A 48,901-nucleotide genomic window follows, 5' to 3' on the forward strand; every position below is an offset into this window, starting at 1 on the left:
TAATAGAGACAGCCGTCATGCCCTCATACCAGAGTTAGTGGTTTGGCATGGAGGCCTTCACGGACCTCCGGTGGACTTATGGTCCAGTCCGGTGACCGTGTTCTGGCTCTGTGCTCAGGGCCAAATCGCGGACATCGTGGACGTATGGACAGCGAACGAAGAGGTGTGACGCTCGGCGTATTGGGGGTGCTGATCGTCGGCGCGTCCGTGCCGGTGACGGGGATGCTCGACGGCTACCCGGTGATCACCGGACAGGCGCTGCGCTACGCGCTGGCGGGAGTCCTCCTGCTGGCGTGGGCGCGGCTGCGCGGACAGCCGATGCCGCTGCCGGGCCGGCGCGACTGGCCCGCGCTGATCGCGCTCGCGGCGACCGGGATGATCGGGTTCCAGGCGTGCCTGCTGTTCGCGCAGCGCTACGCCGAACCCGGACTGGTCGCGGCCTTCCTCGGCGGTACGCCGCTCGTGCTCGCCCTCGCCGCCCCGCTGGCCAAGGGAAAACGGCCGTCATGGGCGCCGGTGGCCGGGGCCGTGCTCGCCGGACTCGGGATCGCGGTGCTGTCCGGCGGCGGCGCCGCGCGCTGGCAGGGACTGGTGCTCGCGGCGCTGGCGATGGTGTGCGAAGCACTGTTCACCCTGCTCGCCGTCGGCGTTCTCGAACGCCTCGGCGCGTTGGCGACCGCGACCTGGAGTTGTTGCGCCGCGGGCGTCGGCGGCGCGGTGGTCGGCACGGTCGCGGACCCGTCCGCCGCCTGGGCGTGGCCGGACGGACGTGAGCTGATCGCGCTCGGCTACCTGACGGTCGTCGTCACCGCGATCGCGTTTCTCCTTTGGTACTCGGCGGTTTCGATGCTGGGCGCGGATCGGGCCGGGGTGCTGGTCGGGCTGATGCCGGTGTCCGGGCTGGCCGTCTCACTTCTGCTCGGCATGCAGGACTTCCGCTTCTCCCAGCTGATCGGGGTCGCGCTGGTGTCTTCAGGCGTCGTGCTCGGCCTGCGCCGCGAGCGAGACGAGCTTGGCGCACTTGACGTCGAAGTGCTTGACGACGTCGCCGCCGATGACCGCGACCATGACCGCGCGCATCGGCCCGGCGAGGGTGATCTCCTGGACGAACTCCGTCCCGCCGTCGACCGCGCTCAGCCGCAGCGCGAGATCCATGGCGCCGAACGGAATCGGCTGGCGGATGGCGATCTCGCGGTCCTGGACCAAAGACGTGATCGTGAACGGCTCGGCGACCCGTGAGTGCACGCGGCCACGGAATCCGCTCGGTACGAGGAAACCGGTCGTCCCCGCCTCGGCCGGGCCGTGCAGTTCGGCGCCGGTGAGGTCGGGATCCCAGTCCGGCCAGCGGGTGAAGTCGGCCAGCGATGGCCAGAGCGCCGAAGGCGGGCAGGGAAGGATTCGACGGGAGATTCTGGTCCAGGTCATACCCGGACGATATACGGAACTATCAGTCTCGTAAACTGGGTGCATGGCGAGAGGCAGGCCGAGGGAAGAAGGAATCGACGACGCGGTCCGCGAGGCCGTGCGGGCGTTGCTGACCGAAAGCGGTTACCAGCGCTGCACGATCGACTCGGTCGCGGCGCGGGCGGGCGTCGGCAAGGCCGCGGTGTACCGGCGCTGGCGTTCGAAGGCGGAACTCGTGTTCGCCGCGGTGATCCATCCCGTCGAACTCGAGCCGCCGGAGGACACCGGCTCGCTGCGGGGTGACGTGGCGGCGGTTCTCGGCGTGATCCAGTCCTCTTTGGACGGTCCGGAGGTCAAGAGCGCGCTGCCGTCGCTGCTCGCCGACGTCCGCGCGGATCCGGCGCTGGAAGCGCGCTTCGGCGAGGTCTTCCTCGCACGTGAACGTGGATATCTGGTCCTGATGCTGGAAAGGGCCGTCGCGAGAGGGGAACTCTCGCGACGGCCCGATCCGGCTCTCGTGCACGCGATCCTGCTCGGCCCGGTGCTGACGTGGCTGCACCTGTTCACCGAGAAGCCGCCTTCGGGAGGGCTGGCGGCTTCGCTCGCCTCACCGCTCCACGCGGCCGTGGTCGCTCTCGGCGCTTAGCGGCCTCCGCGCGCCATGCGGAGTACGTCGAGGGCTTCGTCCAGCTGGGCTTCGGTGAGCTTGCCGTTCGCGACGTGACCGCGTTCGATCACGACCTCGCGGATCGTCTTCAGCTCCTTGAGGGCCAGCTTCGCGATCGCGGCGGCCTCTTCGTAACCGATGTAGGAGTTCAGCGGCGTCACGATCGACGGCGAACCCTCGGCGTACTCGCGCGCGCGGTCGGTGTTCACGGTCACGCCCGCGAACACCTTGTCCGCCAGCAGCCGCGACACCGCCGCGAGCAGCCGCGCCGATTCGAGCACGTTGCGCGCGATCACCGGCAGGTTCACGTTGAGCTGGAAGTTGCCCGCCGCACCCGCGAAGGCCACCGCCGCGTCGTTCCCGATCACCTGGGCGACCACCTGCAGCGTCGCCTCCGGGATCACCGGGTTCACCTTGCCCGGCATGATCGACGACCCCGGCTGCAGATCCGGCAGCGCCAGTTCGGCGAGCCCGGTGCGCGGACCGGAGCCCAGCCAGCGCAGGTCGTTCGCGATCTTGTTCAGCGACACCGCGACCGTGCGCAGATGCCCGGACGTCTCGACGACGCTGTCCTGCGTCGCCTGCGCCTCGAAGTGGTCACGCGCCTCGGTCAGCGGAAGACCGGTCACCGAAGCCAGCTCCTGCGAAACTGCCGCGCCGAAGCCCTCGGGCGCGTTCAGCCCGGAACCGACCGCGGTCCCGCCGATCGGCAGTTCGCCGAGCCGCGGCAGGCCCGACTTCAGCCGCTCGACACCGAACCGGACCTGTGACGCCCACGCGCCCGCCTCCTGGCCGAAGGTGATCGGCACGGCGTCCATCAGGTGCGTGCGGCCGGACTTCACGATGCCCGCCCATTCGGCCGCCCGGGTCTCGATGGCGGCGGCCAGGTACTCCAGGGCCGGGACGACGTCGGACAGCACGGCTTCCGTCGCGGCGAGGTGGATCGTCGTCGGGAAGGTGTCGTTCGACGACTGCGAAGCGTTGACGTGGTCGTTCGGGTGCACGTCGCGGCCCAGCGCCCTCGACGCGAGCGTCGCGATGACCTCGTTGGCGTTCATGTTCGACGAGGTCCCGGAACCGGTCTGGAACACGTCGATCGGGAAATGCGCGTCGTGCTTGCCTTCGGCGACCTCGTCGGCGGCCTTCGCGATGGCTTCGGCGACGTCGGCGTCCAGCACGCCGAGTTTCGCGTTGACCCGCGCGGCGGCAGCCTTCAGCAGACCGAGCGCGCGGATCTGGGCGCGCTCCAGGCCACGGCCGGAGATCGGGAAGTTCTCGACGGCGCGCTGCGTCTGCGCGCGGTAGAGGGCGTCGACGGGGACGCGCACCTCACCCATGGTGTCGTGTTCGATCCGGTATTCCTGTTCAGCCATACCCCAAGTCTCGCGCAGCGGCTCCCGGCGCGCTCCGTGTCTTTCGGCACGCGAGGGCTAGGATCGAATGTGTTCTCGATCACGCCCCCCACCACCCTCCGGGAGAGTGCAGAATGAGCGAGTCCGCTGGGGAGACGTCGTACGACCTCGTCATCATCGGGGCCGGTCCGACGGGTCTTTTCGCCGCCTACTACGCGGGATTCCGCGGTCTTTCGATGGCCGTCGTGGATTCACTGCCGGAGGCAGGCGGACAGGTCACCGCGATGTACCCCGAAAAGATGATCTACGACGTCGGCGGGTTCGCCGAGGTCCGCGGCCGCGATCTGGTGCAGGGCCTGCTCGACCAGGCCGCCCCGTGGAAACCCGCGTATCTGCTCGGGCGCAAGGCCGAGAAACTCGAAAGTGTCGAAGACGGCATCACCATCACGCTCGACGGCGGTCAGGTCGTGCGCGCCGGGGCGGTGCTGATCACCGCCGGGATCGGCGAGTTCACCCCGCGACCGCTGCCCGCCGGCGACGGCTGGCTCGGCCGCGGCATGGTCCACTTCGTGCCCGCGTTGCGGGCGCACGCCGGTCAGCACGTGGTCGTCGTCGGCGGCGGGGACTCGGCGTTCGACTGGGTGCTCGCGCTGCATCCGGTCGCCGCGAGCGTCACCCTCGTGCACCGCCGCGCGAAGTTCCGCGCGGCCGAGTCGATCGTGCGGCAGGCGCGGGAACTCGGCGTGCGGATCGTCACCGACGCCGAGGTCACCCGCTTCTTCGACCGCGACGGCGCGCTGGCGGAGGTCGAGATCCGGATCAAGGGCTCCGAACCCGAAGTGCTGCGCGCCGACACGGTGGTCGCCGCGCTCGGGTTCACCGCGGATCTCGGGCCGATCGAAAGCTGGGGACTCCAGATCGACCATCGCGCGATCTCCGTCGACTCGACCATGGCGACACCGCGGGAGCGGGTCTACGCGGCGGGCGACGTCGCGGCGTACCCGGGGAAGGTGAAGCTGATCGCGACCGGGTTCGGGGAAGCGGCGACGGCGGTCAACAACATCGCGGTCGCTTTGAACCCGGACGCGCATCTTTTCCCGGGGCACTCCAGTAACGCGGAGTAGGGGCGCGCGTGTCATGAGGGGTCCCCATAGGACATAAAACGTCCCATGGGGACCCCTCATGACACATCAGGAAGGCGAAGCAGGGGGAGCGGGCGTCGGCGGAGCGATCTTTTCCGCGATCCACTGCGCGTAAGCCACCACCGAAGTCGCGATAGACGGCGAAGTCGCGCACACCGGGTCGGCGTTGCCCGGGCGGCTGATGGTGCCCAGCAGCACCCACTTCTCGTCCACCTTGGCGATCTCCGGCCCACCGGAATCGCCGTAGCAAGAGCCCGACTTCCCGCCGGGGTTGTCGGTGCACAACTCGACGGCCCCGTCGAACTTCGCGGTGCAGCGCACGCCTTCGACGATCTTCGTGTCCAGTTGCTGCAACTTCGCCGGGCCCTTGCCGCAGCCCGAAGTCGGGCACGTCTGACCCCAGCCGAGCAGCCGCGTCGGCGTGCCCGGCGCCACGACGGCCCCGAGCGTGACCGGCGCCGCCTTCACCGGCGCGGCCAGCCGCACCAGGGCGAGATCACCGCCCGCGTGCTCGGGATCGGGGTTGTAGGACGGGTTCACGACGACCTCGGCGGGTTTCGCGATCTCACCGCCCTGGGTGTTGTCGTTGCTGCCGACGCGCGCGCTCAGGTTCGCCGGATTCTTGCCCTCGACGCAGTGCCCCGCCGTCACGAGCCAGTCCGCCGCGATCAGCGCCCCGGCACAGAAAGCCTTGCCGGAGGCCGAATGCAGCGACACCACGAAGGTATACGGCTCGTCGGCCTCTCTGCCGCCGACGAGGTCGCCCGCGCCCGTGGCCTGCCCGATCGGCGTGAAGACCATCGCCGTGAGCAGGACCACGAGCACGCGCTTGAGCACGGATTCTCCTTAGGGGAGCGGGGGAACGACGTCCGCTTCCAGCGAATCGTCGAGGTGGCCGTCGAAGTTGACGGACGAGTACGAGCGGAGCTTGGTCAGCCGGTGGTAGCCGTCGATCATCCGGACCGTGCCGGACTTCGACCGCATCACGATCGACTGGGTGGTCGCGCCGCCGGCGCGGTAGTGCACGCCGCGCAGCAGGTCGCCGTCGGTGACGCCGGTGGCGCAGAAGAACACGTTGTCGCCGCGGACGAGGTCGTCGTTGCCGAGGACGCGGTCGAGGTCGTGGCCCGCGGCCAGCGCCTTCTCGCGCTCCTCGTCGTCCTTCGGCCACAGGCGGCCTTGCAGTTCGCCGCCGAGGCACTTCATCGCGCAGGCCGCGATGATGCCTTCGGGGGTGCCGCCGATGCCGAGCAGCATGTCGACGCCGGTGCTCGGCCGGGCCGCGGCGATCGCTCCGGCGACGTCGCCGTCGGAGATGAACCGGATCCGGGCGCCCGCCTCGCGGACCTCCTTGATCAGCTGTTCGTGGCGAGGCCTGTCGAGGATGCAGACGGTGACGTCGGAGACGCTGGAGTTCTTGGCCTTCGCGACCCGGCGGATGTTCTCCGCGACCGGGGCGGCCAGGTCGACCTTGCCCGCGGCGTCGGGGCCGACGGCGAGCTTCTCCATGTAGAAGACGGCGGACGGGTCGAACATCGCGCCGCGTTCGGCGACCGCGAGCACCGCGAGGGCGTTCGGCATGCCCTTGGCCATCAGGGTCGTCCCGTCGACCGGGTCGACCGCGACATCGCAGTCCGGCCCGTCGCCGTTGCCGACCTCTTCCCCGTTGAACAGCATCGGGGCTTCGTCCTTCTCGCCTTCGCCGATGACGACGACGCCGCGCATCGAGACGGTCGAGACCAGCTGGCGCATCGCGTCCACGGCGGCACCGTCACCGCCGATCTTGTCCCCGCGCCCCACCCAGCGGCCCGCGGCCATCGCGGCGGCTTCGGTCACGCGGACCAGTTCCATCGCGAGGTTGCGATCAGGGGCCTCAGGGCGTCGGGAAGAGCTGGCGGACGAGGTGGGGGTGGGCATGCTGCCTCCCGGATCAGGGAACTCGGCGGGGTCCCAGTCTCTCAGATACCCACGATGGTTCGGTGGCTCAGGAGCATGGTGAACGTCACTGACCGTTGCCGGGCTCGTCTTCGACCGACGAAAGCGCGGCCTCGATCCGCTCACGCGCGCCTTCGAGGTGGTGCTCGCAGACCCTCGCCAGCTGCTCGCCCTTCTCCCAAAGGGCCAGTGACTGCTCCAGGGACAGCCCGCCCGCTTCGAGTTCGCGGACGACTTCCACCAGCCTGTCGCGGGCCTGCTCGTAGCCGAGTTCGGCGGTCTCGCCACCGGGTTTGCTCACGCTGTGCTTCCTTCTACCGGACGTCGATGCTTGCCGATCCCCGCGCACACTACCGCGCCGGCCATGGCGTTGTCGTAACCCACGAAGGCGAGAGCGAACTCCTGTCCGTCACCCTCCGCGATCGCCGCGACGAGGTTCTCCTGGGCCCTCGCCACCCGTTTGCGGTGCAGGGTGCCGTCCGCGAACCACCATCGGGTGCCGACGTGCTCGGCCGTCGCTTCGGAGAGTTTGCGCAGCTGGGCGTCGAGGCCGCGTCTGCCGACGAGTTCGCAGCCCGCCAGCAGCACCGTCCAGCATTCCGCGGCGGCACGCTCGGTCAGCAGCGCGTTGCGCAGCACTTCGGGCGCGTCGGCACGTCTCGCGGCGTCGACGGTCAAAGGCAGGAAACTCGCCGTCAACGCTCCTCCTCCGGTACGCCCGAGACGACGGCGCCGAGCGCGCCATCGACTACGCGGACGCGCAATTTCGCGCCGTCCACGACCTCGGAGACGGACCGGAGTACCTGGAGGTTGCCTTCGTCGTCGGTGTACTGCACCACCGCGTAGCCGCGTTCGAGCGTCGCCGCCGGGCCGAGCGCGGTCAGCCGCGCGCGGGCGCTGGCGATCTCCGCCTGGTCCTTGGCGAGCAGGGTGAGCATCGCGCGGCGACCGCGTTCGCGGTGGATCCCGACGTCGTCGGAGCGCCGCTGGATCGGGCCGAGCGGATCGGCGAGCACGGGACGGCTGCGCGTCTGGTTCAGCAGCCTGACCTGGGTGTCCACCCAGCCGTGCAGGGCACGGCGGCCGCGGTCGCGCATCTGGCGGACCCGCTGGGTCTCCTCGCGTACGTCCGGCACGATCCGCTTGCTGGCGTCGGTCGGCGTCGAGCAGCGGAGATCGGCGACGTGGTCGAGCAGCGGGGTGTCGGGCTCGTGCCCGATCGCGCTGACCACCGGGGTCCCGGCCGCGGACACGGCGCGGCACAGCGCCTCGTCGGAGAACGGCAGGAGGTCTTCCACACTGCCGCCGCCGCGCGCGATCACGATGACGTCGACGTCCGGATCACGGTCCAGTTTGGACAGTGCCTGGAGGATCTGCGGGACCGCGAGCGAACCCTGCACGGCGGTGTTGATCACCTTGAACGCGACATGCGGCCAGCGGGCCTGCGCGTTCACCAGTACGTCGCGTTCGGCGGCGGACGCGCGGCCGGTGATCAGCCCGATCCCCTTGGGCAGGAACGGGATCTTGCGTTTGCGCTCGGGCGCGAACAGGCCTTCCGCTGCCAGCAGCCGCCGCAGCCGCTCGATCCGAGCGAGCAGCTCGCCGATGCCGACCGCGCGGATCTCGTTGGCACGCAGGCTGAACGAACCGCGGTTCATGAAGAACGTCGGTTTGGCGTGCACCACGACGCTCGCGCCCTCGCGCAGCGGCGGTTCGATCGTGCGCAGGAGACCCATCGGGCAGGTCACCGACATCGAGACGTCCGCCGACGGGTCACGCAGGGTCAGGAACGCGGTATTGGTGCCGGGGCGGGCCGAGATCTGCGTGACCTGACCTTCGACCCAGACCACGCCGAGCCGGTTGATCCACTCGCCGACCTTGCGCGCGACCGTGCGGACCGGCCACGGGTTCTCGGCCGACGTGGACGGACCCGCCGTGGAGGTGGGTTCGGCGCTCACTGGCCTTCCGCGCCGTCGCCGTCGGTCTTCTTCACGTTCCCGATGCGCCGCGCGAGCATGCCGACGAAGGACGGCCTGTCGGCGTTCGCCCGCTCGTAGGTCAGCAGTTCTTCCAGTTGCGCGAGGTCGAACCGGCGCAGCCGGGCACGCAGTTGCGGCAGGGTGAGCGTGTCGTAGTCCTCCAGCCCGGCGGGATTCGCGTCGACGGGTGCCGCGGAACTGTCGAACTCGCCGTCGGCGTGGTCCTCGGCGAGCGCGCGCTCCTCCTCGGCCCACGGGTCTTCGGCGAGCGCTTCGAGGTCGTGGAGGTGACCGTTCACCTCGGCACGCGGCTCCGGGACTTCGGCGTCCTCCCGCAGCGGGATCACGCACGAGTCGCGTTCGTACCGGCGTTCGCCGAGGTCCGGCGGGAGGTCTTCGTCGAAGGTGGCCCAGCTGGGGGTGTCCTCGACCGGGCGGAGGCCCGACAGCGCGTCGTCGCCCTTGATCGCGAGCTCGGTGACGTGCTGCTGGACGCGCATGGAGAACTGGAGCACCTGGCTGACCACCGTGACGGGGAGCCCGGTGAGCTGCTTGGGAAGTTCGCGAACCCGCTCGGCGGTGGTGACGGCGAGGCCCGCGGCGACCCGGAGGGGGAGCGGGAGAGGCTTCATACGTCTAGCCTGCCGTATCTGGTCCATCCTGCCCAACCGAACGGGTGTGTCGGCTCACAGGACGTGACTCCACGCACATACTTTAGAGGGGATCGCTGGTCACCTGAACGTGAGTGCGAGGAGCCCCCGGGGCAGCCCGTACCCTGGGGGCATGAGTTCTGCGAGTCCCGGAATCACGCCCGCCGGCAGTCCGACGATCACCGAGTCCGGTGTGCCGGCAGGTGGCAAACGTGTCCTGCTCGCCAAGCCTCGTGGCTACTGCGCGGGCGTCGACCGCGCGGTCATCGCCGTCGAAAAGGCACTCGAGCTCTACGGCGCACCGGTGTACGTGCGCAAGGAGATCGTGCACAACCGGCACGTCGTGGAGACCCTGCGCGAACGCGGGGTGATCTTCGTCGACGAGACCTCCGAGGTGCCGGAAGGCGAATTGGTGGTGTTCTCCGCGCACGGCGTCTCGCCCGCGGTGCACGCCGAGGCGGCCGAGCGCAATCTGCGGACCATCGACGCGACCTGCCCGCTCGTGACGAAGGTGCACAAGGAAGTCAACCGGTTCGCGAAAGACGATTACGACATCCTGCTGATCGGCCACGAAGGCCACGAGGAGGTCGAAGGCACCGCCGGCGAGGCTCCCGACAAGGTGCAGCTCGTCGACACCGCCGAAGACGTCGACAAGGTCGAGATCCGCGACCCGTCGAAGGTCATCTGGCTCTCCCAGACCACCCTTTCGGTGGACGAGACCATGGAGCGCGTCGATCAGCTGCGGGACAAGTTCCCGGGCTTGGCCGACCCGCCCAGCGACGACATCTGCTACGCCACCACGAACCGCCAGGTCGCGGTCAAGGCCATGGCCGCCGAATGCGACCTGGTGCTGGTGGTCGGCTCGACGAACTCGTCCAACTCGAAGCGGCTGGTCGAGGTCGCGTTGAAGGCGGGTGCGCGCGCGTCGCACCTGGTCGACTTCGCGCACGAGGTCGACGAAGCGTGGCTCGAAGGCGTCGAGACGGTCGGTGTCACCAGCGGCGCTTCGGTGCCGGAGGTACTGGTCATGGACCTGCTGGCGTGGCTGGCCGAGCGTGGCTGGGGCGACGTCGACGAGGTCACCACGGCGAACGAGAAGATCGCTTTCGCGCTGCCGCACGAGCTGCGGAAGGCCGCGAAGGCCTGACGGTCCGACGAGAAAGGGCCGCCCGAGGAACTCCTCGGGCGGCCCTTTCTGCTGGTCAGCGCCTTAAGTGATAGCAAAGGTCCCTTGCTGTCGCTTCAGGGCCAAGGGTGTCTTAGGACCTACTGGGGATCGCCACTTTCGCCCCATATGCACCAGCAGTCACAGCGGCGTGTGAAGGACCCTTCCCTCGGCTGAGCCGAGGAAACTCGACCTTCACACCTTGCGAAGTAGGTCCCTTGCTATCGCTCGTCGTCCCACGGGCGGCGGCGCGGCGGCTGCCCTCCGCGGCGCGGGTCGTCCGAACGCGGCGGACGGCGGCGCGGGGCACCGGGAGCGCTTTCGCCACGCGGGTCGCGGCGACGGGGTTCGCCGTCTTCCGGCCGCGGTCGGCGCGGCTGACGTCCTGGGGGCGGCGGCTTGCGGGCACCGGGCTCGGCGTCGCGGCGAGGACGTCGCTCGTCGTCGGCGGGCGGACGGCGACGCGGCGGCGCACCGTCCCGGGGCGCGGCGTCCCTCGGAGCGCCACGGCGCGAAGGCGGGGGCGGGGTCTGGCCGGTCCGCGACGCCGGACGGCCACGGCCCGGCGCGGCGGCGGCCGCGGAACGGGCCGCCGGCTTGGCGTCGTCGCGGCGTTCCGGCTTGGCGCCCGCCTTGACCTTCACCGGGGCGTCGGGATCGCGTTCGCGGTAGATCCGGAAGACGCCGATCGCCAAGGTGACACCGGTGGTGATGGCCATCGTCGGGAACCCGTTGATCAGCGGGTTCCCGATGTCGAAGGCTCTCTCGAGCAGGCTGGAATCCTTGCTGTTGTCCGAGGTCAGGAGGATGACTCCCGGCACGGTCACGGCGAGGACCAAGGGCGGCTGCACCATCGGGCCGAACAGCCCGCGACGCTGGACGGCCACCACGGCGGCCACCGCGCCGAGCGCGTAACAGATCTTGAACAGCAGGCCCAGGTCCTTTTGCGTCATCACGTCGATGAAGGCGCCAAGGATGGCGAGCCCGAAGCCCACCAGGACGGCGGCCCACCAGGGCAGCCCGCGCCTGGCGCCGACGAGCGGACGCTCGTCCCAGGCTACGGGAACGTCGTCGGCATCAGGATCGCTCTGGCGATCGCGAATCGCGGTCACAGGCCCCACCGTATATCCAAGCTGCGGACATACCGCCAACAGGCGGTATGTCTATCGCCTGGTAGTGGTCATTCCGGACCACCCGGACGGACTGTCCGGGTGCTTTCCAGAGGTACTACGCGTAGGGGTGCGACAAGGTTGTCAGACGGGCCGAAACGGAGCCCGTGATTCCGGAAATCGCAGGTAGGGAACGTCCCGCGTTGGGTGGTTGGGACTGTTCCAACCACTCATGAGGCCGGTAGTTCGTCCGCCTTCCTGATCAAGGGCACCGGTGCCGGACTGCCCGAAGCGTCGGTCAGCGGGGAGACCGTGCTCCGGAAACTCTCCAGCGCTTCCAGCTCCCGCCGCCGGGCCGAGATGAAGCGCTGGAGATGGGTGCTCGACAGGTTCAGCGCGTCGACCGCGTTGCCCGCGGCCCGGTGCGCGGCCGCGGCGCCCGCCCGGACCTGCTCGACGTCCTCGACCAGTGCCCGCTCGGTCGCGGCGAACAGCGCGGCGGAGGCCAGCACGGCGAATCCGGTCGGCCCGCAGAGGAAGACCCGCCTGTCCAGCATCCAGCGCAGCAGTTCCGGGTCGGTGTCCAGCGCGGCCACCACGGCCGCGTCGGACGGGACGAACATGATCGTCCCGTAGATCGCGTCGGCCCAGCGCTGGTAGCCCTTGCCCGCCAGTTCGGCCGCCCGCGACCGGATCTGGCGCACGTGGACGCGCAGCGCGTCCAGCCGTTCTTCGGGGTCGTCGGTCTCGACCGCTTCGGCCCAGCAGGCCATGCTCGCCTTCGCGTCGACAGGCACCGTCCGCCCGCCGCCGACCCGCAGCACCATGTCCGGCTTCGCCGCGCCGCCGCCCGCCAGGTCCGTTTGCAGCGTGAAGTGCAGCTCTTCGCGGAGCCCGAGCGCGCGCGCCGTCTCCAGGAGCACCTGCTCACCTAGTTCGCCTCGGCCGCTGATCGAGGCGAAGGCGACCTCGTACCGGCGGAGCGCGAGTTGCTGCTGATCCGCCTTCGCGCGTTCGGCGGCGACCTGTTTCGCCGCCGCGTCCGCCCGCCGCATGCCGTCGTTGTACAGCCGCCACAGCAGCGCGACGGCGACGAGCAGCAGGAGCGCGAGCACGACGGCCGCGGTGGTGATCACCGTCGCCACCGGTACCTCCCCTCCGGATCCGAGTCGGGAACATCATGGCCGAACCCACCGACAAAAACGGGACGACGTGGTCGCGCTCCGTATCTGACCTGCGCGGTCTCCGGCGTGTCGGAAAGCGCGGCGGCTCCAAGGGCGCGCCTCCCCTTCCCGGCCGGTGCGCGGCCCTACCTTGTTCTGCGTGAAGCTCCTGCACACCTCCGACTGGCACATCGGCCGCACCTTCCACGGCGCCGATCTGCTCGCCGAACAGGAAGCCGTGCTCGGCCACGTCGCCGACCTCGTGGCCGCCGAATCGGTCGACGTCGTGGTCGTGGCCGGGGACATCTACGACCGCGCGGTGCCTTCGGCGGAGGCCGTCCGCGTGGCCACCACCGCGCTGGGCAGGATCCGTCAGGCCGGCGCGAAGCTGGTGATGACGCCGGGCAACCACGACTCCGCGCCGCGGCTGGGCGCGTTCGCCGAATTCGCCGCGGCGGGCGGGCTGCACCTGCGCGCCACGATCGACGGTCTCGCCGAACCCGTGCTGCTGCCCGACGAACACGGCGACGTCGCCCTCTACGGCATCCCGTACCTCGAACCGGAGCCCGCGCGCCACGCCCTCGGCGTACCCGAGGCCCGCGGTCACACCGGCGTCCTCACCGAGGCGATGCGGCGGATCCGCGCCGATCTCGCCGGCCGGACGGCTGGAACGCGGTCGGTGGTGCTCGCGCACGCCTTCGTCACCGGCGGCGAGCCGACCGACTCCGAGCGGACCATCGCGGTCGGCGGCGTCGAGCAGGTGCCGGGTTCGGTGTTCGACGGCGTCGATTACGTCGCGCTCGGCCACCTGCACGGACCGCAGACCCTCGCCGAGCACCTGCGCTATTCGGGCAGTCCGCTGGCGTACTCGTTTTCCGAGACGCGCCAACGGAAGTCGGTATGGCTGGTGGAGCTCGGCGCCGACGGGCTGGGCGAGGTCCGGCGTCATGAGCTGCCCGTTCCCCGGCACCTCGCGATGCTGCGCGGCGAGCTGGCCGAACTCCTCGCGGACCCGGAGCACGACGAGCTCACCGAACACTTCCTCTCCTTCACGGTCACCGACCGGGTCCGCCCGATCGACGCCATGCGCAAACTGCGCGAACGGTTCCCGTACGCCGTGCACATGGACTGGCAGCCGGAAGGCGGGCACGACGGCGCCGCGTTGAAGTACGCCGAAGCCGTCCGAGGGCGATCCGACGTCGAGATCACCCGCAGTTTCCTGGAGGACTGCCGCGGTTCCGAGCCGTCCGAAAGCGAGGAGCGGCTGGTGCTGGCGGCACTGGGCGCGGCGGGCAGGGAGCGCGAAGTATGAGACTGCACCGGTTGGAGGTCGCCGCTTTCGGTCCGTACGCGGGCCGCGAGGTGGTGGACTTCGACGTGCTCGGCGCCGACGGTTTGTTCCTGCTGCACGGCGACACCGGCGCGGGGAAGACGACACTGCTCGACGCCATCGCGTTCGCGCTGTTCGGCACGGTCCCCGGCGCTCGCGGCGAGGTCAAGCGGCTGCGCTGCGACCTCGCCGAGCCGGATCAGGTCACCGAGGTCGTCCTGGAACTGACCGTGCAGGGCCAGCGGATGCGGATCGCGCGCAACCCCGAGTACCAGCGGCCCAAGCGCCGGGGCGAGGGGATGACCCTCCAGCAGGCCAAGGCGGTGCTGAGCTGGGTCGGCACGGTGCCAGCCGGGCACGTGGCCGAAGGCATCACGCGGATCGACGAGGTCGCGCGCACGGTCGAGCGGCTCATCGGCATGACGCACGAGCAGTTCTTCCAGGTGGTCTTGCTGCCGCAGGGTGAATTCGCGCGGTTCCTGCGGGCGAACACCGCCGAGCGTGAAGAACTGCTGGAGCGGCTGTTCGGCACGGAGCGGTTTTCCGACGTCGAGAACTGGTTCGCGAATCTGCGTGCCGAACGCGGTCGCGAGTTGCAGGAGCGGCAGCAGTCGCTGCGCGAGTGGGTCGCGCGGTTCGCGCAGGTCGCCCGCCAGGAAGCGCCCGAAGAGGGGCAGAGCGAATGGGTCGAGGCCGTGCTCGCCGAGTCGGCCGAACGCGTCGGCCTGGCGCGGGAACGGGACACCAAGGCTCGTGCGGCGGCCAAGACCGCCGAGGTCGTCTGGCAGGAGAACCGGTCCACCGCGGAGAGGATCCGCCGCGTGCGCACCGCGTACACGCGGCTTTCGGCGATCGCCGAGCAGGCGGACCAGCGCGCGGAGTGGGCGGAGGAGGTCGAGGCGGCGCACCGGGCTGCTGGTGTGGTCGCGGAGGCCGACCTTCTCGAACGCAGGTTGGACCAGCTCGCGGAGGCCGAAGCCGCGGAGGCGCTTCGGGCTCAGGAAGTGCCTGACGCCGCGGAAAGTTCCGCCGCCGAGCTTCGCGCTCGCGCCGGCGCGTTGCGTGAAGAGGCGGGCGCGCTCGCCGAGCTCGTGGCGGAAAGCGAGCAGCAGCAACGGGATCTGGTTCGCCGCGATCAGCTGAGCACCGCCGCCGCGGAGGCGGAGAAGCAGGCCGGGGAGCTCGCCGCCGAACTCGAATCCGCGCCGGAGAAGATCACGGCGGTGCGTGCCGAAGCGCTCGCGGCCGTCGAAGCCGAGGCGAAACTCGAAGGTGTCCGCACCCGGTTCGAAGAGCTGACGGCGCTGGTCCGGGACGCCGACGAGGTGCCCAGGGTGGAGCAGGCCGTCGAGCAGGCGCGTGGACTGGTCCGCGACGCCGTCGACGTCCATCAGCAAGCACGCCGGCATCGCCTGGACCTGCGCGAGCGCCGTCTCGACGGGATGGCGGCCGAACTCGCCGCCGGACTGACCGCGGGTGAGGACTGCCCGGTGTGCGGGTCGACCGAGCATCCGGCGCGCGCCACGCACACCGGCGGTCTCGTCGATCCCGAGGACGAACGCCGCGCCGAAGCCGCCGAACAGCAGGCCGACAAGCGGCGTGAGAAGGCGCAGGCCTCGCTGCTGGAAGCCGAAGGACGGCTGAAGACGCTGGCCGAGCGTTTGCGTGAGCGCACCGCCGAGGCGCTGCGGGCCGAACTCGGGGAGGCGCGGGAGCTGGGCGCGTCGCTGTCGGAAACGGCTCGTCGCAAGCCTGTCCTGGAGAAGCAGCTCCTCGAACTGGAACGGAAGACCGAGCAGCTGACCGAACGCCGTCGCGTGACGGAGCACCGGGCCGCCGAGGCCGCCGCCGAGGTCCGAAGCCTCACGGAACGGCTGGCGGAACGGGAACGGCGGCTGGAAAGCGCGCGCGGCGAGTTCGCCGACGTCGCCGCCCGGAGGAAGCACCTGCTCGGTTTTGCGACCCGTCTCGACGCGCTCGCCGAAGCGCGGCTCGGTGTCGTGGGTGCTCGCGAGCGCCGCGACGAGCAGGCGAAACTGGTCGAAGAAGCGTTGCGGGCCAAGGGTTTCGCGGATCTCGATGCGATGCGTGCCGCGTCGCGGCCGGACGAGCAGGTCATGAAGCTGGAGGCGGGCCTCGCCGACGCGAAGGCGATGGAGAAGGCCGAGCGGCAGGCCCTGGCCGAGCCGGAACTCTTCGGCATCTCGCCGGAGGACGAGATCGACGTCGCGGCCTCCGAGGAAGCGGCGCGGGACACTCGGGGCGAGGCCGAGCAGGCGCTCGTCGCGTTGCGGACGGCCACTTCGCGGCACGCCGACCTGGCGAAGGTGGTCGAGCGGATGACGTCGTTGCTGGCGGGGCTGGCACCGGTCGAGGAGCGGTACAACGAACTGAAGGCGCTGGCCGAGGTGGTCAACGGACGGGGGCAGAACGCGCGGAAGATGTCGCTGCGGTCGTACGTCCTGGCCGCGAGGTTGGAAGAGGTCGCGGTCGCGGCCACCGCCCGCCTGCGGACGATGAGCCAGGGCCGCTACTCCTTCGTGCATTCGGACGCGGCAGGGGCCCGGGGGACTCGCGGCGGGCTCGGTCTCGACGTGCTCGACGACTACTCCGGCACCGTCCGGCCCGCGAAGACGCTTTCGGGCGGTGAGTCGTTCCTCGCGTCGCTCTCGCTGGCGCTGGGGCTCGCCGACGTCGTCGCCGCCGAGACCGGTGGGGCGCTGCTGGACACGCTGTTCATCGACGAAGGCTTCGGCACACTGGACGCCGAGACGCTCGACATCGTCATGAACATCCTCGACGAGCTTCGCGCCGGCGGGCGGGTGGTCGGGCTGGTTTCGCACGTGGAGGAGCTGCGGCAGCGGATCCCGACCCGGTTGCGGATCAGGAAGGCGCGGACGGGCTCTTCGGTCGAAATCCACGCCGCCTGACCCCCTGCCGCGAAGTGTCATGAGGGGTCCCCATAGGACATTTTTCGTCCGATGGGGACCCCTCATGACATCCAGGAGGGAGTCAGGCGGCTTCGTGGGTCAGCAGCCACTGCTTCGCCGGAACGCCCCACCGGAAGTTCCCCACGCCACCGCCGGTCCGCACCACCCGGTGGCACGGCACGAACAAGGCCGCCGCGTTCTTCGCGCACGCCGAAGCGGCCGCTCGCACCGCCGACGGATTCCCCGCCAGCGCCGCGTACTCCGCGTAGCTCACCGGCTCGCCCGCGGGCACCTTCCGCAGGATTTCCCAAGCGTGCTCCCGGAAAGCGCCGGACCGCTGCCGCACCTCGATGTCGGCGACGGCGTCCAGGTCGCCTTCGTGGTACCGGCGGATCGCGGTGCTCACCGGCCCCAGGTCCCGTCGCTCCTTCACTTCGCCAGGGGCCAGCGACGGTGAGATCAGCGGCGTCAGCTCGCCGACCTCACCCGTCCAACCCGAGGCGAGCACGGCCCCGTCACCCGCCACCACGGCGGTGAACGGGCCGATCTTGGTGTCCATTGTGGACCAGTACGCGATGCTCATGTTCTTCCTTTCAGGCGCGCCACAGGTACATGCCGGCGTACGAGGACCAGGGCTGCCAGGCCCGTCCGCGTTCGGCCAGCGTCGTTTCGTCGTCGGCGATGCCCAGCGCGGCCGCTCCCCGGCGCAGCGCGGGATCACCGGTCAGCAGGATGTCCGGCGCGCCCAGGACGCGCATTAGGGCGTAATCCGCGGTCCGGGGCTCGATTCCCGGGAGCTCCAGCAGCTCCGCCCGCAATTCCCCGGGGTCGCGGCCGACGTGGACCGAAACCCCGTCCGCCAGCGCGCGGGCCACCGCGGTCACCCGCTCCGGGCCGTGTGCGGCGACCCGGTCCGCCGTCGGGAACAGCGTCGTCAGCCCTTCCAGCGACTCGTCGCAGCTGGGCATTCGCTCGCCGAGGGTGTCCGCGAGCGACGCCGCCTCTTCGGGGGACAGCAACGCGCGCAGCACGAGTTCGTCGCCGTCGACCGCGCCGGGCACCCGGATGCCCGGGATCGCCTCGACCAGCGGCGTGAGCGCCGGGTCGGCCCCGAGTACCCGCGTGACCGCCTCGGGGTCGGCGTCGAGGTCGAGCAGCCGCCGCACCCTCGCCACCGCGCTGCTCAGGTCGCGCAGGTCGGTGAGCCGCAGGTCGCAGCGGACATGGTCGTCCTTCGTCGTCAGCCACACCACGCCCGCGCCGTGCGCGAGCCGCAGTGTGCGTCCGTAGCCGGTCACCCCGGAATCGTCGCGCGTCACGTGCTCGACGCCCGCGATGGCCCGGTCGGCCAGGAAGTCCAGCACTCCGGCCGCGTCGAACGGCTTGCGGAACGGCAGTCGCAGGCTCAGCCGGGTTCCGGTCGGCGTCTCTTCGGCCTTCCGACGCCCACGACGCAGGCTCGCCTCGCGAAGCTGCGACGGCGTCGTCGCGAACACCTCGCGGATCGTCTCGTTGAACTGGCGGACGCTGGAGAAGCCCGCCGCGAACGCGACGTCGGTCAGCGGGAGCCCGGACATCTCGATCAGCAGCCGCGCGGAGTGCGCCCGGTGCGCCCTGGCCAGCGCCAGCGGACCGGCGCCGAGTTCGGCGGTGAGGACGCGCCCGAGCTGGCGTTCGGAATAGCCGAGCCGTCGCGCGAGCCCCGGGACGCCGTCGCGTTCGACGGTCCCGTCCGAGATGAGCCGCATCGCCCGCGCGGCGAGGTCGGCTCGGATGTCCCAGTCGGGCGAGCCGGGGACGGCGTCGGGGAGGCAGCGACGGCAGGCACGGAAGCCGTTGGCCTGCGCGGCCGCCGACGTCGGGTAGAAGCGGACGTTCTGCTGCTTCGGTGTCGACGCGGGGCAGGACGGGCGGCAGTAGATCCCGGTGGTGGCGACGGCCATGATGAACTGGCCGTCGAACCGGGAATCACGGGCGGCGACGGCGCGGTAACACCGTTCGGTGTCGCGCCACACGGCCCGTTCGGCCAAGGTCTGCTCGGTCATGACATCGATCGTGCCACCAGGTGGAGGGCTCGGCTGGCGGAAATCCGACACGGCGATCAAGGCCTCGGCGGATGCGGCGGCGGACGGCACGTAGACTTCTGGCCCGTGAGTCTCACCCTCGGCATCGTCGGCCTGCCCAACGTCGGCAAGTCCACCCTGTTCAACGCGCTGACCCGCAACGACGTGCTCGCGGCGAACTACCCGTTCGCGACGATCGAGCCCAACGTCGGCGTCGTCCCGCTGCCGGACCCGCGGCTGGACGAACTCGCCAAGGTCTTCGGCTCCGAGCGCACCGTGCCCGCCGTCGTGTCCTTTGTGGACATCGCGGGCATTGTGAAGGGTGCCTCCGAGGGCGCCGGGCTCGGCAACAAGTTCCTCGCGAACATCCGCGAGGCGAACGCGATCTGCCAGGTCGTCCGCGTCTTCGACGACCCGGACGTGATCCACGTCGACGACCGGATCGACCCGGCGAGCGACATCGAGACGATCAACACCGAGCTGATCCTCGCCGACCTGCAGACGCTCGACAAGGCGCTGCACCGGCTCGAGAAGGAGGCGCGGACCAAGAAGGAAGCCAAGCCCGCCCTCGACAACGCGGTCAAGGCCAAGGAGATCCTCGACGGGGGCCGGACCCTGTTCCAGGCGCAGAAGGAGGTCGACTTCGAGGCGCTGCGCGAGCTGAGCCTGCTCACCACGAAGCCGTTCCTCTACGTCTTCAACGCCGACGAGGGCATCCTCACCGACGAGTCCCGCCGCGAAGAGCTGGCCAAGATGGTCGCCCCCGCGGACGCGGTGTTCCTCGACGCGAAGGTCGAATTCGAGCTGCTGGAGCTGGACGACGAGGAGTCCGTGCGCGAACTGCTGGAGTCCGTCGGCCAGCAGGAGCCGGGCCTGTACTCGCTGGCGCGCGCCGGTTTCCACACCCTCGGCCTCCAGACGTACCTGACCGCGGGCCCGAAGGAATCGCGCGCCTGGACGATCCCGCAGGGCGCGACCGCCCCGCAGGCGGCCGGCGTCATCCACACCGACTTCGAGCGCGGCTTCATCAAGGCGGAGGTCGTCTCGTACGACGACCTGATCGAGAACGGCTCCATGGCCGCCGCCCGGTCCGCCGGGAAGGTGCGGATGGAGGGCAAGGACTACATCATGTCGGACGGCGACGTGGTGGAGTTCCGCTTCAACGTCTGATCGCCTCGAGCCGAGCCCGGCGCCGCTCCAGTCGCTCGACCAAAGGGGCGCCGGGCTCCCGGAAACGAGCGTCAGTCGTGCCGGGTGGACGGGAGCGCACTCTCGATGGCGCTGGCCACCGCTCGAAGTCTCATGGCCGCCGACCTGACGTAGCCGAGCGTGTACGTCGAGAATTTCGGATCTTGTTGCTGCTGAACGAGGCGAATCGCGCCGACCTCTACCTGCGACAGCGATAAGAACGCCGCCTGTACTTCCTCGACCGTCGGTGTGAGGTCCGTTCTCCGCCCGTCCCGGGAGATGTCGCGGGCGGTGATCGCGTCGCCGGTATCCGCGGCTTCCTCGGCGAGTTGGGCGACCACGAACGAGAGCACGGACAGCTCGCGACGTCGTTGTCCGATGATTCTGTCGAGCTCGTCGAAGCCGTCTGGGACCTTGAACAGGATCCCGGTCTCGGTCGGGCCGAGGCCCAGCTCGGTCGCCGCCTCGACGATTTCGCCTAGCCGACCCGCTTCCACCATGGCCCATCCCCGCTTCGCGGCCATGTTCTTGATGGTGTCGCCGTGGAATGCGGGCCCGACCAAGGCCGCGAAGTGTGCTTTGTGCTGGCTTCTGTGAGTCTCCAGCGCGATATCGCTGAAGTCCGAATGTGTGACGTAGCCGTTCGAACGCGACTTCGCCTCCACGATCGCGACGACCTCGGTGTCCGTCTCGTCTTGCCACCGAACGACGACGTCAGTGTCGGAGGATCCGCTGATGGTCTCAGCCCTGAAGCCCAGCGCCCTGAACGCATCGCGCACCGAGCGTTCGAACGCCTTTCCGGACCCCAGGCCGAGAGCCTGCGGGGACCGCGAGAACGTTGTGAGCTCTTCTTTGAGCGAAGGATGATCTTCTTGATTCGCTCTCCTTGGTGTGGCTGAGGAGACTTCTGGTCTTTCGAGGGGAGTCGGCGGTTCGGCGAGGGGCAATTCGGCGAGAAGGGTGATTCCTGTTGCTGTGGCGCGAAGGCTTCCGTAACGTGGCTGCTCGATAAGAGCGGTGTCCTCGAGAAACGAAGCGATCCATCGGGATTTGTCGACATTAAGGCCGTGCTTGGCGGCTTCACGATACATTTCAGTGCGTGTGACGCCCGCCTCGACGGTTTGGATCATTTCGCCGACGAAGCGCATGTTCGCGTGCAGAATGCGAATGAAGTTGACGTCGTCCTCGGAAGTGACCCAGGCGCGAGCGGGCGCTGTCGCCTGGTAGATGCCGAGACCGACCTCGTGCAGCAGGCCCGACGCGCGCAGGAAGGGCATCATCGAATCGACGCTGGTACGCCGGAGTTCGAAAGAATCCGCGATGAAGCGCAGTAGTTCCTCTCGTTTGATCGGATCTATCGCGGCGTTCACGATGGTCCTGAGGTTCGCCACCTTGTTGGGGTTCGAAGCGGGACTCGGCACCCAGATGTTGTAGGTGCTACGAGAGTCCTGGGGTCGCTCGGAAGTCGACAGCTGACCGAGGAGAGTCTTGATCTCACCGGGTGCCTCGGTAATGGGCTCGACGTGAGCAGTGCGGAAGGTGATGGCCTCAGGGCTGACGATGGTGCTCCGCGCGAGAAGCGTCTCACCTGCCGCGGTGATCCCCCAGTGACGATTTCCGCGGCCTTCGATGAGGCCAAGGACCTCAAGCCAGTCCATTCGGCTCCGAACGCCGCCCAGGCTCTTCCAAGTTGTCTCGTATCGGTCCCGGAGGTGGCCGTCGACTTCCTCGACCGTCGAATCCTTTTCAGCGACAAGCGACAGAGCTTCCGTGAACAGGCGGAAACGACTGATCAAGACCTCGGCGAGTTGTCCCGGGGTGGGGTTCGAATGCACGAGCCGGCCTTGAGGGGTCAACTTCAGCTCCGCGTTCTCCGCGTACGCGAGTCCGGCGCCCTTGACGAATTTGCCGTATTCGAGCCAGGTGAGTGGTTGGGTGAGCGGCGCTGCGCCGCCCTGGCGTGGCGCCGCGGCGAAAAGCGCCGGAGGAAAGTCGGGGTACCCGGCGGGTTCGATGGCCTTGCCCGCCCCGATCTGCTCCACGAGTTCGAGTGTGAGCGGGACCCAGAGGTTCTTGCCGCCACGCAAGGAAGGCAGGGAGGCCGCCTGTTTGCGCCACAGCGCTCGTTGCTCGGCCAGGGATCCCGGAGTGTTCGTCGAGTCGTCGGATCTCACGTCGATGGATTCCTTCACTTGAGCAGCAGTTCGAAAGCGGAATCCTCGCCGGGAACGTGCGGCAAGAACCCGTCGGTGACCGTGCGGGCGGCGGTGGCGAGCAAGCGATCCAGGACTTCTTGCTCGGTGGCAGGGGGCAGGCGGAGCTCGACCAGGAGCCGGTCGCGGACCGCGTGGTGATCTGGGTTGTCTTCGAGGTGATCGGCTCCGAGCTCAGGGGGACGTGAGCCCGCTAGAGCGTCATGCCAACACGGGAGGACGATCGCGAGGGTCAGCGCATCGGCGACGGATTCGGCGATGAGGCAAGCGCCGCCTTCCGAGTCGGTGTACAGAACGGCGCGCGAGCCGTCGGGCGTTGCCGGGCCGCAGAGATAGTGGGTGCCGCCCGCGTTGCAGCCCGCGACGGGTTCCACCGAAAGACCGTTGGGCAGGGCGATGGATTCGATCGGATCGGTACGGGCGAGGTCGAACTCGCCGTCACCGGCCAGATACGAGGCGACCTCGGGATACTCGGCGATTCTCTCGAGCAACGCGTCGTCCGAGAGGGCGACCGGGTCGAGGGCCGCGGCGATCGCCAGGGTGAGCGGGTTCCCGTCGAGGACGTGACGGATTGCGTCGAGGGGGACGGGGCGCTCGTAGTAGCCCTCGAAATGGGCTTGGACAGCTTCGGGAGAACGCTCGACGAGGAGCCGGAAGAGAAAGCCGGAGCCGTCGGGGTCTCCGCCGTCGTCGGGGAAGGTGATGGCCGACCCGGCGCGCCAGACGATGTCACCGGCCTCCCGCCACAGACAGGCGGTGACCCGAGTGGCCTCCATACCTTCGACGCTGACGGCCGATTCGCCCAGGAACGGGCGGAGGGCGGCGGGCACGTCATCGAGGACGCCGGGCCAGGCCTGCTCGTCGTCCGTCGCGTAGGGACTCATCGGTGACTCGTGGTCGAAACCGCGGATGAGTACGCCGGCCGGGGTGAAGAGGACGGTGAAGTCGTCCCCCGAGCCGTTGTCCATCAGGGCGGCTTCGACGCCGGGACCCCAGGTGGTGTCGAAGGTGTACTGGCCGTACTCCGGATCCTCGCCGATCTCGGCGTCCAGGACCGCCAGCGCGCGCAGGTGGGCGCGGAGCCGGGTGGGGTCGGGGAGGAGGGTGGCGATCTCCAGCACGGTGGTCATGGCGTCATAAAAGCAGCGGCCACCGACAATCCGGCACCCCGAGTGTCATGAAAGGGTCGTTCAGGATGAAAGTGTCCTGAACGACCCTTTCATGAGCTACGTGCTCGCTACTTCCGCAGCAGGCTGTAAGCGGCGGATCCGATCAGCTCCAGCGAAACCTGAAGCCGCTCAAGGGAAACGTTGTCCTTGATGGTGTCTTCCGGTGTGTGGTACGTCGGCTCCAGCAGTGCCGGGCCGCTCTCGCCGCGCCAGCTGAAGTTGCCCGAAGCGATACCGCGCTCGAAGAACGGCACGTGGTCGCTCGAACCGCGCGCGACCGGGCCCTTGACCCGCGGGTCGTAGCCGAGCCGCTTGGCGGCGGCGTTGACGGCCGCGGTCGTGGCGTTGTCGGCGCCGTCGACCGAAAGCAGCCAGTAGGTGACCGCCGGGTCCCAGCTGGTGGCGACCATGTCGTTCTGGAAGCAGCCCGCGATCCGCTTCGCCTCCGGGTCGGACAGGTTCGACACGTAATGCCGCGAGCCGATGAGCCCGTACTCCTCCGAGCCCCACAGCGCGAACCGCAGTGTCTTGTTCGTCGGCAGGTATCGCAGGACGCGTGCCAACTCCAGGCACAGCACGGTGCCGCTGCCGTCGTCGTTGGCGCCCGGTGATCCAGGGACACTGTCGTAGTGCGCGGTCACCATGACCACGCCGTTGTCCTTGCCGGGGAAGGTGGCGGGCCGCTCGGCGATGACGTTGTAGGACGTCAGGTTCTTGTGGTGGGTGGCCGTCGCCTTCACGGTGACCGAGCCCTTGGCGAGCCGTTCGCGCAGACGCTCCACCTGGACCTGGGCCAGGCCGAGCACCGGGACGGTGACCGGGGTGGCGAGCGTCGGGGAGAACGCGGACAGTTTCCGCGCCGGGTCGGCGCCGATCCGGCCGATCAGCACGGCGTCCGCTCCGCGCTGCGCGGCCGTCAGGTACGCGTCCGCCTTGTTCGTCACGGCGGCGATCAGCACGATCTTGCCGGTCAGGTCGTCGGGCAGGGTGCTCCCGTCACCGGCGTCGACGACGACGGCCTCGCGCGTGACGTCCTGCGCGCCCTGCGGTGAGGAGCCGGTCTGCCACCTGTCGCGTCCGAGCGACAGGCCGCCCAGGAACTTGTCGGCGATCGGGAACGGTTGCAGGGTGACCTGGTAGCGCAGGTCGCGCAGCACCTTCGCGATGTAGTCCTTGGCCCGCAGTTCGCCTTCGGTGCCGGCGATCCGGGGGCCGATCTTGTCGCTGAGCACCCGCAGGTGCTCCAGCGCCCGCCGCGACCGGACCCGGGCGATCACGGGGTAGTCGCCGAAGTCCAGCGACGGCGGGAACTGCGCGCCCGGACGTTGCTGCGTGGCCGCGGCGGCGGTGCCGGGGTTCAGCCCGATCGTCGCCGCGCCCGCCAGTGCCACCGCGCCCGCGAGCACTTCACGTCTGCGCAGACCTGCCATGGAACACCCCTCACATCTCGGGAGACTCTTCGTTCGAGTAGCCAATAGTCACAGCGCCACCGGAACAACCCCCCGATCGTCCCCTTTTTCCGGTTCAGCGCACGGCGACCCGGCGGTAGGCCTGGGAGACGGCGAGGCCGCCGGAGATCGCCGCCGCGATCACCCCGCCGATCAGCAGCACGGTCCCGACGAAGGGCCCGAAGTCGCCGGCATCGGCCAGGCGTCCCCAGAACGAGCCTTCGAGCAGGGCACCGACGAGGATGAACACCGGCGCGACGATGCCGGCGAAGAGGATCCAGCGGAATCGGGCGGCCAGCGTCAGCACGAGGATCCCGGGTATGCCCAGGACGAACAGGCCGGGCGGGATGTCCGGGAACCCGGGGACGCCGGAGGCGATCTGGATGATCAGGCCGGCGACGCCGACGAAGAGGAAGAAGGCGTTGGCGACGGCTGCGGTGGAACGGTTCATGACGGGACTCCTCACTGGGATTCGACCACTGAAGAGTCCCGCTCACGGCCGTGAAGGGCGTCGGCCCGGAAGCGGCAATCGGGTCTACGCGGACCTGCGTACGGGTTCGCCGAGGACCTCGGTGACCTCCGCCGAAATCGCCGTCACCAGCGCGTCGCCGAACGCGCAGACCGTGTACTCCCACGGATGCCCGAACGTGCCCAGCCGGAAGTCCGGCGTCAGGTACGCGTAGTAGTCGCCGTCCGGGAACGGGCTGAGCGGCCAGTCCTTCGCGGACGTCGGGAACCGGTACGACACGTGCTGCCAGTCGAGCGCGTACAGCTCGCCGGCGCAGGAGGCCAGGCCTCGCTGGATCACCGCGATCATCCGGTCCAGCAGCAGGTATCCCGGGTCGTCGTCGAGGGCGGTCAGGCTCCAAGTCATCGATCCGGCGGGCTCGTCGATGCCCGGCCACTCGAATCGGCTCGTGCCCGGCCGGAAGGCGAACTCCGTGCGGAAGCGGTCCCAAACGCGCCGGTACTCGTCGTTGCCCAGGGTCTCGATGCTCACGCGGGGAAAATACGCGCCGCCTGAGTGATACCAGAGTGGTATCATTCATCCCATGGCCATGACTCTGAGGTTGAACGACGAGCAGGAGCGCGCGCTCGCCCTGCTGGCGGAGGCCGATGGCGTGAGCAAGCACGAAGCCACCGTTCGCGCCATCACCGAGGCCGCCGCGCGCCGTGTCCGTGACGACCGTGTCCGTGTGCTGTCCAGGGACGGCCGGGAGCGTTACGCCGCCCTGCTCGACCGTCTCGCCCAGTGATCGAGTACCTCACCGTCGAAGACCTGCTGGCGCTCGCGGAGGATCTCCGTGTGCCCAAGATCCGTGATCTCGGGCTGCTCGATTCCGCCGCGCATCGCCCGCAGGCTTCGTTGATGGGTCAGGACGCGTATCCGACGCTGCACGAGAAGGCGGCGGTGCTGCTCGAGTCGCTGGCGCGTAACCACGCGCTCATCGACGGCAACAAGCGTCTGGCCTGGATGGCGACATTCGTCTTCTACGGGCTGAACGGTCACGACCTCGACGCGCCGGAAGACGACGCGTACGACTTGGTGATCGCGATGTCCATCGGTTCGCGCACCTACCGAGACGCCGCGGGCGAACTGGAGTTGTGGGCGAAGCCGCTCGGGTAGCCGCTACCCGAGAAGGCCGAGCACGACGATCGTCAGCAGCGTGATGGCGGCGGCGAAGGTGGTCACCCAGGCGCGCTGGGCGGCGGTGATGGAGGCGTTGTTCACGGCGGTTCCCCGGGGGAGAGAAGCGACAGGTCCGCCGGGAACAGCGCGTTGATCAGGCTCCGCGTTACCTTTTGAAGATCAGTGTGATCAAGGTCACTGATCGTGCTGATGATGCCGTTCGCGTGCCGTGTACCAGAGCACCCCGGCAGCGGCCGCCACCATCGCGCCGAATGCGGAAAAGCCCACCACGATCGCCTGCGTCATCCTTCGTCCTTTTCTCTTCGGTCGTATCCGGGAGACGTCCGAGAAGCGGTGTCGTGGCGCGGTCGTCGCGGACGTCACACAGCGTCGAGTACCCCGTCGATCTGCGACGCGAGCGCGAAGTCCTTCTCCGTCAGCCCTCCGGCGGAGTGCGTACTGAGCCGGAATGTCACCGTCCGCCAGCGGATGTCGATGTCGGGATGGTGGTCGGCCGCCTCCGCCAGTTCGGCCACCTTGTCCACCGCTTCGATGGCTTTCGGGAAACTCGGCAGCTTCGCCGTCCGCTCGATCGTGACGCCGTCACGCGTCCAGCCGGAGAGTTTGGTCACGGCCTCGTCGGCCTGCTTGTCGTTCAAGATTTCCGCCATGACTCCATGGTGGTACGCCGTCGGCTACGCTGCACGTTTGCCACGGGTCCCCCCTTGAAAACAGCAGGAGGCTAGATGAAACGCGCCCTCCGCACGGTCGTTGCGGCTGGCACGGTGGCCGCCCTCGTCGCGGGCTGCTCGCTCTCCGGGAACACGGGGAACGACCCGCAGGCGCCGGCGACCGTCACCCTCGTGACCCACGACTCGTGGCTCGCCCCGCAGGAGGTCCTCGACGCGTTCGAGCGGCAGTCCGGGATCAAGATCTCCGTGCTCAAGCAGGGCGACGCGGGCGCGCTGACCAACAAACTGGTGCTGACCAAGGCGAACCCGATCGGGGACGTCGCGTACGGCGTCGACTCGACCTTCGCCTCCCGCGCGCTCACCGAAGGCGTTTTCGAGCAGTACACCAGCCCTGAGGCAGACCGTGGCCCGCAGCGCTACTCCATCGACCCCGGGCACCGGCTCTCCGCGGTCGACCTCGGCGACGTGTGCGTCAACATCGACAGCCGGTACTTCGTGGACAAGGGGATCCCGGAGCCGAAGTCGTTCGCGGACCTGGCCGACGCCAAGTACAAGGACCTGATGGTCGCCGAAAGCCCCGCGACGTCGTCGCCGGGCCTGGCGTTCCTGCTCGGTACCGTCGCCCAGTTCGGCGAACAGGGCTGGCAGGCGTACTGGACGCAGTTGAAGGCCAACGGCCTCAAGACGGTCAGCGGCTGGGAAGAGGCCTACACCAAGGAATTCTCCGGTTCCTCGGGCAAGGGACCGCGTCCGATCGTCGTGTCCTACGCGTCTTCGCCCGCCGCCGAACTCGGCGACGACGGCAAACCGCGGACGAAGGCGCTGCTGGACACCTGTTACCGCCAGGTCGAGTACGCGGGCGTGCTCGCGGGCGGCAAGCAGGTCGAGAAGGCCCGCAAGGTCGTGGACTTCCTGCTGTCCCAGCAGTTCCAGGTGACCGTGGCGAGCAACATGTACGTGTACCCGGCCCGCCAGGGTGTCGAGCTCCCGCAGGGCTGGGCGCAGGCCGCGCCGCTGCCGCAGCAGCCGAAGACGCTCGAACCGGCCAAGATCCAGGCCGGGCGTGAGCAGTGGATCGCCCAGTGGCGCACGCTGGTGGAAGGTTAGGACGTGCTTCGCGAACTGAAGGCGGCAGTTCGGGCGACGATACGCGCGCGCGTCGTTCTTCGGCCGGAGGCCTCGGATTTGCGGAGACGGGCCGCTGACACGGCCAGGTGAGTGAACAGCCGATGCCACGGCCCGGCTGTGGAAATCCGAGAGCGCGCCTTGAAAGGCGGCTGAACACCGGCGGGCTGACTCTTCGGGGGACCGGGCTGGGCGCGCTCGCCGTGCTGCCGCTCGGTTTCCTCGTGCTCTTCTTCGCCTGGCCGGTCGCGGCGATCATCGGGCGGGGCTTCGGATCCGGTGGCGTCGGCGCGGCCATCGGTGACCCGCTGACCTGGGAACTCGCCGGCTTCACCGTGGCCAGTGCCGGGGTTTCGACGATCGTCGCGATCGTCGCGGGCCTGCCTGTCGCGTTCCTCCTCGCCCGCGTGAAGCTGCCGGGCGTCTCGCTGGTCCGGACGCTCGTGCTGGTGCCGTTCGTGCTGCCGACCGTCGTGGTCGGCCTGGCGTTCCGCGCGCTCTGGCCCGACGGCGGACTGCTGCCCTTGGTACTGGCCAACGCCTTCTTCAACGTCGCCGTCGTCGCGCGCACGGTTTCCGGGTTGTGGAGCCATCTCGACCCGCGCACCGTGGACGCGGCGCGGGCGCTCGGCGCGTCACCGTGGCGTGCCTTCCGTTCGGTGACACTGCCCGCGCTGGCGCCCGCCATCGCGTCGTCCGCGGCGGTGGTGTTCCTGTTCTGCGCGACCAGTTTCGGGGTCGTGCTCATTCTCGGCGGGGCGAAGTACCGCACGCTGGAGACCGAGATCTATCTGCGCACGGTCGAACTGCTCGACCTCTCCGGCGCGGCCGCGCTGTCCCTCGTGCAGTTCGCCGCCGTCGTCGCCGCGCTCGTCGCCGGGGCGCTGGCGAGGCGGCGCCGGGAGAACGCGGTGCGCCTGCGTTCGGGCAGCGAGACCGCGCGGCGGCCCAGGGGCGGCGAGTGGTGGGCCGTCTCCGCCGGACTCGCGGTGATCGCGCTCCTGATGACGCCGATCGTGGCACTGCTTCTCGAGTCGGTCTCCACTTCGGACGGTTGGAGCCTCGCCGGGTACGAAGCGCTGGCGGGCCGAGGATCCCGTGGCGCGCTCCAGGTCTCGGGCTGGGACGCGGCGTCGATGTCGCTGCGGACGGCGTTCGACGCGACGATGCTCGCGATGATCATCGGTGTGCTGGCCTCGGTCGTGCTGGTCGCGTTGCGCCGCACGCCGGGCAGGCTGGCGCGGGGCATGGGCGAGACGATGGACGCCGCGCTGATGCTCCCGCTCGGCGTCTCCGCGGTGACCGTCGGTTTCGGTTACCTCGTCACGCTCGACGCGCTTCCGGGCGACCTGCGGACGTCGCCGCTGCTGGTGCCGCTCGCGCAGGCACTGGTGATCATCCCGCTGATCGTGCGGATGGTGCTGCCGGTGCTGCGGTCGGTCGACGTCCGGCTGCGGCAAGCCGCGTCGACCCTCGGCGCGAGCCCCGGCCGGGTGTGGCGGGAGATCGATCTCCCGCTGACGGCGCGTTCGCTGGTCGCGGCCGCCGGTTTCGGTTACGTGGTCGCGCTCGGCGAGTTCGGCGCGACGAGCTTCCTGGCCAGGCCGGACGCGCCGACGCTGCCGGTCGCCGTCGCGACGCTGATCTCGCGGCCGGGGGAGCTGAACAACCAGATGGCCTACGCGGCCTGCGCGCTGCTCATGATCGTGACCGTGGTGGCGGTGGTGCTGATCGACCGGTTCGGCGCGGTCCGCGGGCAGAATTCGGTAGGGGAGTTCTAGTGTCGCTGTCGGTACGGGATCTGACCGTCCACTATGGATCCTTCGCGGCGGTGAAGGACGCCAGGCTGGACATCGCCGACGGCGAGGTGCTGGCGCTGCTGGGCCCGTCCGGTTCGGGGAAGTCGACGCTGCTGCGGGCGATCACCGGGCTGGAGCCGCTGACCTCGGGTGCCGTGCGGTGGGACGGCGAGGACCTCTCCGGGGTCCCGGTGCACCGGCGGGGATTCGGCCTGGTCTTCCAGGACGGGCAGCTGTTCCCGCACAAGGACGTCGCCTCGAACATCGCGTTCGGCCTGAGGATGCACGACGTCCCTCGCGCCGAGCACGCCGAGCGGGTCCGGGCGCTGCTGGAGCTGGTCGGGCTGAGCGGTTACGAGCGGCGGCGGGTGACCGAGCTGTCCGGCGGTCAGGCGCAGCGGGTGGCGCTGGCCCGCGCGCTGGCGCCGGAACCGCGGTTGCTGCTGCTGGACGAACCACTGTCCGGTTTGGACGCCGGACTGCGGGAACAGCTGGCGATCGACCTCGCGGCGTTGTTGCGGCGCAGCAAGATCACCGCGCTGCTGGTCACGCACGATCAGGAAGAGGCGTTCACGCTCGCCGACCGGGTCGCCGTGCTGGACGACGGCGAGATCCGGCAGGAGGGCGCGGTGCGCCGGGTCTGGCGGCAGCCGGTGGACGAGGACGTGGCGCGGTTCCTCGGCGTGACCACGTTCGTCGACGGTGAGGCGTCCGGCGGAGTGGTGCGGACACCGCTCGGCGAGGTCACGCTGCCCGACGTCGAAGACGGCGCGGTGCGGCTGGGGCTGCGGCCGCACGGTCTGCGGGTTTCGCCGGAAGGGGTCGAGGGCGAGGTGACCGCCGTGGTGCACCGGCGGGAACACGTCCGGCTGGTGGTCGCGCCCGGCGGCGATCTGTCCACTGTGGACGCGGTCGCGCCGGTGACGGCCGATCTGCGCCCGGGGGACACCGTCCGGCTCTCCCTCGATCCGGACGGCGTCGCCCGACTCCGCGATTAGTCCTCTGAATGCGGTAGTCCGGTCCGAACCTTGCGGTTTACCCCAGGGTTCGCCGGGCTCGCCCGCCATACCGTCGTCACCATGCTCCTGAAGACGATCTTGTCCCTCGTTCTCGCCGTCGGCCCGGTTGCCGCACCGGCCACGCCGGACATCCCTGCCGCCGAGCTGCACGCCCGGCTGGCCGCCCTCGCCGACGGCCGCGACATCACGGCCGGGCTGATCCACGTCCGCGACGGCCGCGGCCAGTGGTCGGACGCGGTGGGCGTGCGTGACCTGACGTCCGGGACGCCGGCCGCCGCCGACGGCCACTTCCGGATCGGCAGCGTCACCAAGACCTTCGCGGCCACGGTGCTCCTGCAGCTGGCCGACGAGCGGCGGCTGGCACTCGACGATCCGATCGAGCGCCACCTGCCCGGTGTCGTGCCCGATGGCGGACGCGTCACCGTCCGGCACGTCCTCCAGCACACCAGCGGCCTGCACGACTACATGAGCGAACCGGGCTACTCGACCAATCGCTGGCGGGCCGATGCCCGCTTCGACGACTACACGCCTACGCGACTGCTGAAGGTGGCGTTCGCGAAAGGCCCGGACTTCGAGAACCCGGGCGAGTCCTGGCACTACTCGAACACCAACTACGTCGTCGCCGGTCTGCTGATCGAGAAGCTGACCGGACGCCCGTACGGCGAGGAGGTGACGCGGCGGATCCTGCGCCCGCTCCACCTCACGCGCACCAGCGTGCCGGGCCACCACTCCTCCTTGCCCGTCCCGCACGCCCGCGGCTATGAACCGCTGCCCACGAACCCTCCGTCGATCGTGGACGCCACCGACATGGATCCGTCTTTGGACTGGGCGGCCGGTGAGATGGTCTCCACCACGCGCGATCTGACCACCTTCGTCACCGCCTTGATCGACGGCAGGCTGACGAGCCAGGCGAGCCTCGCGGAGATGCGGCGGACGCGGGAAGCGGTGCCGCTGTTCCGCTACGGCCTGGGATTGCAGGAGTTCGCGATCCCTTGCGCGGGCGGGCCGAAGCCGGTGTTGGGGCACACGGGACAGCTGATCGGCTACCTCACCGTCGCCTTCACCGACGGGAAGGGCAAATCGCTGACCCTGTCCCTCAACCCGTACGAACAGGACCCGCCCACCGAAGCGGTGGTCTCCCTGGCGGCGTCGGTCTTCTGCCGCTGATCGGCGGGCGGGTCGTGAAGCGGCGATTCGGGTTCTCTTCAGGGGTAAGGGTGTCGCGTTGCCGTGCGCGGCAGTGTTCGCCGGGTTCGCGGCCAGGCCGGAGGCTTGACTTGCGTGATCGAAGGCGGAACTCGCGTGATCAGAGGCGGAACTCGCGTGATCGAAGGCGGAACTCGCGTGACTGGGCGCCGAACTCGCGTGTGCGGCTTCCAGACACGCGAGTTCCGCTTCCAATCACGCGAGTTCCGTCTCCAATCACGCGAGACCCGTGTCTGATCACGCGAGTCCGGGGCCGCGTCACCCCGGTCGCCATATCGCCCGAACGCGCGGAGTCAGCCGTCCCGGGTGGTCAGGCGCGAGTAGGCGATCGAAAGCCCGATGACGATGTAGCAGGCGGCCCGCAGCGCGCCTTCGCCGAGCAGTGTCGTATCGAGCGGATCCATCAGCACCGCGGCCGGCGCCTGCGCCCAGTCCTTGTTGAGCAGGAAGGGATGCAGCCACGAGACCGCGTCCAGGAAACCGAGGATGGTGAACACGATCGTCCCGGCCAGCACCGAGGCGACCACCAGCATCGGATGCTCGGTGAACGACGAGATCGCGAGCGCGACGGCGCCGACAGCCCACAGCTGCAGCGTGATCCACAGTGCCACGACCAGGAGCCTGCCCAGCGCGTCCCACACGCTCAGGGTCGAACCGGTCAGGGTGAACATGGAGTCGGTGCCGCTGATGATCAGCCCCGTGACGAACCCGGTGAACGTCATCGCCAGTACCGCGAGCACCGAAACCGTCGCGACGCCGAAGGCCTTGATCGCGAGCAGCCTGCCCCGCCCGACCGGCGCGATCAGCCAGCCCCGCAAGGTGCCGTGCGCCGCCTCGCCGGCGATCGCGTCCGCCCCGGCCATCGCCGAAGCGAGCGGCAGGAGCAACGCCAACGTCATGGTCAGGGCAGCGACCGGCAGGATGAAGCCGTTGTTCATCGCGGACGCGAGCAGCGCGCCGTCCCCGCCGCCGCCACCGCCGTTCGCCTCGGCCGGGTCGACCAGCGTCAGCGCGACCCCGATCACGATCGGGATCAGCGCGAGCAGGCCCAGCACGGCCAGCGTGCGGGGCCGCCGGAAGATCCAGCGCAGTTCGGCGCGATACAAGCGGAGCAGGCCGACGCTGTCCCGGCCGGTCCGTACCGCGGGTGCCGCGGCCAGAGCGTGGGTCACGACTCCCCCTCACCGTCTACAGTGGACTCCGGCTGGGTCAGCCGGGCGAACAGGTCTTCCAGCCCGGTCCGGGCCCGTGCCGCCTCGTGCACGGCCACCCCGGCCGTCACCAGATGACGCAGCACGTCGGGTGCTTCGGCGGCGGTGAGGTCCACGCGGACGCCGTCCGGCGTGAGCCTGCTGCCGATCCTGTTCTCCCGCAACGTTTCCACCGCGAGTTCGGCGTCCGGCGTCCGCACCAGCAGCGCCGCGTTCCCCGACTCCAGCAGTTCCGTGAGCTCGCCCTGGGCGATCACGTTCCCCGACTGGAGCACCGCGACGTGCGTGCAGGTCGCCTCGACCTCGGCCAGCAGATGCGACGACACCAGCACGGTGACGCCGTCCGCGTGCAGTTCGGCGATGATCCGGCGGATCTCCCTGGTGCCGGAAGGGTCGAGGCCGTTGGTCGGCTCGTCGAGCACGATCATCCGCCGCGGCACGAGCAGCGCGCTCGCCAGCCCCATCCGCTGCTTCATGCCCAGCGAATACCCCTTGTAGCGCCGGGTCGCGGCGTCGGTCAGGCCGACGCGCTCAAGCGCCGCGTCGACCGCTCCCGGGATCCCGGCCGAGGCCAGCCTCGGTTCGGCCGCGGCCACGCGCAGCAGGTTCTCCCGCCCGGAGAGAAAAGGGTGGAAGCCCGGCCCTTCGACCAGCGCGCCGACGTCGGGCAGCGCGTGCGCCGACTCGTCGGGCATCCGCTTGCCGAAGAGTTCGACCTCGCCCTCGGTGGGCCGCACGAGTCCGAGCAGCATCCGGATGGTCGTGGTCTTGCCCGAACCGTTGGGGCCGAGCATCCCCAGCACGGCGCCTTCGGGAACGTCGAGGTCGACGTGGTCCACGGCCACCGTGCGGCCGTAGACCTTGCGCAGGCCCCTGGTGCGGGCCGCCATGGGTACCGCCGGAGCGGACGCCTCCTGGGAGGCGTCCGTCCCGGCTTCGAAAGTGGTGGTCACTTCGCGGCCAATGCCTCGAAGAGGACCTGCTCCGGCACCGCGCCGAGGGCGTAGCGGCCGTCGTCGGTCAGCACGCCGCTGCCGACCTTGGTGGTCACCAGCCAGCCGCTGCCCCAGGCACCGCTGACCGGCTTGGCGAACCGCGAAAGCAGCGCCTTCGGGTCGACCTGACGGCCTTCCTCGTCCTTCGCGCTACCGGCCTTGACCAGCGCGTCGGCCGGGATCTTGCCGGTGATCGCGGTGTCCCAGCCGTCGCCGACGACCTTGACGTCGGACTTCGCCTGCTCGGCGAGTTCACGGTTCTTCGGGTCGACCTCGGCGGTCTTCTCGGTCACCTTCGCGCCCTTCGGCGGGGTGAACTCGAAGTTCGACGCGGGCTGGTTCGCGAAGTTGATCTCGCTGAAGGAGACCTCGAGCGCAGGGGAGGAGGTGCCGTTGGCCAGCACCGTCAGCCGCAGCGGCATCCGGGTCTGCTCGTCGATCGCGACGCGGATCTCGCGCAGCAGCGTCCGCTCGGTCGGCTTCGGGGTCAGCACCAGTTCGTACGCCGAACGGTTCGCCACCGAGGACGTCCCGTCGACGGCGATCGTGCTGCTCTCGCGCACCTTGCCGAGCAGTTCCGAGGCGACCGTGGCCGGGTCGACGGCCTGGCCCTCGACCTTGTTCTGGTGCTCCTTGGCCAGTTCGTCCGGGATGGTGACCTTGGTCGCGGAGTTGTCCTTGGAGTTGTACTCCCAGACGGTCTGCCCGTTCCGGACGATGGTCTGCTGGCTGGAGCCCTCGGTGAGCGACACCTTGCTCTTGCCCGCGCCGTCGGTCGAGATCTGCGCCGAGTCGATGCTCAGCGCGGACGCGCCGGGCAGCGTGCTGCCGATCTGCGGCAGGCCGAGGTCGTTGTCGACCTTGACCTTCCCGTCGAACGCCGACGGCTTCGCGTTGAGCGTCGACTGCACCAGCTCTTCGGCGCTGACCTGCGGCAAGACGGGCGCGTCGCCCGCGGTGGCCGGCATCGCGACGACGGCGAGCCCGCCGACGCCCAGAGCCGTCCCCACCACCGCCGCGGTGATGGCCTTCCTCTTCGGATCCATGCTGTCTCTCCCTGTTTCCCCGAACCCCAGTGTGCTCGGGTCTTGGCGACAACGCTTCCCCGGAAACGCTGAGATACCACTCAGACTCCGCCGTCGGAGCTGAGATGGCGCTGAGAGCTCGCGCGTGAGCTGGTGAAAGCGTGAATGATGAAGGACGTGAAACCTCGAGTACTGGTGGTCGACGACGAGCCCGGCGTCCGGAAGGCGTTGCAGCGGGGGCTGCGCGCCGAAGACATGGACGTGGTCACGGCGGCCGACGGGCCCAGCGGCCTGCGGCTCGCGCAGACGGGCTCGTTCGACGTCGTCCTGCTCGACATCATGCTCCCGGGTCTTTCCGGCTACCGCGTGCTCGAACGACTGCGCGCGCTCGGCGTCACCACGCCGGTGCTGATGATTTCGGCGAAGGACGGTGAAGTCGACCAAGCCGACGGTCTCGACCTCGGCGCCGACGGCTACCTCGTGAAGCCGTTCTCGTTCGTCGTCCTGGTCGCGCAGGTGCGCGCGGTGCTGCGGCGGGCGTCGCCGGACGCGATCCGCGGACCGCTGCGGATCGGCGCGCTCGAAGTCGACCGGAGCCTGCGGCAGGTCCGTTACGACGGCGTCGACGTGGCGTTCAGCCCCCGCGAGTTCGCGCTGCTGGAGGTGCTGGCCGGCCGGGCGGGCACGGTGGTCACCAAGGACGAGCTGCTGCGCGCCGTCTGGGGTGACGAACAGGCCGCGACCCGCAACGTCGTCGAGGTCTACGTCGGTTACGTGCGGCGCAAACTCGACGCGGTCGGCGCGGGCGCGCTGGTCCGGACCGTGCGCGGGCACGGCTACCTGGCTTCCGACCCTCAGCTCGACGAAGTGATCGCCCCGGCGGGACAGGGGTGATCGGCTCACCGTCTTGGTGGCGCCGCCGCTCGCTCCAGGTCCGGATCACCCTCCTCACGGCCGCGGTCACGCTCGGCTTCCTGCTCGGGCTCGCGACGGTCGCCGGGGACAACCTCCAGCCGCTGCTCATCGGCTCGGTCGACGAGGAACTGAGCGCCCAGCTGGAGATCGCGAAGGCCGACGTCGCCGCCGGACGGCCGCCGACGGCCTCCGCGGTCACCGTCCGCGTCCTCGACACCGGCGGCGGCCCGGTGGACGGCCTGCCCGCCGCGAGCCTCGGCCCCGCGGACGTCCGCGCGCTGAAGGCGGGCGAGCCGATCACGACCGGCGGCGAGCACAGCTGGCGCTGGGTGGGCACCGTGATCACCGCGCCCGACGGGCAACAACGGCTCGTCGCCGCCGGCGCCGGGCTGGTCGGTTTCGCCACCGCCGTGCATTCCGGTGGGCTGTGGCTGTTCGTGGTCGCGTCGGTCGGCGCGGTGGGCGCCGGGATCGCGACGTGGCTGCTGGTGCGGTTCGCGCTGCGGCCGGTGGCGCGGATGCGCGGGTCGGTCCGGGCGCTCCCGCGCGGGGCGCGGCTGCCGCTGCCGGATTCTCACGACGAACTCCGCGCGCTGGCCGAGGAGTTCAACGCCCTGCTGGCCCGGCAGGAGGAGGGCGCGGACCGGCTGCGGCGGTTCACCGGGGACGCGGCGCACGAGCTCCGCTCGCCGGTCGCGTCGATCCGCGTGCAGGCCGAGGTCGCCGTCACCAACCCCGATCCCGAGCTGTCCCAGGAGACCCTCTCCGACATCCTGGAGGAGTCGGAACGGCTTTCCGCGCTGCTCGACGGGCTGCTGGCGCTGGCGAGGTCGGACGCGGGGGAGGTCCCGCCCGCCGAACCGGTCGAGCTGGTGAGCGAGGTGCGGGCCGCGGTCGCGCGGATGCCCGCCGACGCGCCGGACGTCCGGGTGACCGGCACCGTCGGGACGGCGTGGGCGCTGGCCACGCACGCCGAGGTCGAACTGGTGCTGAGCAACCTGCTGCGCAACGCCTGCCGGTACGCCCAAGGCGAGATCGTGGTGTCGGTGCTGGCGTCGCGGTCTTCGGTGCGGGTGGTGGTCGACGACGACGGACCGGGCATCGCCCCGGAACACCGGGACCGGGTCTTCGACCGGTTCTACCGCGTTTCCGATTCGCGGGCGCGGTCCTCCGGCGGCACCGGGCTGGGACTGGCGATGGTCGCGGAGGCCGTCCGGCGGCGCGGGGGCAGGGTCCGGGTCGGTGAGTCACCCGATGGCGGGGCGCGCTTCCAGATCGTCTGGCAGGCCGCGCGGCCCGGCGCTTCGGCGTGATTCGCGTGCTTGGAGGCGGAACTCGCGTGCTTGAAGGCGGAACACCCTGATCCGGCTTCAAGCACGCGTGATCCGGGTTCAGACACGCGTGATCCGGGTTCGGGCACGCTCGGTCGTAGGGTGTGCCCGTGGTGATCGTGGGCGCCGCCATCGTGCGGGACGGACAGCTGCTGGCGCAGCAGCGGGCTTGGCCCGCCGACCACGCCGGGCAGTGGGAGCTGCCGGGCGGGCGGGTCGAAGACGGCGAAAGCGACGAGGTCGCGCTGGCGCGTGAGTGCTTGGAAGAGCTGGACGTCGCCGTGACGGTCGGTGGCCGGGTCGGCGACGACGTCCCGCTGCCGAAGGGGAAAGTGCTGCGGATCTACGCCGCTTCGCTGGTCCGCGCGGGGGACGAGCCGCGGGCGGTGGAGCACAAGGACGTCCGGTGGATCACCGCGGCCGACCTCGACGACCTCGACTGGCTCCCCGCCGACCGGATCCTCCTCCCGGCACTGCACACCCTGCTCGCGAGTCCGTGAAGGACCCCTTCCTGTACCTAGGCGCAAGGAAGGGGTCCTTCATGTACTTCTTCAGCCCGCGCCGATGAGGCGAAGGGCGGACTGGAGCCGGTGCTCACCGCGTTCCGCCGCCCGGATGGCGCCCGCCTTGCGGACCCGCTCCAGCTCGCCGGGGTCGGCCAGCAGCGCCAGGGCGCGCTCCCGGACCGGCCGAAGTTCCTCGATGAGCGCCTCGGCGACAGCCTCTTTGACCTGGCCGTAGGAATCGAACCGGTCGGCGAGGTCCTCGGGTTTCTCCCTGGTGCACGCCGCGAGGATGTCCAAAAGGTTCGCCATCCCCGGCCGGGCTTCCGGCGCGTAGGCGGGCTTCGACCCGCCGTCGGTCTTCGCGCGTTTGATCTTCCGCCTGACCTGGTCGGCGTCGTCGAGGATGAAGACGACCCCGACCTCGTCCCGCGTCGACTTCGACATCTTCCGCGTCGGTTCGGCGAGGTCCATGACCCGCGCGCCGGCGGGCGGCAACACCGCCTTCGGCATGGTGAACACGTCGCCGTAGGTGGAGTTGAACCGCTTGGCCAGCGTTCTCGCCAGTTCGACGTGCTGCCGCTGGTCCTCGCCGACCGGTACCTCGTCCGCGCCCTGGAGCAGGATGTCCGCCGCCATCAGCACCGGATAGGTCAGCAGGGAGAGCCGGACCCCGGCCTGGCCTTTCGACTTCTCCTTGAACTGGATCATCCTGGCGGCCTCGCCGTAGTTGCAGGTGCATTCGAGGACCCAGTTGAGGGCGCCCAGTTCGCGGGCTATGTCGGATTGCACGAACACTCGGTCCGGCTCGATCCCGGCCGCGATCAGCACGGCCAGCTGCTCCGACGCCATCGAACGCAGTTTCGCCGGATTGTGCGAGTTCGTCATGGCGTGCAGGTCGGAGACGAAGTACAGGTCGTCCGGCCCGCCCTCGTCCGCCCAGCGCCGAATGGCCCCCAGGTGGTTCCCGACGTGGACGTGGCCGGACGGGGTGATCCCGGACAACCTGATCATCTGCCTTCTTCCTTCCGGATTCGGGCCGCCCCGGGGTCCGGGCACGAAAAAGGCCGCCCGGTGGGGCGGCCTGGGTGGTGCGCTCGTCTGGTTCAGCGCAGGACTTCGGGGCCGCCGGAGGGCGGCCACCACTGGGCGTTCTGCGCGCGCATGCGGCCCACTCTACAGAGTGACCTGCGTTTCGTCCTCTGGATACGGTAGTTCGGCGTCGAACTTTCGCATCCAGAGGACGAAATGCGGGCTGATTTCACTCATTCCGGGCACGTCGCGTCAATACTTCGTATCGGCTGATCCAGTACGCCCGTCACATTGATGATCCGGGTCTACCTTCATCTCATGTATGTCGTCCTGCTGACCTACACCGCCCCTATCGAAGAAATCGACTATGTGCTCCCGGATCACGCCGACTGGCTGACCAAGCAGTACGAGCACGGCAATTTCCTCGCCTCCGGCAGGCGCAACCCGCGCATCGGCGGCGTCATCATCACCAGGCCCATGGCCAGGGGAAAGCTGGACGCGATCCTCGCGACCGACCCCTTCTCGATCAAGCACATGGCCGCCTACGAGGTGATCGAATTCTCGCCGACCAGGACCGCGCCGGAACTGCGGTTGGTCAACGAGGCGGTGGTGCACTGACGATCATTGCCGACGACGCGGTCAAGCCGCTTTCGCGATCTTCGTCTTCGCCTTTTTCAGGGCGAGAACGGGACATTTGCCGCACCGTGATTTCGAGCGGCAGCATTTCTTCTTGACCTTGCCCGACTTCATCCATTTGCGCACGAGCTTGTGCGGGTCGTCGGGTAGTTTCTTGCCCACTCGCGCTCCTTGTCGGACTGCGTCGGCGACGCCTTCACGTTAGGTGAGGCTAACCGATCTTGGGGCGTGGGGGTGCTCACAGTTCGGCTACAGGTACGCTGGTGTGGTCCGCGTATGGCCAAAGTCGGCCGACGTTACTCGATCGCGTGAGTTGAGCGTTCGGGGCGGCGTGGGCACCACACCCGAACTTGAAACCTTTGGAGCCTTCGCGTGCCCGCAGCCAGCGCCACCGCAGTCGATGCCGGTCGCTCGTCCGGCAAGACCCGGCCCGACCTGCGCAACGTCGCCATCGTCGCACACGTCGACCACGGCAAGACGACCCTCGTCGACGCCATGCTCCGGCAGTCCGGCGCGTTCGAGGAACGCGCCGAACTCGTCGACCGCGTGATGGACTCCGGGGAACTCGAGCGGGAAAAGGGCATCACCATTCTCGCGAAGAACACCTCCATCCACCGCGAGACCGAGAACGGCCCGGTGACCATCAACGTCATCGATACCCCCGGCCACGCCGACTTCGGCGGCGAGGTCGAGCGCGGCCTGGCCATGGTGGACGGTGTCGTCCTGCTGGTGGACGCCAGCGAGGGCCCGCTCCCGCAGACCCGCTTCGTGCTCCGCAAGACCCTCGAAGCCGGCCTGCCGGTCATCCTGGTCGTCAACAAGACCGACCGTCCCGACGCCCGGATCTCCGAGGTCGTCGAGGAGACCCACGACCTCCTGCTCGACCTGGCCGGTGACATCGAGGACGCCGACCTCGACGCGATCCTCGACCTCCCGGTCGTCTTCGCCTCCGCCCGGTCCGGCAAGGCGAGCCTCGAGCAGCCCGCCGACGGCGCGGTGCCCGAGAGCGAGAACCTCGACCCGCTGTTCGAGACCCTGCTGCGCCACGTGCCGCCGCCCTTCGCCGACCGCGAGGGCCCGCTGCGCGCGCTGGTCACCAACCTCGACGCGTCGAACTTCCTCGGCCGGATCGCGCTGATCCGCATCCACTCCGGCAACCTGCGCAAGGGCCAGACCGTGGCCTGGATGCGCGAGGACGGCAGCATCCAGAACGTCCGGATCTCCGAACTGCTGGTCACCGAGGCGCTCACCCGCGTCCCGGCGACCGAGGCCAGCGCGGGCGAACTGGTCGCCATCGCGGGCATCCCCGACATCACCATCGGCGACACGCTGGCCGACGTCGAGAACCCCGAGGCGCTGCCCCGGATCGCCGTCGACGAGCCCGCCATCTCGATGACCATCGGTGTCAACACCTCGCCGCTGGCCGGCCGTTCCGGCGGCGACAAGGTCACCGCGCGGCTGGTCAAGGCCCGGCTGGACCAGGAGCTGATCGGTAACGTCAGCATCAAGGTGCTGCCGACAGAGCGCCCCGACACCTGGGAGGTCCAGGGCCGTGGCGAGCTGGCGCTGGCGATCCTCGTCGAGCAGATGCGCCGCGAGGGCTTCGAGCTGACCGTCGGCAAGCCGCAGGTGGTCACCAAGACGATCGACGGCAAGCTGCACGAGCCGTTCGAGCGCCTGTCGATCGACGCCCCGGAGGAGCACCTCGGCGGCATCACGCAGCTGCTGGCCGCCCGCAAGGGCCGCATGGAGCACATGGGCGGGCACGGCTCCGGCCGCATCAAGCTCGACTACGTCCTCCCGGCGCGCGGCCTGATCGGCTTCCGCACCGACTTCCTCACCGAGACCCGCGGCACCGGCATCGCGAACCACGTGTTCGAGGGGTACTTCCCGTGGGCGGGCGAGATCCGCACCCGGCACTCCGGTTCCTTGGTCGCCGACCGCTCGGGCCCCATCACCGCGTACGCGATGATCCAGCTCGCCGACCGCGGCACCTTCTTCGTGGAGCCGGGCGCCGAGGTGTACGAGGGCATGGTCGTCGGCGAGAACCCGCGCGCCGAAGACCTCGACATCAACATCACCAAGGAGAAGAAGCTGACCAACATGCGTCAGTCCTCCGCCGACGTGATGGAGACCCTGGCCCGCCCGCGCAAGATGGGTCTGGAAGAGGCGCTGGAGTTCTGCTCCGTCGACGAGTGCGTCGAGGTCGCCCCGGACGTCGTCCGGATCCGCAAGGTCACGCTGGACGTCAACCAGCGCGCCAAGGAGCGCAACAAGATGAAGAACCGCGGCTGACCCGCTCAGCGAACGCCGAAGGGCGCCTGCTCACTCACGGTGAGTAGGCGCCCTTCGGCATTTTCAGCCCTCAGGCCGGTTACGCACCGTATTCGATCGGGTGTTCCTGGTGAGAAGAAGTCCTTTCCCGACAATTCCGCCCGGAAAGCCGTTCTCCTTTTTGGACGGTGTTCACAACACCGGAACGGCGGTGCGGCGCGGGGCGAAGTGCGGTGGCGCACAGCGTCCCGAGAACGTGGATTCGGACGCGGCTCGAAACAAAAGATCCTAAATGCGTCCGGATAGGACTCGCGGTCGAGATCGCTTCCGCCATCAATCGTCCGCCGTCGAACATTCCGGCCGCCGTTCCGGAATGTTCCGGGGCGCGGAACCCATTGCCGAACAGGCCCGCTTCGGCGGGTCTCGAAAAGTGTCGGCCGGGCAGGAACCCGGGGCGCCTCCCGGACGTCCACCGAAGGAGGGCGGTATCCGGTCGGGCGACGACCGGGCCGATATGGGAATCTCGCTGCCGAGACCAGGTCCGGCGTGATAGCTGTATGGCGACGGGGCGAGGGACAAACCAGGAGGATCCAGGCGTGCGGTTAGCGACCACAGCGGCACCCATGATGGCGTGCGCGGCCGTGCTCCTCGCCGCCTGCAGCAACACCCCGCCCCCGCCCGTGGTCAGCTCCTCGGCCTCCCCGGTGAGCACGTCGACCACGAAGACGCCTTCGCAGGTCGTCGTGGGTGTCGACGACGTCCTCGGCGGCTACAACCCGCACAACCTGGCCGACGCCTCCCAGGTGACGTCGGCGCTTTCGCAGCTGCTGCTCCCGTCGGTGTTCCGCCCGAAGGACGACGGCAGCTTCGAGCTGGACAAGAGCCTGATGAAGTCCGCCGAGGTCGTCTCGCAGCAGCCGTTCACGGTCGCGTACACGATCCGGCCGGACGCCTCCTGGTCCGACAGCGCGCCGATCGCGGCCGAGGACTTCGCCTACCTCCGCGAGAACATGCGCGACCAGCCCGGCGTGATCGGCGCCGCGGGCTACCGGCTGATCTCGGACATCCAGTCGCGTGAAGGCGGCAAGCGCGTCGAGGTCACCTTCGCGAAGCCATACCCGGGCTGGCAGACGCTCTTCTCGAACCTGCTGCCCGCCCATCTGCTCAAGGACGCCCCGAACGGCTGGCAGGGCGCGCTGGCGACGGCGTTCCCGGCCGTCGCCGGGCCGTACTCCATCAAGGGACTCGACACGGCGCGCGGAGAGGTCGTCCTGGAGCGCAACGAGCGCTATTGGGAGAAACCCTCCGCCCTCGACCGGATCGTGCTCCGTGCGGCCGATCAGGAGGGCACACTGGCCGCTCTGCGCAGTGGCAACGACCAGTTCGCGATGACCAGGACCGACGGCACCGGTCTCAAGCGGCTCGGCGAACTCGGCTCGGCCGTCCAGCTGCACACGGTCGCCCGCCCCACGGTCGCGCAGATCCTCCTGCGGCCGGTGAGCGCGACGCTGTCGGATCCCAAGGTGCGCGAAGGCGTCACCGCGCTGATCGACCGCGGCAAGCTGATCACCGAGGCCGCGGAAGGTGGCCCGTCGGACAAGCTCCGCGCCGACGCCCAGGTCCGCGTCCCGTCGGCCCCGGGCTTCCAGCCGACGATCCCCGCTCCGGGCCCGCCGTCGGCGGCGGATCCGGTCAAGGCCGAGGAACTGCTCAAATCCGCCGGGTACACCAAGGAAGCCGGGACCTGGCGCAAGAACGGGAAGAATCTTTCGCTGGTCGTCGCCTCGCCCGCCAAACAGGAGCCGTACGCGACGATCGCCAAGGAGCTGACGGCGCAACTGGTGGCCGCGGGGATCGAGGTCAACGCGATCGCGCCGCAGCCGAGGGAGCTGTTCTCGACGCTGCTGGCCATGCCGGTGCTCAACGGCGTCCAGCAGACGACACCGGAGGGAGCGGGCAACGTCGGCATCGACATCGCGGTGATCGGCCAGGTCACCGGCGGCGCGGACGTGGCGTCGGCGCTGGCGTCCACCTTCGGCTGCCGCCCCGATCAGCTCACCGACAAGACCAAGGCCGTCGTCCCGGGGAACCCGCTGGGCTTCTGCGATCCGGCGCTGCAGCCGTCGATCGACGCGGCCCTGACCGGGACCACGCCCGTCGCCGACACGCTTTCGACCCTGGAACCGGAATTGTGGCGTCGGAATGTTGCCATTCCGTTGTTCCAGCTGGCCGATACCCTCGCCATCGGCTCTGGTATTTCCGGAGTAACCGCAGGTCCTCCTATGGTGGGCCCTTTCGGGTCGGCGGTGAACTGGACGAGGGGTCCGAAGTAGCCGTTTCGAGTCCGAGTCCGACCCTGGAGGGTGACCTTTCCCGGCACGTTCGAGTGGCGGACCGATTCCTCAAGGTAACCACTGTATTTCTTGTTGTCAGCCGCAAGTTACCCTTTGGTCACGATCGCCCCGTAACTGGTGACTGTTCGTGCATTTCCTTTCTAGCGTGCACCCGCAGTGCGCCAAATGAGTGTTGCTTGGCGTGTCATAGGCTCCGGGCCATCTCACCGGAGCGGTGTGGGGTCCTGTTCCGATCTCAGGAGCCCAGTGCTAGGAGGGCACACTTCATGAGGAAGTCCAAGGCAGTCTCCGCCTGGTCGCTGGTCGCGGCCTCCGCGCTTGTGCTGAGCGCATGCAGCGGTGGCGACAGCGGCAGTACCGACCAGAACGGGTCGTCGACCGACATCAAGAGCATGGCGGTCGGTAAGGCGCAGAACGGCGAGAACTTCAAGCTCGCGGACACCAAGGGGTACGAAGGCACCGTCACGGTGGGTATCGACGACGGGTACTCGGGCTACAACAACGACACGCCTGACACCAACACGTCGTACAACACCTACATCCTGACCGCCGTGCTCGCCGGCGCCGATGTGCTCGACGGCAACAACAAGGTGCTGCTGAACAACGACGTCTTCGACTCCTGGGAGGTCACCTCCAAGTCGCCGCAGACCGTCGTCTACAAGATCAAGCCGAACGTCAAGTGGTCGGACAACGAGGCGTTCGACTGCGACGACATGTACCTGTCGTGGCTGGCGCACTCCGGCAAGGCGAAGACCTCCGACGGCAAGCAGGCCTTCCTCGCCGCTTCGACGACCGGCTACCAGCTGATCGACCAGGCGACCTGTAAGGACGACCTGACCTTCGAGACCAAGTACACCGAGCCGTACCTGGACTACAAGGGTCTGTTCAACTCGACCGCGATCATGCCGGCGCACATCGTCGAGAAGCGGTCGAACGTCCCCGACATCACCAAGCTGACCCCGACCAGCGACGCGGCCCAGCTCAAGGCGGCCGGTGAGTTCTGGACCAACGGCTTCAAGGCCTTCAAGGCCGAGGACATGCCGGCTTCGGGTCCGTACAAGATCACCGCGTTCGACGCCAACCAGAAGGCCGTCACGCTCGAGAAGAACCCGAACTGGATCGGTGGCAAGGGTGGCCCCTCCAAGATCGTCGTGAAGGCGATGGAGGACACCAAGGCCATGGCGACCGCGCTGCAGAACGGTGAGATCGACATCGCCGCTTCGACCCAGCCCGACGCCACCGCCGCCGGCACCATGAAGAGCCTCGCCGCTCAGGGTGTCACCTACGGTTCGGCCTCGCAGCTGACCTTCGAGCACATCGACCTGAACTACAAGCGCATGTTCAAGGACAAGAACCTGCGCAAGGCGTTCTTCGAGGTCGTCAACCGCCAGGAGATCACCGACAAGCTGCTGAAGGAGGTCCAGGCCGACGCGACCCCGCTGAACAGCATCGTGTTCATGCCGGGCGAGCAGGGCTTCAAGGACCTGTACAGCAGCAAGGCCGGTCTGGGCGCCGAGGCCGCGGCCAAGACGCTGACCGACGCCGGCTGGGTCAAGGGTGGCGACGGCATCTTCGCCAAGGACGGCCAGCGCGCGTCGTTCAAGATCTCGCACAACCAGAACACCCGCCGTCAGCAGACCGTCGAGATCATCATCTCGCAGGCCAAGGCCGCCGGTATCGAGATCACGGACGACCAGGACGCCAACTTCCTGAAGGGTGGCCGTCTCGCGGCCAGCGACTACGACGCCGCGCTCTTCGGCTGGTCCGCCGCTCCGTTCAAGGCCGAGCAGAAGTCGATCTACATCACCCGTGTCGACGACAGCAGCCAGAACTACCAGGGTCTCTCGAACCCGACGATCGACTCCTCCTTCGAGGCGGCCGTGAAGGCCACCGACGAGGCGGTCCAGCTGGAGAGCTACCAGAAGGCCGACCAGGCGATCGCGGACGAGTACGCGACCCTGCCGCTGTTCCAGACCCCGTCCATGTGGGCGTTCAAGGGCATCGACCGCACTTACATGCAGTCGTACAACGGTGTCCTGTGGAACGCCGGTGAGTGGGAGCAGAAGAAGTAGGGCTTCCGCCCCGCTTTTTCACCACTCGCTTACGCGATCCTGGTGGTAGGGGGGCCCGGCCAAAAGCCGGGCCCCCGTACCCGCCGGAAGTAGCTGTTGACCGTAGGGTTACCGCCACTACGGTGGACAACCGGGCAGCGGTCCAGCACTTCGGCGACCAGGCCCGGATGAGGAGCAGTTCGTTGAACCTGGTGATCTACATTCTTCGCCGTCTGGCGATATCGATTCCCGTCCTGTTGGTCGGGACTTTCCTGTGTTTCGTCATGGTCGCCGGCACCGGTGACCCGCTCGCCGAGATGAAGAGCAATCCGGCCATGAGCAAGGAAGCCATCGCGCAGATGGCCTCGCAGCTCGGGCTGGACCAGAGCATCGTGCCCCGGTACTTCACTTGGCTCGGCAACTTCGTCACCGGCGACTGGGGCGTTTCCATCGCACAGGGCAACGCGCAGGCCCCGGTGTTCCCGAAGGTCATGGCCGCGTTCGAGGTCACCTTGAAGCTCGTCGTCGGAGCCGAGATCCTCGCGCTCGTCCTCGGCGTCCTCGTCGGTGTGGTCGCGGCGGTCAAGCAGTACTCGATCATCGACTACATCGCCACCACGCTGGCCTTCCTGCTGTTCTCGATGCCGATCTTCTGTGTCGCCATCGTGCTCAAGCGGTACGCGATCGAGTTCAACGGCTGGGTGCGGGACCTGGGACTGTCCGATGTGCTCGGTAACCCCTGGATCCGGACGACGAGCCCGGAATCGCTGAATTTGGACGGTCCAGGCGGTTTCCTGGCGAGTTATATCGGCGCCTATCTGCTGCCGACGTTGTCCATCATGGCGATCAGCTTCGCCGCGTACAGCCGGTTCCAGCGCGCTTCGATGCTGGAGACGCTGAACGCGGACTACGTGCGGACCGCGCGGGCGAAGGGCCTCGGCAACAGCCGGGTCATCTTCCGCCACGCCTTCCGAAACGCGCTCATCCCCGTGACCACCCTGTTCTCCGTCAACTTCGGTGCCGTGCTCTCGGGCGCGATCATCACCGAGACGGTGTTCAACTGGAATGGCATGGGCAAGCTGCTCGTCGAAGCCGTGACCAAGAGCGATACGCAGGTGATGATGGGCTGGCTGGTGCTCATCGCCAGCAGCATCATCGTCGCCAACCTGATCGCCGACCTGATGTACGGCATCCTGGACCCGAGGATTCGCGTTGGCTGACTTGAATTCCCTTATCGCGGCGGAAAACTCCAAGTCCGCCGATGGCACGCTTCCGGAAGAGGCCCTGCCCGAACCCCGGAGCCAGGGCAAGCTGGTCCTGCGCAAGTTCCTGCGGCACAAGCTGGCGATGATCTGCACCGGAGTGCTCCTGCTCCTGGTGCTCACCGTGCTGATCATGCCGATCTTCTGGCCGCACAGTTACGAGGACAGCTCCTTCCCGTCCTTCGCGAGGCCCAGCGCGGACTATCCGCTCGGGACGACGCAGGTCGGCAAGGAGATGGTGTCGCAGATCCTGCGCGGCACCCAGTACTCGCTGCTGATCGCGCTGGTCGTGTCGATCATCGCCACCACCATCGGCACCGTCTTCGGTGCCATGGCGGGCTACCTGCGCGGCTTCACCGATTCCGCGATCTCGCGCGTGACGGACCTGTTCCTGATCGTCCCGCAGATCGCCGCCGCCGCCATCCTGGCGAAGGTGTTCGGTGGCGGCAGCTGGTACATCGTCGCGATGGTGCTGGCGGCGTTCGGCTGGATGCCGATCGCGCGGATCGCCAGAGCCGAGGCGATGTCGCTGTCCCAGCGGGAGTTCGTGGACGCCGCCCGCGCGTCCGGCGCCGGGACCTTCCACATCGTGTTCAAGCACCTGGTGCCGAACATGGTCGGCCTGATCACGGTCAACGCCACCCTCGCGGTCGCGCAGGCCGTGCTGATCGAGGCGGCGCTGTCCTTCATCGGGCTGGGGGTGCAGCTGCCGGACACCTCGCTCGGCCGCGTCATCCTCGAGAACTACGCGCAGCTGCAGAACCGGCCGGCGCTGTTCTTCGGCCCGTTCATCGTGCTGGTGCTGATCTCGCTGACGATCAACTTCATCGGTGACGGCCTGCGGGACGCTTTCGACCCGCGGCAGCGCCGGATGAAGGCGTGATTTTCCCTCTTTAGCGCGTGAAGGCCCCCTTCCCCCGGCTCAGCCGGGGGA

44 protein-coding genes and 1 pseudogene are annotated in these 48,901 nt (G+C 69.0%); 22 read left to right on the forward strand and 23 right to left on the reverse strand.

Annotated elements, in window-relative coordinates; translation table 11 throughout:
* Positions 1-144: 144 nt before the first annotated feature.
* Positions 145-975, forward strand: a pseudogene (locus ACFWMR_RS24385) (DMT family transporter); the annotation flags it as partial.
* Here ACFWMR_RS24385 and ACFWMR_RS24390 read toward each other — a convergent pair.
* Positions 973-1,470, reverse strand: coding sequence for an SRPBCC family protein (locus tag ACFWMR_RS24390; RefSeq protein ID WP_378380021.1), 498 nt, complete (start codon positions 1,468-1,470; stop codon positions 973-975). The pseudogene ACFWMR_RS24385 and the gene ACFWMR_RS24390 sit on opposite strands and share 3 nt — an antisense overlap.
* On the opposite strand from ACFWMR_RS24390, the gene ACFWMR_RS24395 reads away from it, so the two are divergent.
* Complete coding sequence (locus ACFWMR_RS24395; RefSeq protein ID WP_378380022.1) at positions 1,469-2,050, forward strand: TetR/AcrR family transcriptional regulator; 582 nt, start codon at positions 1,469-1,471, stop codon at positions 2,048-2,050. The two genes, ACFWMR_RS24390 and ACFWMR_RS24395, sit on opposite strands and share 2 nt — an antisense overlap.
* Here ACFWMR_RS24395 and ACFWMR_RS24400 read toward each other — a convergent pair.
* Positions 2,047-3,444, reverse strand: coding sequence for a class II fumarate hydratase (locus ACFWMR_RS24400; protein ID WP_378380023.1), 1,398 nt, complete (start codon positions 3,442-3,444; stop codon positions 2,047-2,049). The two genes, ACFWMR_RS24395 and ACFWMR_RS24400, sit on opposite strands and share 4 nt — an antisense overlap.
* A 113-nt stretch (positions 3,445-3,557) precedes the next feature.
* Here ACFWMR_RS24400 and ACFWMR_RS24405 point away from each other — a divergent pair, with 113 nt between their 5' ends.
* Positions 3,558-4,547 carry an NAD(P)/FAD-dependent oxidoreductase gene (locus tag ACFWMR_RS24405; protein ID WP_378280283.1) on the forward strand — a complete coding sequence of 330 codons (990 nt, stop codon included), beginning with the start codon at positions 3,558-3,560 and terminating at the stop codon, positions 4,545-4,547.
* A gap of 66 nt (positions 4,548-4,613) precedes the next feature.
* Here ACFWMR_RS24405 and ACFWMR_RS24410 read toward each other — a convergent pair whose 3' ends face one another.
* The 6 genes from ACFWMR_RS24410 to ACFWMR_RS24435 form a co-directional block, all read right to left on the reverse strand.
* Complete coding sequence (locus ACFWMR_RS24410; protein WP_378380024.1) at positions 4,614-5,402, reverse strand: S1 family peptidase; 789 nt, start codon at positions 5,400-5,402, stop codon at positions 4,614-4,616.
* A 9-nt stretch (positions 5,403-5,411) separates the two neighbouring features.
* Positions 5,412-6,482 (reverse strand): class II fructose-bisphosphatase, encoded by a 1,071-nt coding sequence (gene glpX / locus ACFWMR_RS24415; RefSeq protein WP_005168143.1) that lies wholly within the window; start codon positions 6,480-6,482, stop codon positions 5,412-5,414.
* An 85-nt stretch (positions 6,483-6,567) separates the two neighbouring features.
* A complete protein-coding gene (locus tag ACFWMR_RS24420) occupies positions 6,568-6,801 on the reverse strand; it encodes an exodeoxyribonuclease VII small subunit (RefSeq protein ID WP_093936609.1) in 234 nt (77 codons plus the stop codon).
* Positions 6,798-7,199: a hypothetical protein gene (locus ACFWMR_RS24425; protein ID WP_378380025.1), complete on the reverse strand. Its 402-nt coding sequence runs from the start codon at positions 7,197-7,199 to the stop codon at positions 6,798-6,800. Before ACFWMR_RS24425 ends, ACFWMR_RS24420 begins: the two co-directional genes overlap by 4 nt.
* Complete coding sequence (gene xseA, locus ACFWMR_RS24430) at positions 7,196-8,458, reverse strand: exodeoxyribonuclease VII large subunit (RefSeq protein ID WP_093936611.1); 1,263 nt, start codon at positions 8,456-8,458, stop codon at positions 7,196-7,198. The genes ACFWMR_RS24425 and xseA overlap by 4 nt, the downstream gene beginning before the upstream one ends.
* A complete protein-coding gene (locus tag ACFWMR_RS24435; protein WP_378380026.1) occupies positions 8,455-9,111 on the reverse strand; it encodes a lipid droplet-associated protein in 657 nt (218 codons plus the stop codon). Before ACFWMR_RS24435 ends, xseA begins: the two co-directional genes overlap by 4 nt.
* A gap of 151 nt (positions 9,112-9,262) precedes the next feature.
* Here ACFWMR_RS24435 and ACFWMR_RS24440 point away from each other — a divergent pair, with 151 nt between their 5' ends.
* Positions 9,263-10,276 carry a 4-hydroxy-3-methylbut-2-enyl diphosphate reductase gene (locus tag ACFWMR_RS24440; RefSeq protein ID WP_167406277.1) on the forward strand — a complete coding sequence of 338 codons (1,014 nt, stop codon included), beginning with the start codon at positions 9,263-9,265 and terminating at the stop codon, positions 10,274-10,276.
* A gap of 239 nt (positions 10,277-10,515) precedes the next feature.
* Here ACFWMR_RS24440 and ACFWMR_RS24445 read toward each other — a convergent pair whose 3' ends face one another.
* The gene (locus ACFWMR_RS24445; RefSeq protein ID WP_378380027.1) at positions 10,516-11,406 is read right to left on the reverse strand and encodes a DUF6542 domain-containing protein; all 891 of its coding nucleotides are present in this window, start codon (positions 11,404-11,406) and stop codon (positions 10,516-10,518) included.
* A 227-nt stretch (positions 11,407-11,633) separates the two neighbouring features.
* Entirely contained in the window at positions 11,634-12,548 is a 915-nt protein-coding gene (gene rmuC, locus ACFWMR_RS24450; protein WP_093936614.1) for a DNA recombination protein RmuC, read from the reverse strand.
* A 178-nt stretch (positions 12,549-12,726) separates the two neighbouring features.
* On the opposite strand from rmuC, the gene ACFWMR_RS24455 reads away from it, so the two are divergent.
* Both ACFWMR_RS24455 and ACFWMR_RS24460 read left to right on the forward strand, forming a co-directional pair.
* Complete coding sequence (locus tag ACFWMR_RS24455) at positions 12,727-13,878, forward strand: exonuclease SbcCD subunit D (RefSeq protein WP_378380028.1); 1,152 nt, start codon at positions 12,727-12,729, stop codon at positions 13,876-13,878.
* Positions 13,875-16,826, forward strand: coding sequence for an AAA family ATPase (locus tag ACFWMR_RS24460; protein ID WP_378380029.1), 2,952 nt, complete (start codon positions 13,875-13,877; stop codon positions 16,824-16,826). Before ACFWMR_RS24455 ends, ACFWMR_RS24460 begins: the two co-directional genes overlap by 4 nt.
* Before the next feature lie 82 nt (positions 16,827-16,908).
* On the opposite strand, the gene ACFWMR_RS24465 is transcribed toward ACFWMR_RS24460, so the two are convergent.
* Positions 16,909-17,409: a methylated-DNA--[protein]-cysteine S-methyltransferase gene (locus ACFWMR_RS24465; protein ID WP_378380030.1), complete on the reverse strand. Its 501-nt coding sequence runs from the start codon at positions 17,407-17,409 to the stop codon at positions 16,909-16,911.
* A gap of 10 nt (positions 17,410-17,419) precedes the next feature.
* Positions 17,420-18,871, reverse strand: coding sequence for a DNA-3-methyladenine glycosylase 2 family protein (locus tag ACFWMR_RS24470; RefSeq protein WP_378380031.1), 1,452 nt, complete (start codon positions 18,869-18,871; stop codon positions 17,420-17,422).
* Positions 18,872-18,976: 105 nt separating this feature from the next.
* Between ACFWMR_RS24470 and ychF the strand changes: the two genes are divergently transcribed.
* Positions 18,977-20,059, forward strand: a complete 1,083-nt coding sequence (gene ychF / locus ACFWMR_RS24475; RefSeq protein ID WP_093936618.1) for a redox-regulated ATPase YchF — start codon at positions 18,977-18,979, stop codon at positions 20,057-20,059.
* Between the two features lie 71 nt (positions 20,060-20,130).
* On the opposite strand, the gene ACFWMR_RS24480 is transcribed toward ychF, so the two are convergent.
* The 5 genes from ACFWMR_RS24480 to ACFWMR_RS24500 all read right to left on the reverse strand — a co-directional run bounded on the left by ACFWMR_RS24480 (position 20,131) and on the right by ACFWMR_RS24500 (position 25,907).
* Positions 20,131-22,269, reverse strand: a complete 2,139-nt coding sequence (locus ACFWMR_RS24480) for a hypothetical protein (protein ID WP_378380032.1) — start codon at positions 22,267-22,269, stop codon at positions 20,131-20,133.
* A complete protein-coding gene (locus ACFWMR_RS24485; protein ID WP_378380033.1) occupies positions 22,266-23,420 on the reverse strand; it encodes a hypothetical protein in 1,155 nt (384 codons plus the stop codon). The genes ACFWMR_RS24480 and ACFWMR_RS24485 overlap by 4 nt, the downstream gene beginning before the upstream one ends.
* Before the next feature lie 107 nt (positions 23,421-23,527).
* A complete protein-coding gene (locus tag ACFWMR_RS24490; RefSeq protein ID WP_378380034.1) occupies positions 23,528-24,889 on the reverse strand; it encodes a M20/M25/M40 family metallo-hydrolase in 1,362 nt (453 codons plus the stop codon).
* A gap of 94 nt (positions 24,890-24,983) precedes the next feature.
* Positions 24,984-25,358, reverse strand: a complete 375-nt coding sequence (locus ACFWMR_RS24495; protein ID WP_378380035.1) for a hypothetical protein — start codon at positions 25,356-25,358, stop codon at positions 24,984-24,986.
* 84 nt (positions 25,359-25,442) lie between these two features.
* Positions 25,443-25,907 carry a DUF2716 domain-containing protein gene (locus ACFWMR_RS24500; RefSeq protein ID WP_378380036.1) on the reverse strand — a complete coding sequence of 155 codons (465 nt, stop codon included), beginning with the start codon at positions 25,905-25,907 and terminating at the stop codon, positions 25,443-25,445.
* Between the two features lie 52 nt (positions 25,908-25,959).
* Here ACFWMR_RS24500 and ACFWMR_RS24505 point away from each other — a divergent pair, with 52 nt between their 5' ends.
* Positions 25,960-26,163, forward strand: a complete 204-nt coding sequence (locus ACFWMR_RS24505; protein ID WP_093936626.1) for a CopG family transcriptional regulator — start codon at positions 25,960-25,962, stop codon at positions 26,161-26,163.
* Positions 26,160-26,534, forward strand: a complete 375-nt coding sequence (locus ACFWMR_RS24510; RefSeq protein ID WP_378380037.1) for a type II toxin-antitoxin system death-on-curing family toxin — start codon at positions 26,160-26,162, stop codon at positions 26,532-26,534. The genes ACFWMR_RS24505 and ACFWMR_RS24510 overlap by 4 nt, the downstream gene beginning before the upstream one ends.
* A 383-nt stretch (positions 26,535-26,917) precedes the next feature.
* On the opposite strand, the gene ACFWMR_RS24515 is transcribed toward ACFWMR_RS24510, so the two are convergent.
* On the reverse strand, positions 26,918-27,208 hold the full coding sequence (locus ACFWMR_RS24515) for a 4a-hydroxytetrahydrobiopterin dehydratase (protein ID WP_005157303.1): 291 nt from the start codon (positions 27,206-27,208) through the stop codon (positions 26,918-26,920).
* 75 nt (positions 27,209-27,283) lie between these two features.
* On the opposite strand from ACFWMR_RS24515, the gene ACFWMR_RS24520 reads away from it, so the two are divergent.
* The 4 genes from ACFWMR_RS24520 to ACFWMR_RS24535 all read left to right on the forward strand — a co-directional run bounded on the left by ACFWMR_RS24520 (position 27,284) and on the right by ACFWMR_RS24535 (position 32,339).
* Entirely contained in the window at positions 27,284-28,336 is a 1,053-nt protein-coding gene (locus ACFWMR_RS24520; protein WP_093936629.1) for a thiamine ABC transporter substrate-binding protein, read from the forward strand.
* A gap of 221 nt (positions 28,337-28,557) precedes the next feature.
* Positions 28,558-30,135 (forward strand): ABC transporter permease, encoded by a 1,578-nt coding sequence (locus ACFWMR_RS24525; protein WP_378380045.1) that lies wholly within the window; start codon positions 28,558-28,560, stop codon positions 30,133-30,135.
* Positions 30,135-31,151: an ABC transporter ATP-binding protein gene (locus tag ACFWMR_RS24530; protein WP_378380038.1), complete on the forward strand. Its 1,017-nt coding sequence runs from the start codon at positions 30,135-30,137 to the stop codon at positions 31,149-31,151. Before ACFWMR_RS24525 ends, ACFWMR_RS24530 begins: the two co-directional genes overlap by 1 nt.
* 81 nt (positions 31,152-31,232) lie before the next feature.
* Positions 31,233-32,339, forward strand: a complete 1,107-nt coding sequence (locus ACFWMR_RS24535) for a serine hydrolase domain-containing protein (protein WP_378380039.1) — start codon at positions 31,233-31,235, stop codon at positions 32,337-32,339.
* Positions 32,340-32,671: 332 nt separating this feature from the next.
* Here the strand turns inward: ACFWMR_RS24535 and ACFWMR_RS24540 are convergent, their stop codons facing one another.
* Genes ACFWMR_RS24540 through ACFWMR_RS24550 form a run of 3 tightly spaced genes read right to left on the reverse strand, consistent with a single transcriptional unit; the run spans position 32,672 to position 35,630 of the window.
* A complete protein-coding gene (locus ACFWMR_RS24540; RefSeq protein WP_378380040.1) occupies positions 32,672-33,550 on the reverse strand; it encodes an ABC transporter permease in 879 nt (292 codons plus the stop codon).
* The gene (locus ACFWMR_RS24545) at positions 33,547-34,542 is read right to left on the reverse strand and encodes an ABC transporter ATP-binding protein (protein ID WP_093936632.1); all 996 of its coding nucleotides are present in this window, start codon (positions 34,540-34,542) and stop codon (positions 33,547-33,549) included. The genes ACFWMR_RS24540 and ACFWMR_RS24545 overlap by 4 nt, the downstream gene beginning before the upstream one ends.
* Entirely contained in the window at positions 34,539-35,630 is a 1,092-nt protein-coding gene (locus ACFWMR_RS24550; protein WP_378380041.1) for a LolA family protein, read from the reverse strand. The genes ACFWMR_RS24545 and ACFWMR_RS24550 overlap by 4 nt, the downstream gene beginning before the upstream one ends.
* A 144-nt stretch (positions 35,631-35,774) precedes the next feature.
* Between ACFWMR_RS24550 and ACFWMR_RS24555 the strand changes: the two genes are divergently transcribed.
* From ACFWMR_RS24555 to ACFWMR_RS24565, 3 genes are all read left to right on the forward strand, one after another.
* Entirely contained in the window at positions 35,775-36,503 is a 729-nt protein-coding gene (locus ACFWMR_RS24555; RefSeq protein WP_378276895.1) for a response regulator transcription factor, read from the forward strand.
* Positions 36,500-37,837, forward strand: a complete 1,338-nt coding sequence (locus tag ACFWMR_RS24560) for an ATP-binding protein (protein WP_378380042.1) — start codon at positions 36,500-36,502, stop codon at positions 37,835-37,837. Before ACFWMR_RS24555 ends, ACFWMR_RS24560 begins: the two co-directional genes overlap by 4 nt.
* Before the next feature lie 128 nt (positions 37,838-37,965).
* The gene (locus ACFWMR_RS24565) at positions 37,966-38,355 is read left to right on the forward strand and encodes a (deoxy)nucleoside triphosphate pyrophosphohydrolase (protein WP_378380043.1); all 390 of its coding nucleotides are present in this window, start codon (positions 37,966-37,968) and stop codon (positions 38,353-38,355) included.
* A 51-nt stretch (positions 38,356-38,406) separates the two neighbouring features.
* Here ACFWMR_RS24565 and trpS read toward each other — a convergent pair whose 3' ends face one another.
* Entirely contained in the window at positions 38,407-39,372 is a 966-nt protein-coding gene (gene trpS / locus ACFWMR_RS24570) for a tryptophan--tRNA ligase (RefSeq protein ID WP_093936637.1), read from the reverse strand.
* Between the two features lie 336 nt (positions 39,373-39,708).
* On the opposite strand from trpS, the gene ACFWMR_RS24575 reads away from it, so the two are divergent.
* Entirely contained in the window at positions 39,709-40,008 is a 300-nt protein-coding gene (locus ACFWMR_RS24575) for a YciI family protein (RefSeq protein WP_093936638.1), read from the forward strand.
* Positions 40,009-40,029: 21 nt separating this feature from the next.
* Here ACFWMR_RS24575 and ACFWMR_RS24580 read toward each other — a convergent pair whose 3' ends face one another.
* Positions 40,030-40,188, reverse strand: coding sequence for a hypothetical protein (locus tag ACFWMR_RS24580; protein WP_007028942.1), 159 nt, complete (start codon positions 40,186-40,188; stop codon positions 40,030-40,032).
* 210 nt (positions 40,189-40,398) lie between these two features.
* Here ACFWMR_RS24580 and typA point away from each other — a divergent pair, with 210 nt between their 5' ends.
* The 5 genes from typA to ACFWMR_RS24605 all read left to right on the forward strand — a co-directional run bounded on the left by typA (position 40,399) and on the right by ACFWMR_RS24605 (position 48,850).
* The gene (gene typA, locus ACFWMR_RS24585; RefSeq protein WP_093936639.1) at positions 40,399-42,321 is read left to right on the forward strand and encodes a translational GTPase TypA; all 1,923 of its coding nucleotides are present in this window, start codon (positions 40,399-40,401) and stop codon (positions 42,319-42,321) included.
* Positions 42,322-42,923: 602 nt separating this feature from the next.
* Complete coding sequence (locus ACFWMR_RS24590; RefSeq protein WP_378380046.1) at positions 42,924-44,633, forward strand: ABC transporter family substrate-binding protein; 1,710 nt, start codon at positions 42,924-42,926, stop codon at positions 44,631-44,633.
* A 287-nt stretch (positions 44,634-44,920) separates the two neighbouring features.
* A complete protein-coding gene (locus tag ACFWMR_RS24595) occupies positions 44,921-46,726 on the forward strand; it encodes an ABC transporter family substrate-binding protein (RefSeq protein WP_378380044.1) in 1,806 nt (601 codons plus the stop codon).
* Between the two features lie 182 nt (positions 46,727-46,908).
* Positions 46,909-47,925: an ABC transporter permease gene (locus tag ACFWMR_RS24600; RefSeq protein ID WP_378380047.1), complete on the forward strand. Its 1,017-nt coding sequence runs from the start codon at positions 46,909-46,911 to the stop codon at positions 47,923-47,925.
* A gap of 1 nt (position 47,926) precedes the next feature.
* Complete coding sequence (locus ACFWMR_RS24605; protein ID WP_167406284.1) at positions 47,927-48,850, forward strand: ABC transporter permease; 924 nt, start codon at positions 47,927-47,929, stop codon at positions 48,848-48,850.
* Positions 48,851-48,901: the final 51 nt, after the last annotated feature.

It is taken from the genome of Amycolatopsis thailandensis, from assembly GCF_042723255.1.
Classification (GTDB): Bacteria; Actinomycetota; Actinomycetes; order Mycobacteriales; family Pseudonocardiaceae; genus Amycolatopsis; species Amycolatopsis thailandensis.

Coding starts and splice junctions, on each gene's coding strand:
- ACFWMR_RS24395 (WP_378380022.1), top strand. CDS start 1,469: ATGGCGAGAGGCAGGCCGAGGGAAGAAGGAATCGACGACGCGGTCCGC.
- ACFWMR_RS24390 (WP_378380021.1), bottom strand. CDS start 1,470: ATGCACCCAGTTTACGAGACTGATAGTTCCGTATATCGTCCGGGTATG.
- ACFWMR_RS24400 (WP_378380023.1), bottom strand. CDS start 3,444: ATGGCTGAACAGGAATACCGGATCGAACACGACACCATGGGTGAGGTG.
- ACFWMR_RS24405 (WP_378280283.1), top strand. CDS start 3,558: ATGAGCGAGTCCGCTGGGGAGACGTCGTACGACCTCGTCATCATCGGG.
- glpX (WP_005168143.1), bottom strand. CDS start 6,482: ATGCCCACCCCCACCTCGTCCGCCAGCTCTTCCCGACGCCCTGAGGCC.
- ACFWMR_RS24435 (WP_378380026.1), bottom strand. CDS start 9,111: ATGAAGCCTCTCCCGCTCCCCCTCCGGGTCGCCGCGGGCCTCGCCGTC.
- ACFWMR_RS24440 (WP_167406277.1), top strand. CDS start 9,263: ATGAGTTCTGCGAGTCCCGGAATCACGCCCGCCGGCAGTCCGACGATC.
- ACFWMR_RS24460 (WP_378380029.1), top strand. CDS start 13,875: ATGAGACTGCACCGGTTGGAGGTCGCCGCTTTCGGTCCGTACGCGGGC.
- ACFWMR_RS24465 (WP_378380030.1), bottom strand. CDS start 17,409: ATGAGCATCGCGTACTGGTCCACAATGGACACCAAGATCGGCCCGTTC.
- ACFWMR_RS24470 (WP_378380031.1), bottom strand. CDS start 18,871: ATGACCGAGCAGACCTTGGCCGAACGGGCCGTGTGGCGCGACACCGAA.
- ACFWMR_RS24485 (WP_378380033.1), bottom strand. CDS start 23,420: ATGACCACCGTGCTGGAGATCGCCACCCTCCTCCCCGACCCCACCCGG.
- ACFWMR_RS24490 (WP_378380034.1), bottom strand. CDS start 24,889: ATGGCAGGTCTGCGCAGACGTGAAGTGCTCGCGGGCGCGGTGGCACTG.
- ACFWMR_RS24495 (WP_378380035.1), bottom strand. CDS start 25,358: ATGAACCGTTCCACCGCAGCCGTCGCCAACGCCTTCTTCCTCTTCGTC.
- ACFWMR_RS24505 (WP_093936626.1), top strand. CDS start 25,960: ATGGCCATGACTCTGAGGTTGAACGACGAGCAGGAGCGCGCGCTCGCC.
- ACFWMR_RS24515 (WP_005157303.1), bottom strand. CDS start 27,208: ATGGCGGAAATCTTGAACGACAAGCAGGCCGACGAGGCCGTGACCAAA.
- ACFWMR_RS24520 (WP_093936629.1), top strand. CDS start 27,284: ATGAAACGCGCCCTCCGCACGGTCGTTGCGGCTGGCACGGTGGCCGCC.
- ACFWMR_RS24535 (WP_378380039.1), top strand. CDS start 31,233: ATGCTCCTGAAGACGATCTTGTCCCTCGTTCTCGCCGTCGGCCCGGTT.
- ACFWMR_RS24550 (WP_378380041.1), bottom strand. CDS start 35,630: ATGGATCCGAAGAGGAAGGCCATCACCGCGGCGGTGGTGGGGACGGCT.
- ACFWMR_RS24555 (WP_378276895.1), top strand. CDS start 35,775: ATGATGAAGGACGTGAAACCTCGAGTACTGGTGGTCGACGACGAGCCC.
- trpS (WP_093936637.1), bottom strand. CDS start 39,372: ATGATCAGGTTGTCCGGGATCACCCCGTCCGGCCACGTCCACGTCGGG.
- ACFWMR_RS24575 (WP_093936638.1), top strand. CDS start 39,709: ATGTATGTCGTCCTGCTGACCTACACCGCCCCTATCGAAGAAATCGAC.
- ACFWMR_RS24590 (WP_378380046.1), top strand. CDS start 42,924: ATGATGGCGTGCGCGGCCGTGCTCCTCGCCGCCTGCAGCAACACCCCG.
- ACFWMR_RS24595 (WP_378380044.1), top strand. CDS start 44,921: ATGAGGAAGTCCAAGGCAGTCTCCGCCTGGTCGCTGGTCGCGGCCTCC.